Annotated in this window: 69 protein-coding genes (2 of these 69 only partly in view); 17 read left to right on the top strand and 52 right to left on the bottom strand. The window is 69.1% G+C overall.

The genetic code is table 11. The features are described from left to right. Positions 1–350, top strand: the 3' end of a protein-coding gene (locus tag CSIV_RS00830; protein ID WP_077049545.1) for a DUF2207 domain-containing protein. The gene continues 1,501 nt to the left of window position 1, outside the view; only the last 350 of its 1,851 coding nucleotides appear in the window; its start codon lies off the left edge, out of view; the stop codon is at positions 348–350. A 15-nt stretch (positions 351–365) separates the two neighbouring features. Here CSIV_RS00830 and CSIV_RS00835 read toward each other — a convergent pair whose 3' ends face one another. Continuing rightward, a complete protein-coding gene (locus CSIV_RS00835) occupies positions 366–1,148 on the bottom strand; it encodes an esterase/lipase family protein (protein ID WP_237488872.1) in 783 nt (260 codons plus the stop codon). 72 nt (positions 1,149–1,220) lie between these two features. Here CSIV_RS00835 and CSIV_RS00840 point away from each other — a divergent pair, with 72 nt between their 5' ends. Beyond that, positions 1,221–2,657, top strand: a complete 1,437-nt coding sequence (locus CSIV_RS00840; protein ID WP_077049546.1) for a glycosyltransferase — start codon at positions 1,221–1,223, stop codon at positions 2,655–2,657. A gap of 143 nt (positions 2,658–2,800) precedes the next feature. On the opposite strand, the gene CSIV_RS00845 is transcribed toward CSIV_RS00840, so the two are convergent. Further along, positions 2,801–2,986 carry a hypothetical protein gene (locus tag CSIV_RS00845; protein WP_077049547.1) on the bottom strand — a complete coding sequence of 62 codons (186 nt, stop codon included), beginning with the start codon at positions 2,984–2,986 and terminating at the stop codon, positions 2,801–2,803. Between the two features lie 279 nt (positions 2,987–3,265). Between CSIV_RS00845 and CSIV_RS00850 the strand changes: the two genes are divergently transcribed. Next, positions 3,266–4,288 carry a TerC family protein gene (locus CSIV_RS00850; protein ID WP_077049548.1) on the top strand — a complete coding sequence of 341 codons (1,023 nt, stop codon included), beginning with the start codon at positions 3,266–3,268 and terminating at the stop codon, positions 4,286–4,288. 110 nt (positions 4,289–4,398) lie between these two features. Further along, positions 4,399–5,364, top strand: coding sequence for an LLM class F420-dependent oxidoreductase (locus CSIV_RS00855; RefSeq protein WP_077049549.1), 966 nt, complete (start codon positions 4,399–4,401; stop codon positions 5,362–5,364). 35 nt (positions 5,365–5,399) lie between these two features. On the opposite strand, the gene CSIV_RS00860 is transcribed toward CSIV_RS00855, so the two are convergent. The 4 genes from CSIV_RS00860 to CSIV_RS00880 form a co-directional block, all read right to left on the bottom strand. After that, positions 5,400–6,233 (bottom strand): helix-turn-helix domain-containing protein, encoded by an 834-nt coding sequence (locus CSIV_RS00860; RefSeq protein ID WP_077049550.1) that lies wholly within the window; start codon positions 6,231–6,233, stop codon positions 5,400–5,402. After that, positions 6,230–8,359 (bottom strand): right-handed parallel beta-helix repeat-containing protein, encoded by a 2,130-nt coding sequence (locus CSIV_RS17785; protein WP_083734913.1) that lies wholly within the window; start codon positions 8,357–8,359, stop codon positions 6,230–6,232. Before CSIV_RS17785 ends, CSIV_RS00860 begins: the two co-directional genes overlap by 4 nt. Further along, positions 8,352–9,632, bottom strand: coding sequence for a glycosyltransferase (locus CSIV_RS00875; protein WP_139340562.1), 1,281 nt, complete (start codon positions 9,630–9,632; stop codon positions 8,352–8,354). The genes CSIV_RS17785 and CSIV_RS00875 overlap by 8 nt, the downstream gene beginning before the upstream one ends. A 73-nt stretch (positions 9,633–9,705) precedes the next feature. Continuing rightward, the gene (locus tag CSIV_RS00880) at positions 9,706–10,686 is read right to left on the bottom strand and encodes a hypothetical protein (protein WP_077049551.1); all 981 of its coding nucleotides are present in this window, start codon (positions 10,684–10,686) and stop codon (positions 9,706–9,708) included. A 40-nt stretch (positions 10,687–10,726) separates the two neighbouring features. Here CSIV_RS00880 and CSIV_RS00885 point away from each other — a divergent pair, with 40 nt between their 5' ends. Further along, positions 10,727–11,548, top strand: coding sequence for an endo alpha-1,4 polygalactosaminidase (locus CSIV_RS00885; RefSeq protein WP_077049552.1), 822 nt, complete (start codon positions 10,727–10,729; stop codon positions 11,546–11,548). A 64-nt stretch (positions 11,549–11,612) separates the two neighbouring features. Here CSIV_RS00885 and CSIV_RS00890 read toward each other — a convergent pair whose 3' ends face one another. The 4 genes from CSIV_RS00890 to CSIV_RS00905 all read right to left on the bottom strand — a co-directional run bounded on the left by CSIV_RS00890 (position 11,613) and on the right by CSIV_RS00905 (position 13,658). Continuing rightward, positions 11,613–12,101: an FBP domain-containing protein gene (locus tag CSIV_RS00890; protein WP_077049553.1), complete on the bottom strand. Its 489-nt coding sequence runs from the start codon at positions 12,099–12,101 to the stop codon at positions 11,613–11,615. Positions 12,102–12,359: 258 nt separating this feature from the next. Next, positions 12,360–12,737 (bottom strand): PPOX class F420-dependent oxidoreductase, encoded by a 378-nt coding sequence (locus tag CSIV_RS00895; RefSeq protein ID WP_083734914.1) that lies wholly within the window; start codon positions 12,735–12,737, stop codon positions 12,360–12,362. Further along, on the bottom strand, positions 12,731–13,273 hold the full coding sequence (locus CSIV_RS00900; RefSeq protein ID WP_077049554.1) for a 2'-5' RNA ligase family protein: 543 nt from the start codon (positions 13,271–13,273) through the stop codon (positions 12,731–12,733). Before CSIV_RS00900 ends, CSIV_RS00895 begins: the two co-directional genes overlap by 7 nt. 7 nt (positions 13,274–13,280) lie before the next feature. Then, on the bottom strand, positions 13,281–13,658 hold the full coding sequence (locus CSIV_RS00905; RefSeq protein WP_077049555.1) for a DoxX family protein: 378 nt from the start codon (positions 13,656–13,658) through the stop codon (positions 13,281–13,283). Between the two features lie 171 nt (positions 13,659–13,829). On the opposite strand from CSIV_RS00905, the gene CSIV_RS00910 reads away from it, so the two are divergent. After that, entirely contained in the window at positions 13,830–14,123 is a 294-nt protein-coding gene (locus CSIV_RS00910; protein WP_077049556.1) for a hypothetical protein, read from the top strand. Positions 14,124–14,159: 36 nt separating this feature from the next. On the opposite strand, the gene CSIV_RS00915 is transcribed toward CSIV_RS00910, so the two are convergent. Continuing rightward, on the bottom strand, positions 14,160–14,498 hold the full coding sequence (locus tag CSIV_RS00915) for a DUF7882 family protein (RefSeq protein ID WP_077049557.1): 339 nt from the start codon (positions 14,496–14,498) through the stop codon (positions 14,160–14,162). A 201-nt stretch (positions 14,499–14,699) separates the two neighbouring features. Between CSIV_RS00915 and CSIV_RS00920 the strand changes: the two genes are divergently transcribed. Beyond that, positions 14,700–15,155, top strand: a complete 456-nt coding sequence (locus tag CSIV_RS00920) for a MarR family winged helix-turn-helix transcriptional regulator (protein ID WP_077049558.1) — start codon at positions 14,700–14,702, stop codon at positions 15,153–15,155. A 6-nt stretch (positions 15,156–15,161) separates the two neighbouring features. On the opposite strand, the gene CSIV_RS00925 is transcribed toward CSIV_RS00920, so the two are convergent. Further along, positions 15,162–15,482, bottom strand: coding sequence for a DUF7882 family protein (locus tag CSIV_RS00925; protein WP_077049559.1), 321 nt, complete (start codon positions 15,480–15,482; stop codon positions 15,162–15,164). Positions 15,483–15,686: 204 nt separating this feature from the next. On the opposite strand from CSIV_RS00925, the gene CSIV_RS00930 reads away from it, so the two are divergent. Together CSIV_RS00930 and CSIV_RS00935 are read left to right on the top strand one after the other, a co-directional pair. Beyond that, positions 15,687–16,655 (top strand): glycoside hydrolase family 6 protein, encoded by a 969-nt coding sequence (locus CSIV_RS00930; RefSeq protein ID WP_238592314.1) that lies wholly within the window; start codon positions 15,687–15,689, stop codon positions 16,653–16,655. Between the two features lie 136 nt (positions 16,656–16,791). Next, the gene (locus CSIV_RS00935; protein WP_175627532.1) at positions 16,792–17,769 is read left to right on the top strand and encodes a response regulator transcription factor; all 978 of its coding nucleotides are present in this window, start codon (positions 16,792–16,794) and stop codon (positions 17,767–17,769) included. Between the two features lie 80 nt (positions 17,770–17,849). Here CSIV_RS00935 and CSIV_RS00940 read toward each other — a convergent pair whose 3' ends face one another. Next, positions 17,850–19,325 (bottom strand): glycosyltransferase family 2 protein, encoded by a 1,476-nt coding sequence (locus tag CSIV_RS00940; RefSeq protein ID WP_077049560.1) that lies wholly within the window; start codon positions 19,323–19,325, stop codon positions 17,850–17,852. Between the two features lie 148 nt (positions 19,326–19,473). Here CSIV_RS00940 and CSIV_RS00945 point away from each other — a divergent pair, with 148 nt between their 5' ends. Then, positions 19,474–20,553, top strand: a complete 1,080-nt coding sequence (locus tag CSIV_RS00945) for a hypothetical protein (RefSeq protein ID WP_077049561.1) — start codon at positions 19,474–19,476, stop codon at positions 20,551–20,553. 19 nt (positions 20,554–20,572) lie between these two features. On the opposite strand, the gene CSIV_RS00950 is transcribed toward CSIV_RS00945, so the two are convergent. Then, positions 20,573–21,382: a fructose 1,6-bisphosphatase gene (locus CSIV_RS00950; RefSeq protein ID WP_077049562.1), complete on the bottom strand. Its 810-nt coding sequence runs from the start codon at positions 21,380–21,382 to the stop codon at positions 20,573–20,575. A 177-nt stretch (positions 21,383–21,559) separates the two neighbouring features. Here CSIV_RS00950 and CSIV_RS00955 point away from each other — a divergent pair, with 177 nt between their 5' ends. Together CSIV_RS00955 and CSIV_RS00960 are read left to right on the top strand one after the other, a co-directional pair. Next, entirely contained in the window at positions 21,560–23,227 is a 1,668-nt protein-coding gene (locus CSIV_RS00955; RefSeq protein WP_083734916.1) for a sensor histidine kinase, read from the top strand. Continuing rightward, a complete protein-coding gene (locus CSIV_RS00960; RefSeq protein ID WP_077049563.1) occupies positions 23,224–24,342 on the top strand; it encodes a hypothetical protein in 1,119 nt (372 codons plus the stop codon). Before CSIV_RS00955 ends, CSIV_RS00960 begins: the two co-directional genes overlap by 4 nt. Here the strand turns inward: CSIV_RS00960 and CSIV_RS00965 are convergent, their stop codons facing one another. After that, on the bottom strand, positions 24,343–24,981 hold the full coding sequence (locus CSIV_RS00965; RefSeq protein ID WP_077049564.1) for a hypothetical protein: 639 nt from the start codon (positions 24,979–24,981) through the stop codon (positions 24,343–24,345). A 275-nt stretch (positions 24,982–25,256) separates the two neighbouring features. On the opposite strand from CSIV_RS00965, the gene CSIV_RS00970 reads away from it, so the two are divergent. Further along, entirely contained in the window at positions 25,257–25,511 is a 255-nt protein-coding gene (locus tag CSIV_RS00970) for a hypothetical protein (RefSeq protein ID WP_077049565.1), read from the top strand. 38 nt (positions 25,512–25,549) lie between these two features. On the opposite strand, the gene CSIV_RS00975 is transcribed toward CSIV_RS00970, so the two are convergent. The 37 genes from CSIV_RS00975 to CSIV_RS01155 all read right to left on the bottom strand — a co-directional run bounded on the left by CSIV_RS00975 (position 25,550) and on the right by CSIV_RS01155 (position 49,230). After that, positions 25,550–26,242 carry an endonuclease/exonuclease/phosphatase family protein gene (locus CSIV_RS00975; RefSeq protein ID WP_077049566.1) on the bottom strand — a complete coding sequence of 231 codons (693 nt, stop codon included), beginning with the start codon at positions 26,240–26,242 and terminating at the stop codon, positions 25,550–25,552. A 54-nt stretch (positions 26,243–26,296) separates the two neighbouring features. Further along, a complete protein-coding gene (gene truA, locus CSIV_RS00980; protein ID WP_077049567.1) occupies positions 26,297–27,154 on the bottom strand; it encodes a tRNA pseudouridine(38-40) synthase TruA in 858 nt (285 codons plus the stop codon). Between the two features lie 79 nt (positions 27,155–27,233). Then, positions 27,234–27,797, bottom strand: coding sequence for a 50S ribosomal protein L17 (gene rplQ / locus CSIV_RS00985; RefSeq protein ID WP_077049568.1), 564 nt, complete (start codon positions 27,795–27,797; stop codon positions 27,234–27,236). Positions 27,798–27,839: 42 nt separating this feature from the next. Next, on the bottom strand, positions 27,840–28,829 hold the full coding sequence (locus CSIV_RS00990; RefSeq protein WP_022879045.1) for a DNA-directed RNA polymerase subunit alpha: 990 nt from the start codon (positions 28,827–28,829) through the stop codon (positions 27,840–27,842). A 173-nt stretch (positions 28,830–29,002) separates the two neighbouring features. Continuing rightward, positions 29,003–29,401, bottom strand: coding sequence for a 30S ribosomal protein S11 (gene rpsK, locus CSIV_RS00995; protein WP_013583990.1), 399 nt, complete (start codon positions 29,399–29,401; stop codon positions 29,003–29,005). Positions 29,402–29,435: 34 nt separating this feature from the next. Continuing rightward, complete coding sequence (gene rpsM / locus CSIV_RS01000) at positions 29,436–29,810, bottom strand: 30S ribosomal protein S13 (RefSeq protein ID WP_063256596.1); 375 nt, start codon at positions 29,808–29,810, stop codon at positions 29,436–29,438. Between the two features lie 157 nt (positions 29,811–29,967). After that, positions 29,968–30,084, bottom strand: a complete 117-nt coding sequence (gene rpmJ / locus CSIV_RS01005; RefSeq protein ID WP_005050492.1) for a 50S ribosomal protein L36 — start codon at positions 30,082–30,084, stop codon at positions 29,968–29,970. A gap of 61 nt (positions 30,085–30,145) precedes the next feature. Then, positions 30,146–30,367, bottom strand: a complete 222-nt coding sequence (gene infA, locus CSIV_RS01010) for a translation initiation factor IF-1 (protein ID WP_013583992.1) — start codon at positions 30,365–30,367, stop codon at positions 30,146–30,148. A gap of 138 nt (positions 30,368–30,505) precedes the next feature. Further along, complete coding sequence (locus tag CSIV_RS01015; RefSeq protein ID WP_175627533.1) at positions 30,506–31,207, bottom strand: DsbA family protein; 702 nt, start codon at positions 31,205–31,207, stop codon at positions 30,506–30,508. Then, positions 31,207–32,046: a type I methionyl aminopeptidase gene (map, locus tag CSIV_RS01020; protein WP_077049569.1), complete on the bottom strand. Its 840-nt coding sequence runs from the start codon at positions 32,044–32,046 to the stop codon at positions 31,207–31,209. The genes CSIV_RS01015 and map overlap by 1 nt, the downstream gene beginning before the upstream one ends. A 1-nt stretch (position 32,047) precedes the next feature. Next, positions 32,048–32,638, bottom strand: a complete 591-nt coding sequence (locus CSIV_RS01025) for an adenylate kinase (protein ID WP_077049570.1) — start codon at positions 32,636–32,638, stop codon at positions 32,048–32,050. Next, positions 32,635–33,957, bottom strand: coding sequence for a preprotein translocase subunit SecY (gene secY / locus CSIV_RS01030; protein ID WP_077049571.1), 1,323 nt, complete (start codon positions 33,955–33,957; stop codon positions 32,635–32,637). The genes CSIV_RS01025 and secY overlap by 4 nt, the downstream gene beginning before the upstream one ends. Positions 33,958–34,065: 108 nt before the next feature. Further along, positions 34,066–34,602: a 50S ribosomal protein L15 gene (gene rplO / locus CSIV_RS01035; RefSeq protein WP_077049572.1), complete on the bottom strand. Its 537-nt coding sequence runs from the start codon at positions 34,600–34,602 to the stop codon at positions 34,066–34,068. Beyond that, positions 34,602–34,787, bottom strand: a complete 186-nt coding sequence (gene rpmD / locus CSIV_RS01040; RefSeq protein ID WP_013583998.1) for a 50S ribosomal protein L30 — start codon at positions 34,785–34,787, stop codon at positions 34,602–34,604. Before rpmD ends, rplO begins: the two co-directional genes overlap by 1 nt. After that, positions 34,787–35,467 (bottom strand): 30S ribosomal protein S5, encoded by a 681-nt coding sequence (gene rpsE / locus CSIV_RS01045; RefSeq protein WP_022877829.1) that lies wholly within the window; start codon positions 35,465–35,467, stop codon positions 34,787–34,789. Before rpsE ends, rpmD begins: the two co-directional genes overlap by 1 nt. Next, a complete protein-coding gene (gene rplR, locus CSIV_RS01050; RefSeq protein WP_022877830.1) occupies positions 35,464–35,823 on the bottom strand; it encodes a 50S ribosomal protein L18 in 360 nt (119 codons plus the stop codon). Before rplR ends, rpsE begins: the two co-directional genes overlap by 4 nt. A gap of 2 nt (positions 35,824–35,825) precedes the next feature. After that, the gene (gene rplF / locus CSIV_RS01055; protein WP_077049573.1) at positions 35,826–36,362 is read right to left on the bottom strand and encodes a 50S ribosomal protein L6; all 537 of its coding nucleotides are present in this window, start codon (positions 36,360–36,362) and stop codon (positions 35,826–35,828) included. Between the two features lie 6 nt (positions 36,363–36,368). Beyond that, positions 36,369–36,767 (bottom strand): 30S ribosomal protein S8, encoded by a 399-nt coding sequence (gene rpsH, locus CSIV_RS01060; protein ID WP_077049574.1) that lies wholly within the window; start codon positions 36,765–36,767, stop codon positions 36,369–36,371. A 92-nt stretch (positions 36,768–36,859) separates the two neighbouring features. Further along, on the bottom strand, positions 36,860–37,450 hold the full coding sequence (gene rplE, locus CSIV_RS01065; protein ID WP_077049575.1) for a 50S ribosomal protein L5: 591 nt from the start codon (positions 37,448–37,450) through the stop codon (positions 36,860–36,862). A 2-nt stretch (positions 37,451–37,452) separates the two neighbouring features. After that, positions 37,453–37,812 carry a 50S ribosomal protein L24 gene (gene rplX / locus CSIV_RS01070; RefSeq protein ID WP_077049576.1) on the bottom strand — a complete coding sequence of 120 codons (360 nt, stop codon included), beginning with the start codon at positions 37,810–37,812 and terminating at the stop codon, positions 37,453–37,455. Positions 37,813–37,814: 2 nt separating this feature from the next. Then, the gene (gene rplN, locus CSIV_RS01075; protein ID WP_013584005.1) at positions 37,815–38,183 is read right to left on the bottom strand and encodes a 50S ribosomal protein L14; all 369 of its coding nucleotides are present in this window, start codon (positions 38,181–38,183) and stop codon (positions 37,815–37,817) included. 35 nt (positions 38,184–38,218) lie between these two features. Next, on the bottom strand, positions 38,219–38,551 hold the full coding sequence (gene rpsQ, locus CSIV_RS01080) for a 30S ribosomal protein S17 (protein WP_076491314.1): 333 nt from the start codon (positions 38,549–38,551) through the stop codon (positions 38,219–38,221). After that, positions 38,551–38,862 (bottom strand): 50S ribosomal protein L29, encoded by a 312-nt coding sequence (gene rpmC / locus CSIV_RS18700; RefSeq protein ID WP_013584007.1) that lies wholly within the window; start codon positions 38,860–38,862, stop codon positions 38,551–38,553. Before rpmC ends, rpsQ begins: the two co-directional genes overlap by 1 nt. Further along, positions 38,862–39,281, bottom strand: coding sequence for a 50S ribosomal protein L16 (rplP, locus tag CSIV_RS01090; RefSeq protein ID WP_077049577.1), 420 nt, complete (start codon positions 39,279–39,281; stop codon positions 38,862–38,864). Before rplP ends, rpmC begins: the two co-directional genes overlap by 1 nt. After that, positions 39,281–40,039, bottom strand: coding sequence for a 30S ribosomal protein S3 (rpsC, locus tag CSIV_RS01095; RefSeq protein ID WP_058230882.1), 759 nt, complete (start codon positions 40,037–40,039; stop codon positions 39,281–39,283). Before rpsC ends, rplP begins: the two co-directional genes overlap by 1 nt. Next, complete coding sequence (gene rplV, locus CSIV_RS01100) at positions 40,039–40,437, bottom strand: 50S ribosomal protein L22 (RefSeq protein WP_058623970.1); 399 nt, start codon at positions 40,435–40,437, stop codon at positions 40,039–40,041. The genes rpsC and rplV overlap by 1 nt, the downstream gene beginning before the upstream one ends. Before the next feature lie 22 nt (positions 40,438–40,459). Continuing rightward, positions 40,460–40,741, bottom strand: coding sequence for a 30S ribosomal protein S19 (rpsS, locus tag CSIV_RS01105; RefSeq protein ID WP_013584011.1), 282 nt, complete (start codon positions 40,739–40,741; stop codon positions 40,460–40,462). 12 nt (positions 40,742–40,753) lie between these two features. Beyond that, positions 40,754–41,593 (bottom strand): 50S ribosomal protein L2, encoded by an 840-nt coding sequence (gene rplB / locus CSIV_RS01110; RefSeq protein ID WP_077049578.1) that lies wholly within the window; start codon positions 41,591–41,593, stop codon positions 40,754–40,756. A gap of 24 nt (positions 41,594–41,617) precedes the next feature. Next, complete coding sequence (gene rplW / locus CSIV_RS01115; protein WP_022878259.1) at positions 41,618–41,917, bottom strand: 50S ribosomal protein L23; 300 nt, start codon at positions 41,915–41,917, stop codon at positions 41,618–41,620. Further along, the gene (gene rplD / locus CSIV_RS01120; RefSeq protein ID WP_077049579.1) at positions 41,914–42,576 is read right to left on the bottom strand and encodes a 50S ribosomal protein L4; all 663 of its coding nucleotides are present in this window, start codon (positions 42,574–42,576) and stop codon (positions 41,914–41,916) included. The genes rplW and rplD overlap by 4 nt, the downstream gene beginning before the upstream one ends. A gap of 4 nt (positions 42,577–42,580) precedes the next feature. Further along, positions 42,581–43,240: a 50S ribosomal protein L3 gene (gene rplC / locus CSIV_RS01125; protein ID WP_077049580.1), complete on the bottom strand. Its 660-nt coding sequence runs from the start codon at positions 43,238–43,240 to the stop codon at positions 42,581–42,583. Between the two features lie 8 nt (positions 43,241–43,248). After that, complete coding sequence (gene rpsJ, locus CSIV_RS01130) at positions 43,249–43,557, bottom strand: 30S ribosomal protein S10 (RefSeq protein ID WP_013584016.1); 309 nt, start codon at positions 43,555–43,557, stop codon at positions 43,249–43,251. A gap of 437 nt (positions 43,558–43,994) precedes the next feature. Next, entirely contained in the window at positions 43,995–44,210 is a 216-nt protein-coding gene (locus CSIV_RS01135; RefSeq protein ID WP_077049581.1) for a hypothetical protein, read from the bottom strand. Positions 44,211–44,359: 149 nt separating this feature from the next. Continuing rightward, positions 44,360–44,983, bottom strand: a complete 624-nt coding sequence (locus tag CSIV_RS01140; protein ID WP_077049582.1) for a hypothetical protein — start codon at positions 44,981–44,983, stop codon at positions 44,360–44,362. 162 nt (positions 44,984–45,145) lie between these two features. Next, positions 45,146–45,874 carry a helix-turn-helix domain-containing protein gene (locus CSIV_RS01145; RefSeq protein WP_077049583.1) on the bottom strand — a complete coding sequence of 243 codons (729 nt, stop codon included), beginning with the start codon at positions 45,872–45,874 and terminating at the stop codon, positions 45,146–45,148. 263 nt (positions 45,875–46,137) lie between these two features. Beyond that, positions 46,138–48,135 (bottom strand): acyltransferase family protein, encoded by a 1,998-nt coding sequence (locus CSIV_RS01150; RefSeq protein WP_083734917.1) that lies wholly within the window; start codon positions 48,133–48,135, stop codon positions 46,138–46,140. 105 nt (positions 48,136–48,240) lie between these two features. Next, the gene (locus CSIV_RS01155) at positions 48,241–49,230 is read right to left on the bottom strand and encodes a hypothetical protein (protein ID WP_139340563.1); all 990 of its coding nucleotides are present in this window, start codon (positions 49,228–49,230) and stop codon (positions 48,241–48,243) included. Between the two features lie 534 nt (positions 49,231–49,764). Between CSIV_RS01155 and CSIV_RS01160 the strand changes: the two genes are divergently transcribed. From CSIV_RS01160 to CSIV_RS01175, 4 genes are all read left to right on the top strand, one after another. Then, a complete protein-coding gene (locus tag CSIV_RS01160; protein ID WP_077049586.1) occupies positions 49,765–51,189 on the top strand; it encodes a polysaccharide biosynthesis tyrosine autokinase in 1,425 nt (474 codons plus the stop codon). Next, positions 51,186–51,770, top strand: coding sequence for an arsenate reductase/protein-tyrosine-phosphatase family protein (locus CSIV_RS01165; protein ID WP_077049587.1), 585 nt, complete (start codon positions 51,186–51,188; stop codon positions 51,768–51,770). Before CSIV_RS01160 ends, CSIV_RS01165 begins: the two co-directional genes overlap by 4 nt. A 185-nt stretch (positions 51,771–51,955) precedes the next feature. Beyond that, positions 51,956–52,957 carry a GDP-mannose 4,6-dehydratase gene (locus CSIV_RS01170; protein WP_077049588.1) on the top strand — a complete coding sequence of 334 codons (1,002 nt, stop codon included), beginning with the start codon at positions 51,956–51,958 and terminating at the stop codon, positions 52,955–52,957. Continuing rightward, positions 52,954–53,749, top strand: the 5' portion of a protein-coding gene (locus CSIV_RS01175; RefSeq protein WP_077049589.1) for an NAD-dependent epimerase/dehydratase family protein. Its footprint extends 122 nt past the window's final position; the window shows 796 of its 918 coding nt (coding positions 1–796); it begins with the start codon at positions 52,954–52,956; its stop codon lies off the right edge, out of view. Before CSIV_RS01170 ends, CSIV_RS01175 begins: the two co-directional genes overlap by 4 nt.

Consider the following 53,749-nt stretch of genomic DNA (forward strand, 5'->3'; position numbering starts at 1 on the left):
GCGTGCTGCAGAGTCCGGAGGGAGCCGAGCGCCGGCCCGCCGGAGTCGATGACCCCGTGCAGGTGCTGCACCTGCACGAGAAGCTGCTGCCGTGGGCGGTCGTCTGGGGCGTGGAGCGGGAGTGGGCCGACGTGCTCGCCACCGGGGCCCGGGCGACCGGGACGGAGCTCGGCTGGTACTCGGGACCGAACGGGTTCTCGAGCGCCCTGCTGGCGTCGTCGCTGTCGACGATGAACTCCGGGACCAGCCCGGCACCGCAGGTGAGCGGCTCGGGAAGCTTCTCGGGCGGCTCGTTCGGTGGTGGCTTCTCGGGCGGAGGGATGGGAGGCGGAGGCGGAGGCGGACGGTGAGCGGCCCGGCCCGGCTCACTCCGCCGCGCGCACCACTTCGGCGATGACCCGCGGGTCGGCGAGCACGCGGAAATGGCCGCCGGCATCCAGTCGGATGTTCCGTGCCCCCGCGAGTTCGCTGCCCTCCGGGATGTGGGGGTCGAAGGCGCCGTAGACGGAGACGATGCGCGTGTTGACCTCGGCCGAGGCGGCGAGCGCCCGCATCGTGGCATCCCCCGAACGGAACGCGCGGAGCGATGGAGCGGGCATCAGGCTGCTGTACCGGGATCCTCTGAACGGGGTCGCCACGGCGACCATGGCCCGCACCCGCTCGCCCACCGGATCGAAGGCCATGACGTGCTTGCCGATCAGACCGCCCTTGCTGTGGGCGACGAGGACCAGGTCGTCCAACTCGCGCTCCACGATCAGGTCGACGACGCGGCCCGCCGACTCGATCACGGGGCGGCGATTGGCTCCGAGCCCCGCGACGACGTGGACCGGGTGCCCCCGTTCGTGAAGCGCCTCGGCGAGCGGCTCGAGGAATCGCCACGTCTCGTAGATCCCCGGCAGGAGGACCAGGGGCCGCTTCGTTCCGGACACGAGGCCGTCGGGGCGTCCGGCGCCGATCGCGCGCAGCTGCGCCGCGACGGCGTAGACGTAGTCCCGGGCCCACCAGGAGAGGTCGCGGCCCCACGCCCGCCTCGCGAGCGATCCGGGCGCGGCATCCGTCGGCATGTCCTCATCTTCGGGCACGGTCCGGGAACCGGCCCCGGGGTTGCACGACGGCCGGGTCGGCACCCCCGCGTAGAGTCGCGTCATGCGCACCTCCCCCCGCGGCGCCCGTCTCCGCCGTCTCCGCCACCTCCGCACGTCCGCCCCCGGTCGCGCGCGGTGACGGCACTGCCTCCGGGGCGCCAGCTCGTCCTCACGTGGGGGATCCCCCGGGCGTACGGCGGGCTGACGGCGGCCCTGCTGCAGCGCTCGCGACTGTTCGACCGTCGCGGTGGCGCCCCCGTGGACGTCCTGACCTGCGATGATCGCGCCGACACGGTGTCCACGGAGGCCGAGCTGTCCGACCGCGCGGCCCTGTCGGCGGGCGTGCGGGTGAGGAACCTGTGGGACTGGTTGCGCGACAACGATCTGCGGGGTCGCCCGGTCGGACCGTCGGCCGGGTTCTCTCCCCTTCCGGACGGTTCCGCGGAGGACCGGGCCCACGGAACCGTGCTGCGCCGCGTCCGGACGGACGCCCGGGGGACGGTGCAGCAGGTCGACCACCTGCGCCCCGACGGGACCCTGGCCGCGAGCGACCGCCGCGACGTGCCCGCGCCGGACGGCGGCGTCCGTCGCGTCGTCGTGACCTGCGGTGCGGACGGCTCCCCACGGGCTGCCTGGCGCGGGGTTCGGAGCCTGTACGCCGCGTGGCTGGATCACCTCACCGGCGCGGAGCCGACGTTCCTCCTCGTGGACAGCAAGGCGATGGCTCGGTTCGCCGCCGGATACCGGCGCCCGCACGTCGTCGTCGTCCACGTGGTGCACGGCTCGCACCTGACCGACGACGGCGCGGCCCTGCGCCCGTCGCGGGCAGAGGTCTTCGCGCGGCTGGGAGCGTTCGATGCGGTCGTGTTCTGCACCGCCCGGCAGGCGCGCGATGTGCGGCGGCGGGTCGGCCCCCTGCCGCTGCTCGCCGTCGTGCCGCACCCCGTGTCGCGGGTGAAGTCTCGACCGGGGCCCCGCCACGGGGCGGTCGTCCTCGCGCGGCTGGAGGGCATCAAGCGCGTCGAGGACGCCCTCGCGGCCGCGCGCGGGGCGGCGGAGACCGTCCCCGGACTCACGCTCGACGTCTACGGCGACGGACCCGAGCGCGAGCGGCTCGAGGCGTTCGCGGGCACGGATGGGTCTGTTCGTCTGCACGGCTTCGCTCCGACCGCGCGGGAGGCGCTGACCTCGGCATCCGTTCTGCTGCTCACCAGCCGCTCCGAGGCGTTCTCACTGGTCGTGGCGGAGGCGATGGCAGCCGGATGCCTGCCGATCGCCTACGACGTGCCGTACGGTCCGCGCGAACTCATCCGGCACGGCCGCACGGGGTGGCTCGTGCCGGCCGGCGATGCCGCCCGACTCACCGAGACGCTGGTGGCGGCCGTGACGACGGACGAGCGCGTGCTCACCCGGATGCGACGCGACGCCGTCGCCCGGGCGGCGGAGCTCGACGAACCGGTCGTGCTGGAGCGATGGAGCGCGACGCTGCGCCGGGCGGCTCGACGACACCGGATGCGCGAACGCACCTGGCGATTCCGAGAGATGGTGCGGCGGCGCCTTCGGATCGGCTGAGAGCGCACCCCTCACCCCACGCGGGGGCGTACTGTCGTCTCACCCAGCCCCGGCATCGCCGGCGCGGAGGCGCCTCTCACGGCGCACGACGTCCCCGTCCGTCGAGCCACTCCCCCACCCCGGCTCCGGACGGGGTTCGTCGTTCAGCGGTCCTCGCCGTAGGCGCGGATGCTGCGGACGTCGTCGTTCAGATCGTCTTCGGCTGCGTCGTCGCTGACGGCCGCGTCGGCCGCCCGCTGCTGCTTCGCACCGGCCTTCTTCTCCTCGGGCGCCGCCTCGGTGGCGCCGTCCATCACCGGGGCGTCCTGGGTGGGTTCGCGATCGTCCATGGGGTCCTCCTCGATCCGGGTCCTCTCGGCATCCTGTCGGCGGGTCGGATGCCGGACCGGGGGGTTGCGTCCGGGACGCGGCCGTGCTGATCGACTCTCAGAGGGCGCGCGGCCGCATCCTGTCAAGCTCCGGTAGGATGGAGCCCGGCAAGGGGAGTATTCCCACGCGACGATCCCGTCAATACGGTCCACGCCATCGTGGACCCGGGGCGTCGGCTCGCTTCGCGAGTGGAAGAGACCTTGGTGTTTCGACGTACACCAAAACCCTGGGAGGCCCGCGTGGGTGTGACCCCGCTCATCTGGATCATCACGATCGCCGTGACGATCGCGTTCTTCGTGTTCGAGTTCTTCGCGCACGTCCGTAAGGCTCACGAGCCGACCATCGGCGAGTCGGCGCGGTGGTCGGCGTTCTACATCGGCCTGGCGCTGCTGTTCGGCGTCGGCATCGGCGTCGTTTCGGGCTGGACGTACGGCGGCGAGTACTTCGCCGGGTATCTGACCGAGAAGGCGCTGTCGATCGACAACCTCTTCGTCTTCCTCATCATCATGACCGGCTTCGCGGTGCCGAAGAAGTACCAGCAGAAGGTGCTGATGATCGGCATCGTGATCGCTCTGATCATGCGCGGCGCCTTCATCGCCGTCGGTGCGGCGCTGATCGAGAACTTCTCCTGGATCTTCTACATCTTCGGCGCGCTGCTCCTCTTCCTCGCGTACCGCCAGGCCTTCTCGCACGGCGAGAGCGACCCGGCCAACGGACGCTTCATGCGGTTCGTGCGGCGCGTCCTCCCCGTCAGCGAGGAGTACAACGGCGACAAGCTCACCGTGCAGAAGGACGGCAAGCGCTTCGTGACCCCGATGCTCCTCGTCATCGTCGCGATCGGCTTCATCGACCTCGTCTTCGCGATCGACTCGATTCCCGCGATCTACGGTCTGACGAACGAGGCGTATATCGTCTTCACCGCCAACGCGTTCGCCCTGATGGGTCTGCGCCAGCTGTACTTCCTCATCGGCGGCCTGCTCGAGCGCCTCGTCTACCTGTCGCAGGGACTGGCCGTCATCCTGGCGTTCATCGGTGTGAAGCTCGTCTTCCACGCGCTGCACGTCAACGAGCTGCCCTTCATCAACGGCGGTGAGCCGCTGCTCTGGGTGCCCGAGATCCCGATCTGGCTGTCGCTGCTGTTCATCGCCGCCACCGTCGCGGTGGCGACCATCGCGAGCCTCGCCAAGACGCGGAGGGATGCCGAGAAGAAGCGCCGCGACCTGTTCGAGGGCGAGAAGGTCATCCACGCCCCCGAGGACTGACCCTCTCGACACCGGGCGGGCCCGCGGCGCATGCCGCGGGCCCGTTGCCGTATCCGCCCCCGGAGCGCAACCCCGCGGGCAGCGGCCCGCGGCCGACCTACCGTGACCGCATGACTCGTTTCGGATACACCCTCATGACCGAGCAGAGCGGACCCCGCGAGCTCGTGGACTACGCCGTCGGCGCCGAGCGCGCCGGGTACGACTTCCTCGTCTCCAGCGACCACTACTCCCCCTGGCTGACGTCGCAGGGTCATGCGCCCTACGCGTGGACCGTCCTGGGGGCCGTCGCGCACGCCACGACCGACGTCGAGCTGATGACCTACGTCACGTGCCCGACCATCCGGTACCACCCGGCCGTCGTGGCGCAGAAGGCAGCCACCCTGCAGCTGCTGTCGGACGGGCGCTTCACCCTTGGTCTCGGATCGGGCGAGAACCTCAACGAGCACGTGGTCGGCGAGGGCTGGCCGGCCGTCCACGCGCGCCAGGACATGCTCGTCGAGGCGATCGAGATCATCCGCGCGTTGCACACCGGCGACCTCGTGACCTACGACGGGGAGTACTTCCGCGTCGACTCGGCCCGCGTGTGGGATGTCCCCGACGGAGGTGTGCCGATCGGCGTCGCCGTGTCGGGCGAGCATTCGATCGAGCGGTTCGCGCCGCTCGGCGACCACCTCATCACCACCGAGCCCGAAGCCGACCTCATCCGCGGGTGGGACGAGCACCACGACGGCGCCTCACGCAAGATCGGTCAGATCCCGATCAGCTGGGACCCGGACAAGGATGCCGCGATCGCTCGCGCCCACGACCAGTTCCGGTGGTTCGCCGGCGGCTGGGCCGTGAACTCCGACCTGCCCACTCCCGCGGGGTTCGCGGGAGCGTCGCAGTTCGTGCGCCCCGAGGACGTCGCGGACTCCATCGCCTGCGGCCCGGACCTCGACGAGCTCGCCGAGAGCGTGCGCCCCTTCATCGACGCCGGCTTCACCGACATCGCCATCGTGCAGGTCGGCGACGAGCACCAGCAGCGTTTCATCGACGAGGTGGCCGCCCCGTTGCTGGAGAAGCTGCGCGCGCTCTGACATCCCGCCCGGTCGCGCGGTCGGGCCCGTGGGGCTCAGACCGCGTGACCGGTCTCGCGCACCCACTGCTCGAGACGCCACGGGGGCACGCGGAACACGCGGGCGACGTCGGTGATCGCGTGATGGCCTTCGATCACGGATGCCACGGCGAACTCCTGCAACGAGCGGAAGTTCCGCCCGGCCAGCGGACCCACGCGCAGGTCGGCGAAGGTGCGGGGCGCGGTGGCGGCTCCCGCACCGGGCGCGACGAACACGTACGCCGACGCGCCCTGCATCCCCCTCTCGGCGGCGCGCTGATGCACGCGCGGGGCGACCGAGGGCACGTGCGGAGGCGGGACGGGTGCTCCGTACTCCGCGGGGGTCGGCGGCGGGCCGACGGGGTGCGCCGCGGGGGGCGGGGACGTCTGCCACGGAGCCGGCGGCAGCGCCGCGGTCCCGGGGGCGATGTGCGGCGAGAACCCCGCCGCGGGGAGTCGTTCGGCCGGGGGCGGAGGTGCCGGCGCCGGCACCTCCGTTCCGGAGGTCATCCACGGCGCGGGCGGAAGCTCCCCACCCCAGATCACGGGGCTCGGCACCACGTGCGGACTTGAACTGGGTGCGTCGACCGCGTCCGACACCGGGGTGCGGGCGATGCCGTCGCCGAACAGATCCGACACACCGACTTCGAAGACGTCGGCGAGCGCCACGAGCACCGCCAGCGGCACCGCGGTGCGGCCCGCCTCGATCGATCTGATGCGCTGCTCCGACAGCGCGGCCTCGAACGACAGCGCCGCGACGGACATGCCGCGCGCCAGGCGCATGGCCCGCACCCGCTCACCGAGCGTGTGCAGGACGGCGTTCAGGCGATCCTCCTCGTGCTCCTCGGTCATCGACGACTTCCTCCCACAGTCGGGTTACGCGCTGCCTCCTCGACCCACTGTTGCAGTCGCCACTGCGCGATGCGGAACAGACGCGCGATGGTCGGCACCGAATAGCCGCCTTCGAGGACGGCCGCGACGGCGAACTGCTGCAACGAGGCGAAGGTACGCCCCTCCAGCGGACCGGTACGCAGGTCCGCGAACGAGCGCGGTCGGTGGTGCGCCGGACGCGGGCCGAGCGTCGCGGACGGCGCGGTCGGGCGGGACTCGGCCCACGCCGCGGGGGCGGCCGGTGCCGGGGCGGGGCCGCGCCATCCGGTCCCGGGACGAGGTGCCGCCGGCGCCGGGGTCGGAACGGGCTCGCGCCGCACCTGATCCGGCGCCACCCCTCCCGAGGTCGGGTCGTCGGCGCGATACGCGGCCACCTGCTCCTCACCGTGGCGCAACAGCGCCTCGTGCAGCAGCCGCCGGAGCTTCTGATGCTCTCGACGGCGACGCCAGAGCACCGGCAGGCCGATCGCCGGGACGAGGAGGACGAGCGCCCACATCCACATCATCGGGTGCTCGTTCATCCACCCGACCCACGCCCACTGGAACGTCCAATCGGTCTGGACGTTGCCCTGCTGCATCGTGCGGGATCCCGACCACGACGCCACGACGTCCTGACCGACGCCGTGGAAAGTGTTCCCGGTGATGTCCGCGCGTGCATCCTCGGAGAGCTCGACAGCGAATCCGGAGGCCACCCGCAGATCGTTGTCGCGGACGATCACGGCCGCTCCGGTCAGTTCGAGCGCGATGCGGCGGCCCGCGAGCCGGGAGTCGGACACCGTGGCATCCGTGATCCGCCCCGAGACGTCCAGACCCCGGAGGTCCGACGAGGAGAGGTCGGCATCGGCCACGGTGAGCCCGGTGGACGGACCCTCCACGAGGACGGCCGTGCGCGTCTCGGACACCTGGGTACCCCGGATCTCGGTCGCGTCGGTGGAGATGACGCGGACTCCGCCCTCGCCGCTGTCGCGCACGTGCGAACCGGTGAGCGTGAACCCGTCGGCGGGGCTCAGCCCGTACCCGCCCGAGGTCGGACCGGTGGCGAGCGCGGAGCCGTCGATGCGGATGCCCCAGCCCGCGGAACCGTCCACGGTGGAATCGGTGATCTTCGTGCCGGTGGACTGACGGGAGACGGAGACACCGTCGCCGCCGGAGCCCGTGATCGTCGTCCGTTCGATCGTCGTGTCGGAGGCGCCGTTCGTCACCTCCACGCCGGTGAGCGTCGAATCCTCGATCGTGGTGTCCTGGATGCCCGCTTGCGTGGTGTCCGAGAAGAACACCCCGTAATGCAGCCCGGTGATCTTCGTCGAGACGATTCCTGCGGACGCGCGATCGTCCCCGGTGCCCGTGACGGCCAGACCGCCGGTCCGGCCGCTCCAATAGCCGAGGTCGCGGAACTCCGCGTGGCCGATCACGAGCAGCCCGTCGCGGGCGCGCACGTACGCGCGGCCGTCGTTCTCGTCCCTGTCGGGTGCCGCCGCCGCTTCGTCCCACGACGTGAACGCGAGCGGATCGTCCTCGCCACCGAAGACCCCGAGGGTGCCGCCCCAGACGACGATGCTCGTGGTCCCCTCCGCCGAGCTGAGCATCCGGACCGTTCCGCCGCCGTAGAAGTCCAGCTCGGCACCGCGACGGACGACGACGTTGCGGACGAGGGTGAGCGTGCGGTCGTCCTCGACGCGCAGCGCGCCGAGGGCCTCGAGATCGGCGACGGTGTACCCCCACCGCTGCCCGTTCTGAGGGGCGAGCACGACGGTGTTCCACTGGTCGGCGAGCGCCGGGTCCCCGGGCGCCAACCCCGCCACGGCCGTCAGTCGCTCATCCTCGGCGGCGACGAGCTCGGCGGGGGTCTTCGGAGCAGCCGGGGCGTCGGTGGTGTCGGGCGAGGGAGACACCGCCACGACCGGCCCCGTCGGCGCCTCGGCACGAAGCCACGGCAGGAACGTCCCGGTGTGGACGAAATTGCCCACGAGCACGACCGCGGCCACGAGAACCACCACCGCGACGACCATGATCACCCGAGCCACCCCGCGGATGGCCGGATGCGTGTCGCCGCGTTCCAGCGCGGTCAGCGCGCCGTCGTCATCCACGGGAGCCCTCCCCGTCGGGCGAGGACATCAACCCGACGCTCTGCGCCGACTGCCCCTCGCCGCCCAGGCTCGCCTCGGACTGTCCTTCGCCGCCCTGGCTGTCCGCGGACCGCGTCAGCCACCCCTGCTTGTTCATCGTGAACAACGCGTACACCTTGATCGGCAGCGAGACGAAGATGATGACGACCGTCACCAGGGGCAGCAGCACGATGTCCTCAGGACGACGCCACAGGTGCGCCATTCCGCGGATGCCACGACCGACGAACATCCACACGATCGCGAGGATGATGCCGAGCGTCGGATTGTCGGCCCGCACCGCGAGCACGATGTAGGCCAGCGCGACGAACATCGTGAACGGCGTCAACAGGATCTGCATCATCGTGATCTGCGAGATGAGCGGCACCTTGAACACCCACCCGTTGCGGATGGCGGTGAGGTAGCACCGGTACGAGTTACGGCTCCAGCGCACCCGCTGCTTCACGAACGCCCGGAAAGTACCGGGGAACATCGACAGCGCCCGCGCGCTGTCCTGGTGGGCGACACGGAACCCCTGCGACAGCACGAGCCACGTCATCCGACCGTCGTCTCCCGCAACGCACTCCTTGCCGAAGAACATCTCGTGCTCGAGGTCCTCCACGCACGGCTGGATCACGGACGTCCGGTAGGCGGCGGTGCGGCCGGACGCGCAGATCACCCCGCCGAAGCGGCCCATCGCCGGGGCGTAGTCGGTGCAGCGCAGGTCGATGATCCAGTCCGCGACGCGACGCCACACGCTCGACTTCGGCAGGTAGACGTTCTGCCGAGTGCTGACCGCACCGACGGCCGGGTCGATGAAGGGCATCTGGACGGCTTCGAGCATGCCGTCCTCCCATGCGGTGTCGGAGTCGACGAACACGATCAGTTCGGTGTCGACCATGCGGATGCCGACACCCAGCGCCGAGCGCTTCCCCCGGTGCCGGAACATCACGACGTCCACCGTCGGGATCCTCAGCGCCTCGATGCGCTGCTGGGCCTCCACGTCGGCGACGTCGAGGACGATGATGATGCGCGACGGCCCCTGCCGCACCCACGTCTGCAGACACCGCAGCAGCACGTCGGGATCCTCGTGGAAGGACGGCACGACGACCGTGGTCGTGGTGCGGTAGTCGTTGCGCACCGGGCGCGATGTGGCCGCCAGGAGCTTTCGGACGATCCAGAAGCCCCACGACACGATGCCCAGGTACCCGAACGGCAGCAGCCACATCAGCTGCTCACCGAATGACCCGTGGCCCACGTCTTCTCCCCTGCGTGCGGCGGATACGCCGAATGACGGCCCGGGGAGGACAGTGAAGGTTACCGCGTCCGTGTTACGTGCAGGCGACGTCGCTCAAGGACACGCCCGTTGCGACCGTGTTCCCGCAGGCGACCGTGTTGCCCGCCTCCCGGGCGGCCCCCACGACGGCGACTCCCACGCCCCCGGCACCCGGACGCAGGACGTTCGCCGCGAGGACGTTGCCCGACCCCCACGGGGCCAGGATGACGTGGATGCTCACGGCATCCACCCGACCCTCGATCGTGTTGCCCTCGATCCGCCAGTCCGCGCCCTTGAGGTCGACCGCGCTGTCGACCACGGCCGCGGCGCTCGTGGAGAGCGACGAGTCGCGCACGATCCCGCCGGTCGTGCCCTCCTTGACGTCGAGCGCCTCCGCGGTGGTGTCGCGCACGATGAGACCCGAGAACGAATTGCGATCGCTGCGGTCGGGATCGCACGCGGTGTAGCGGCACCAGTTCGACTCCGCGGAACCGACGTAGACCCCCTCGCCGAACTCCGGATCCGTCAGGCCGGTGCGCTCGATCGTGACCGAACGCACGGTGTTGTCGGCGCTCCCGGTGCGGAGGTGCAATCCCTCCTGTCCCACATCCGAGATCGTCAGACCGCTGAGCGACGAGTGGGTCGTCGCGTCGAGCACGACGCCCTTCTGCCCGCCCCGCACCGCGAGGTCGCGGACGTCCCAGTACGCGGCGCCCTCCAACTGCAGTGCGTACCCGCCCGCGACGTCGCCGCCGTCGAGGACCGTGCCCGTCGTGCCGCACAGCACGATCGGAGCGTCGGCCGTCGCGACCGCCGTGGCGCGGAACCGTCCGTGGTAGACCGACGGCGCGAGTTGCAGCACGGCTCCCGGTGCGGCCGCGTCCAGGGCGGCCTGCAGGGCGTCCGCCCCCTCGCCCACCGCGACGGCTCCCGGGGCGCAGGGCGCCGAGGGCGCGACCGGCACCGCGGGAGCACACCCCGAGAGCGTCACGGCGCACGCGGCGACGGCGATCAGGGCGGTCCGGCTGCGGTTCATCGCGTCGAGTATCCCAGGCGGCGAACCGTAGGGTGGACGCATGCCGCGTGCCGTGCTCTTCGTCGCCGTCGCGGGGCTGGCGCTCCTCCTCGCCGCGTGCGGCTCGGACGATGCCGCGCGCACGCCCGACTCGCCGGCCGCCTTTCCGACCGACGCGCGGGTCGACTACCAGCTCGGGGCGCCCTATCCCCCGGCCGACGGCGTCACCGTCGTCGTCCGGGACCGCACCGCCGCCCCGGCGGACGGCCTGTACTCGGTCTGCTACGTCAACGCGTTCCAGACCCAACCCGGCGAGAGTGCCGAGTGGCCGGACGGGACGCTCCTCGAGCGCGATGGAGAGCCGGTGGTCGATCCCGATTGGCCGGACGAACGCCTCGTCGACACCTCGACCGAGGGCACGCGCGCGCGTGTGGTGGAGCACGTCGCGCCCTGGATCCGCGGGTGCGCGGCATCCGGGTTCCAGGCGGTGGAGTTCGACAACCTCGACACGTTCACGCGCACCGACGGTGCACTCTCCTTCGAGGACAACGCCGCCGTCGCCGCCGCGCTGGTGGCCGTGGCGCATGACGCCGGGCTCGCCGCCGGCCAGAAGAACGCCGCCGAGTTCGCCGACCGGCTCCGGGATGCCGCGGGCTTCGACTTCGCCGTGGCCGAGGAGTGCGCGGCGTACGACGAGTGCGCCGCGTACACGGACGTCTACGGCGCCCACGTGATCGACATCGAGTACACCGATCAGCTGCCCCGACCGTTCACGCAGATGTGCGCCGACGAGGCGACGCCCGCGGCGACCGTGCTGCGCGATCGACGACTGTCGACACCCGACGCGGCGGAGTACGCCTTCGAGAACTGCCCGGCCGGCTGACCGGGCGGGAGCGCAGGTCGACCCGCGGGGAGCGCCCCGGACCGGACGGTCCGGGGCACTCGGGTCACCCGGCCATCAGGTCGCGGAAGAATCCGTCGACGTGCGTGCGAAGCGACTCGATACGACGATCCCGCGCCGCCTCAGCGTCGTGGCCGAGGTACGCGGGCGGATCGAGACGACGCACGTTCGCGGAGCATTCGAAACGCGAGCACAGAAGCGTGCCGACGGTGTTGCCGGCCTTGCCGGCGCCCCCGGCGCGCCGAGCCGAGAAGAACACGACGTCGTTGGGCAACGTCACGTCCGAGCACCACGAGCACTGCGGCCGGGACCGGGTGGGCTGCTCGGCCTGACGCAGCTGCAGGCCCACGGCGTTCCCGTCGATCTCGGCGACGATGAACCCCAGCAGCGGCGACTTGGGGTCGCGCCAGCCGAAGTAGTCGAGGCGGTCCCAGTCGCGTTCCGCGAGATCCGCGGGGAGGACGATCGCCTTGCGCTCGCGCAGCGAGACGTTGACGAAGCTGGATCGGACGGTGGATTCGGTGAGGGCGATCATGAGGGTCCCATCGATGGACCGGAAAGGCTCCGGTCGGAGGACGCCCGCGTCGTGCACGGGCGAGCGGAGGATGCCGCGCCGACGCACGTCGAACGCGGGTGGGCGCGCGACACCGAGGTCGCGCGACGTCGCCGCTCAGGCGGCGAGGGCCACGGCTCCGATCGCGCCTCTGCCGTCGGCGATGCGGACGCCGACGACCCCCTCACGCCCGAGGGGCATCGCGGGGGAAAGAGAGGACATGATTCGAGGGTACGCCGCTCAGGCTCGGAACGGGGCGGATCCGAGCACCCGCTCCACGGTCAGCTCCAACACCACCCGCTCGGGGTTCACGCGGGGCTGACGATAGCGCGCCGCGTATAGGTCCACGGCACGGGCGACGGCCTCGGGATCGTCGCTCACGCGGGCGGGACCCTCGAAGCTGATCCACCGGCTCCCGTCGACCGAACAGACCGACGCCCTCCCCGAACGCTCCGCGTTCACGAACTTCTGCGTCCCGCGCGAGCCGATGACCCGCACGACGCCCGCGTCGTAGGTGAAGCCCACCGGCACGGAGTGCACCCGACCCGAGCGACCCACGGTCGAGAGCGTCGCGAGGTGGTACTCGGCGAGGAAGGCCAGGGCGTCGTCGTTCAGCACGATTCCAGCGTGCCACGTCCGGCGAGGTGTGCGACCGTCCGGGTGGCGGCATCCCAGCGCCGGATGCCGATCGCGCGCGCTCCGATCGGCTCGCCGCCCTCGCCGCCCAGCGCGGCGAGCGCCTCGCCGACACGGTCGAGGGGTACGCGGCGCGCGAGCGTCACGTGCGGCGTCCACTCCCCCGGTACCGTGTGCGGCGCGTCCTGGCCGGCACCGGCGAGAGCGTGCACGGCCGCCTGCAGGCCGAGCAAGGCGGCGCTCGGAACCACCGAGCGTGCGATCACGCGTGTCCGACCGGTGCCGAAGAGCACGGGGGCGCCGAGCGTGACAGGAAGAGGGAGCCGATCGGACAGTCCGTCCGCGGCGAGGTCGGGAAGGGACGGGCGCACGAGCAGCGTCACGTGGGGGCGGTTGGTCGGACCGGTGTGCCGGGCCTGACTGGGCAACCCCGCCGAGGCCAGGACCGCCCACTCGCGACGGATGGCGGCGTCGGCATCCGCGTCGAAGACGAACTCGAGGCTGACGACATCGGTCATCGTCGGATCAGCGGGTCGACCACCACGCCGCGGCGACGAGCACGGGCTGGAAGAACAGGCGCGCGAAACGGCGGCGGTCGGTGTCGAGTCCGAACGCCGAGCGCTTCTTGCGCCACTGGTCGACGTTGCCGGGGAAGATCGCGACGTAGAACGCCGCGAGCGCCGCGCCGATGCGCCGCCGCTCCCGGGGCAGCGCGATCAGAGCCACCCCGAACGCGATCTCGACGACCCCGGATGCCACGACCACGGCATCACGATCGAGCGGCCCGCGTTCCACGACCGCGTCGGGCACCTGCGCCTGGAAGTCGCGGCGGGCGAAGGTGAGGTGCGCCACTCCGGCGAAGGTCATTGCCAGGGCCAGGCCCCATCTCACGAACGGTCTCATGGCGTCAGGCTAGAGGCGCCCACGGGCGAGTCGGCCGGGCTTGACGGGGCCCCCGTCGGGAGTCGTCGCGTATCGGCGACGGGCGCTACGCGAAGCGCACCGGAAGCGCAACCCCCGGACGCCGAGCGCACGGGCCGATTGACTGAGCACACGTCGAGCAAGGAGGTGCCCATGACGCTCACGGAGAGCCCCGCCGCGGAGCTCGGCGGAATCGACCTGGACGCCCTCCTGGTGCGGGCGGCGACCGGCGACTGCGACGCTTTCGTCGACTTCTACGACGCCACGTCGCCCCGCGTGTACGCGGTCCTGCTCACGCTCACGCGCGACGCCGACACTGCGGCATCCCTCCTCGAGGGGATCTACGTCGAAGCGTGGGAACGCCTGCGCGGCCGCTCGGCACCGCCGTGTCCGGGGATGGAGTGGATGTCCGTCATCGCCCACCGGCACGCGTCGGGCCGACGGTGACATGACGGCGCCGACGACGCAGAGGATGTCCGCGCGTCAGGCGCTCCGGCGCGCGGCCTCGGCCGCCTCGGCGGGCGCGGCGACATCGAGGTCGATCGTCAGGCCGCTCGACGAGTTCGCCGAGTTGGCGTACGACTGCAGCAGCGCGGGATCGAGCATCTCGGGCTCGACCGAGCCGAAGACGAATCGGAGGGGGATCGAGGGCTGGATCCAGATCGTGCTGCGCCCGCCCTCTTCGCCGTCCGGGTGGCGCCAGGACATCGTGAAGCTCTCCCCGCGGCGGAGTTTGGTCGCGATCACGACCTTCACGTGCGCGAGCACTCGGTCCGGGATCCGGATCGGGCGCTCGGACGACCCGTAGAACAGTAGGCCCATGAGCATCTCCTTCCGGAGTTTCGACATCTCATATTTTACTAGGTTGCCTAACTATTGCCTAATGAATCACGCAGGAATATCCGGCACGCGCCAAGTTTCTTTTCTGTTCACCAGGGGCTACGCCAGGTCTATCGCATCGCTGAAATCTCGTTTGCCTAACTAGACTGTCGCATCGGGCGGCCGGACCCTTACAGGAGAGCCATGACGATCGTGACTGAAGACGACCCTTCGACAGTCGCCGCCCGCGCCGTCGAGAGACTGCGACTCGCCGAGGCGCGCCTGGCCCGACGGCGGCAGACGGACTGCGGACCCAGCGAGAACGCCCGTGCGGCGATGCGCCTGATCCTCGAGCGGGCCGACGAAGGCGCCACGGTGACCCCCACCGAGATCGCCCAGGCCCTCGCGGTCTCGACGGCATCGGTCACGGGCATGCTCGATCGGCTGGCCGCCGGCGGGCTCATCGGCTTCGTGGCGAACCCCGCGGACCGGCGCAGCAAATTCGTCGTCCCCTTCGACCGCGACACGGATGCCGACTCGATCGACCCCGTCACGGCCCGGATCCGCGAATTCGCGCTGGACCTCCCGCCCGGAGCGGCCGACCAACTGGCGGACTTCCTCGATCGCGTCCGCGAGGTCGTCGACGCCGAGTGCCGCTGAGCGGGTTCAGACGCGCACGGGCTCCACGGCATCCGGGTCGGGTTCCGCCACGACCGTGAGCCCGTTCGCCGAACTCGCCTCGTGCATGAGTTCGTCGACCCAGCGGCGGTTCACGTGCGGCGGACGACTGCCGTAGAAGTGGAAGACGAGCGGAATCGACGGGTGGATCCAGAGGGTGCGCGTACCGCTCCCGTCTCCGAGCGGGAAGTGGAACATGAACGGCTCGCCGCGGCGGAGCTTGTTCATGAACACGAGGCGCAGGTGAGCCAGCGTGCGGTCCTCGATGTCGAAAGAGTGACCGAGCGCGTCGTAAACCAGTTTGCCCACCCCGACAGCGTATCCGCTCCACCGACCTAACCAACACGGCGGGGCCGCACGCGTGCGGGGAATTATCGGATCGGGTCCAGAATCCGCGCCCCACCGCACGATCGGTCGCACACGACCGCCGCCCCCCGACGCTCGACTAAAGTCCTCAGAGTGGGGAGAGCGCACCGCCCGGGCCGTCGGCGTCGGATACCGCGGCCGGTCCTGGTGACGGGGGCTGTCGTGCTCGTCGTCGCGCTCCTGATCGGTATCGCCGTCGTCGGTTCGCTGGTGACCAATCTCTTCCAGACCCTGTCGGCCCGGCCCCCCGCCGTGGACACGCGGATCGTGACCCCCGATGAATCGAAGGCCGCGAAAGCCGCGGCGCAAGAGCAGTCGGGCTCCCCCGAGGCGGACGCCGCCGCGTGGCTGGCCGCCCAGCCGACGACCTACTGGCTGACCCCCGAGATCGACCCGGTCGACGAGGTGTGGGATCGCATCGCACACCTGGCGGCCGAGGCGCGCGACCAGGATGCCACCGTCTCCATCGCCGTCTACGGGCTCCCCGACCGCGACTGCGGCAATCACTCCGCCGGCGGGCTGGATCCGGACGCCTACCGCGAATGGACGGCGCGGATCGGCGATGCGCTGCGCAATGCCTCCGACGTACGGAAGATCGTCGTCCTCGAACCCGACAGCATCGCCCTCGCTCCGTCCTGCGGGTCACTCGAGGACCGGGCGGGATACCTGCGCACCGCCGTGGACAACATCCGCGGCGTCGACACGTGGATCTACCTGGACGGCGGCCACTCGGCGTGGCATCCCGCGACCGAGATGGCCGACCTTCTGCGCTCTACCGGCCTCATGGGCGACGTGCGCGGAGTCGCCCTGAACGTCTCCAATTACCAGGACACCGCGAACGAGTTCGCCTACGCCCACCAGCTCTCCGAGCTGCTCGGCGGAACGCACGCCATCATCGACACCTCCCGTAACGGCGCGGGTCCGGCCGGGGCGGAGTGGTGCAACCCCGCCGGTCGGCTCGTCGGAGCGGCCAGCGGCGCGTACGGCGACGGCGTGGTCGACACGACCCTGTGGATCAAGCCCCCCGGCGAGAGCGACGGCGAGTGCAACGGCGGCCCCGTCGCGGGAAAGTGGTGGCCGGATGCCGCCGTCGAGCTGACGCGCGAGAGCCGCTGATCTCACCCCTACGCGCCACGAGCTAACCCGTAAGCGCCACTAAGTATGTAAAGATGTGGCTCGGCCGCACTGCGGTCGCCGTGACTCGGGGGAGATCGCGGGCACGACATCCGTGCAAACCCGGAAGAGTGGTGGGATGAGCGACAGCACCGAGATGCTGAAGACGGCCGTGATCGTCGAGGACGACCCCGACATCCGCCACCTCCTCGTCGAGGTGCTCGAATCGGCCGGCTTCTCCACCGTGTCCGTCGGCAACGGGATCGACGGCGTGCGAGCCGTCATCGCCTATCAACCCCTCATCACCACGCTCGACGTGAACATGCCCGGGATCGACGGCTTCGAAGCCGCCCGGCGCATCCGCCAGCAGAGCGACACCTACATCGTCATGCTCACCGGGCTCGAAGAGGAGGCCGACGTCGTCCTCGGCCTCGGCGCGGGTGCCGACGAGTACGTCGTGAAGCCCTTCCGTCCTCGCGAGCTGCGCGCGCGCATCGAGGCGCTCCTGCGCCGCCCGCGCGCCGGAGGCGCCGCCGTCCCGGGTCCGCGCCAGGACAGCGTGGGGCCGTCGTTCCCGGCCGCGCGCCCGGCACCCGAACCCGTCCCGCACGTCGAACAGGCGCCGGCCCCCGCCGCACCCCTGCCGGGCACCCCGGTCGTCGTGCCGTCGTCGCAGGGCCCGGACCCGTGGTCCACGCCGCCGGGCAACGACCTGGCGACGCGCCCCGGCACCGACGTCGCGCCCCGCGCGCACGGGGAGCTGACCCCGACCGGCGGCCAGTGGATCGTCCACCGCGACCTCCAGCTCGATCCCGACAGCCGCATCGTCCGCGTCGACGGCCTCGAACTCGACCTGACCCGCACGGAATTCGATCTCCTCGCGACGCTCATGGAATCCAAGCGGCGCGTGCGCAGCAAGGCCGACCTCACACTGGTGCTCCGCGGCGAGTCCTACGTCACCAGCTACTTCGTCGGCGAGGCCGACAAGCGCGCCATCGAAGCGCACATGACGAACCTCCGTCGCAAGCTCGGCGACAACCCCGCGAATCCGCGGTACATCGAGACCGTGCGCGGCGTGGGCTATCGCCTCACGTCGGAGCTGTTGGCGGCCCCCTGACCGACCCCGGACATCACGGATGCCTCGACCCTCCCCAGGGCCGAGGCATCCGTTTTATCTCTGATGCGTTCGGGTCGCGATCAGACCTTGTATCCGTGGTGACGACGGACGAGCTTGGAGAACATGAGGAGGGTCTGCAGGACGGTGACGACACCGACGATGGGCCAGCCGATCCAGAGGATCGAGGACTGCACCATCGGGCCGACCAGCACCCAGATGACGGCGAGCGCGATCGCGACGGCGATGAGGACCACCATCGGAGCCCAGTGACCGAGTCCCCCACCGCGCTCCGCCTTGGCCTGCATCGCCCAGTTGTCGACCTTCTTCCGCGAGAGGAAGCGGGTCCACGAGCGGACGAAGTGGCTGATGCGGATCCACATGAAGATCTCGGCCGGGAAGAACAGCACGGCGAACAGGACGTCGGTGCGGTTGACCGCGGCCATCGTGCGCGCGATGCGCAGGTTCAGCAGCATCGCGACCACCGGCGGGATCAGCCACAGGGGCGAGAAGACGAAGGCGTTGATCGACAGCGACCCGGCGAGCAGGGTCAGGAACGCGACGCGCACGAAGAGGTTCGTCAACATGCCGAAGTTCTCGAACCACCGCAGACGCAGGTTGGGGTGGAACGGCTGACCCTTGGTGTCGCCGCGCTGCCCCGGCCACATGAGCTCGATGGCGCCGTAGGTCCACTTGACCTGCTGCGCGTCGTAACCCGAGAGCGTCGTCATGCCGCCCACATTGGCGCGGGCGTACGGGCTGATCTTCGTCAGGTAGCCGGCGCTCTTGATCTGCAGCGACAGCAGCGAGTCCTCGACCTCGGAGTCCTTCACCCAGGGCGTGACCTGGTGGTTCTGCTTCATCGCTTCGCGAAGGGCGTTGGTGGAGAAGATCGAGAACTGGCCGCCCAGCACCGCCATGTTGCGACCGCGCAGCAGGTTCTGCAGGTTGAACGCGGCGAACTGGGTGCGCTGACCCGCCGTCAGGAAGCGTGCCACGAGACCCTTGATCGGCTTGTCGTCGATCGTGTAGATCGCCGAGATGCCGCCGATGCGGGAGTCGGACACGGCCTCCGTCTCGAGGTACTCCACGGCCTTGCTGTCGGCGATGGTGTCACCGTCGACGCCGAGCAGGTAGTCGTACCCCTCGACCAGCGAGTAGCCGTAGTTCAGGGCGCCGACCTTCTTGTCGGGGTTCTTGCCGATGTCGTGGACGAACACCTCGGTGAACTGCTCACCGAGTTCGGTGGTGATCTCGTGCGGCCCGCTGTACTCGGAGGCGATCTTGACCGTCGCGTCGGAGGTGTTGTTGACGACGACGTGGATGACGTCGGGCACGCGGGTCTGGCCGAGCAGGGCCTCGATGACCTCCGCGATCGACTCCTCCTCGTTGTACGCCGGGATGACGCATCCGATCGTCGAGCGGTGCACCGTGGAGTGCTCCAGGACCGAGGCGAAGTCGTCCGGGAACGCGTGCTCCTCGACGACGGGACTCGCCGTGCCGCCCACGGGGTAGGTGAGCGCCCGGGTCTGGGGAGCGAAGCTGCGCGCATCGGTCATGGCGGTGTCTTCCTGTCGGAGGGGCGGCGGTTCAGCCGTGTCCCACTCTGATAGGTTCACCGCAAGGCAACAGCCGAACATGACCATCGTCCCCGCAAGGTTTCCTCAAGATTCCCCCGGGGCCCCGGCACAGGGAGAGTTCCGACCGATGGTCGTCCTCGACCTCCTCGCCGCCATCGCCGCGGCCTCCGTCGCGGGTGCCGCGCTGTTCCTGGCGCACGGCCGCCACGGAGACGACCGCGGAGGGCCGCGCGCCGAGCTCGTGCGGTACATGGGCGTCGCCGCCTTCTCGGCGCTGGCCTGCTCTCTCGCGAACGTCGCGGAGGTCGCCGGCGGCGGAACGTTCGCCGCCGCCGTGGGGAACGCGACCAACGTGGTGACGGTCGGGCTGGCCTGGGCGGGCGCCCGGCGCCTCAACGCGCGCCGCGGCATCGGGGCGGCCACGACGGGAGCCGTCGGCATCCTGATGCTGGCCGTCACCTTCGTCGTTCCGCTGGACGAGGCCACGCTGATCAAGACCGCGGGACTCGTGATCTTCGCCGCGCTCGCCTCCGTCGAGTTCGCGCGCCGACCGCTGAGCGACCTCTCCGGAACCCGCGTCCTGGTCGCCACCCTGGTCGTGTTCGGGACGTTCAACCTCTACCGGCTGGTCGTGGGCACCGTCGCCGGGATGTCGTCGGCGCTCTGGCAGCACACGACGTCGACGCAGATCACCACCATCCTCAGTGCGCTGGCCATCGTCGGGATGGGGTTCGGATCGGTGCGCCTGGGGCGGCAGCTCGACGACGACCCCTCACCGGGGACCCGCGCGCACGACCGTCGAAGCCTCCGCCAGGCCGCGGACGATCTCCTGCGCGCCCACGGGCGCGTCCACGTCGCCGTCGTCCGCATCCCGGAGATCGATCTGATCCGCGCGGCGCACAGCTCCGGTCGCGCCGAGGAGATGATCACGGTCCTCGTGGATGCCGCCCACGAGGCGCTGCCCGGATCCGCGGCCGGCGTCCCCGCGCGCGACACCGTCTTCGTGCTGCACGCCGGGTCGACGCCCCGCACCGAGGTGGAGGCCGGCGTACGGCGGACGTTCGCGGGGCAGATGCCGTTGATCGACTACACCGACACGCCCGACCTGACCTTCGAGCACCACGCCGTGGCGGACGTGCACGACCTCTCCCTGTTGATGGAGAGCCGTCGGCTGCGTCCCGGTTCGAGCGCGGTGCCCCACGCCTGAACCGGGGCTCGCCGGGCACTCAGCCCTGGTCGGTGGTCTGACCCCATCCGGGTGCCCGGCCGGTGCTGGTGCCGGAGTCGGTGGCCTGACCGGCGGCGGTGGCGCCGTCGGACTCGAAGATCGCGATGGGCAGGTACTGGTAGACCGTCTGCTGGGTGAACGACGTGTCGGAGTTCGCGGAGCCTTCGACGGCGATGTTCAGGGCGAACTCGAGCGTGATGCCGTACGTGTCGTTGGGCAGCTGGCGGATCGAGGTCGTGGGCACGAGCAGACCGCCCTGGAAGCTGTTCAGGAGCAGGCCACGGTCCGAGCGCAGGGTGTCCGTGGGGACGAGCGTGCGCGGGTCCGCGCTGAACTGGAACGGGTTCGACACCTGGCCGCCCGTCTGGGCGGTCTGAGAGGTGATGGACACCGAGGAGATGTAGACGCGACGCTTCTCGGTGAGCACCGCCTTCTCGTCGACGCGGTGGTCGTGCACGTTGAGCGCGAAGCCGAACTGCTTCTCGTTCGTCGTCGTCCACTCCATCGTGCGCTTGGGGTCGACGGCCCAGACGTCCAGGCGCAGCTCGAGACCGTCGGCGACCTCGGACGACAGCGACACCGACCCGTCATAGGTGAATCGGGAGTCGAACGGCATCGCGGATGCCGTCGACTGCGGTGCGGGGGTGGCGACGACGACCGACTGCCCGCCACCGGAGGTCTGGGCCTGGATGGCGTTGAAGGCGTCCACGACCTGCGTGCACCCGGAGAGGGTGATCGGGCCGCCCAGCGCGACGACGGCGGCGAGCGCGAGGGCTCGCACGGTACGACGGTGAGTGGAGCTGCTCACAGGTATCTCCCGGGTCTGAGGGCGCGGGTGCGCAGAGGTCGACGAGACGACCATCACGCTGCGGGATGCAGGCCTCAGGGGGAGTCTGACCGGACGACGCGACGGGTAGGACGCGAAGGGCGAGCAGAGACAGGATGGCGCGCAGAAGACTACACCATCGTCTATACACTCGATCACATGGCAGCCGTGAGGAGCGTTCCGCCGGCGTCGTCGCCGGTCGCTTCCGAGTCCGACGACGCGAGCGGACCCAGCAGCCGGACACGCTCGGTCTGGCTCCTGCAGCTGGTCCTCGGCGCGAGCGTGGTCATCACCGTCCTGCTCGTCCAAGCGCTCGAACCGTCCCTCTTCGCGGTATGGACGTTCTCCACCGGAGTGGGCGTCGTCATCGCGCTGACCGCGGTCGCCATCATGGTGCCCTGGCACCGACTGCCGCGGAATGCGGTCGCCCTCATCCCGTTCGGCGACATCGTCGGCATCGGGCTGTTGAGCTTCGGGACGGACCTGCGGTTCGGATTCTTCTGGGTGTTCCCGATCACGTGGATCGCCACCCACTTCGTCCTCAGCATGATGATCGCCTCGCTGGCCGCGGTCGGCGTCATCATCGTCGCGGACGCCTCGGTCAACGGCGCCGGACCCGCCACGGCACTGCGCCTGATCGTGGTGCTCCTGTCCCTGACGTTCATCGCCATCACGGCGTATCTGTCGTCGCGCCAGACGCGCGCGTTCAAACAACTCCTCCGACGCCAGGCCAGCAGGCTGCAGGGCACTCTGCAACGCGTGACCGGACAGGAACGTCGTGTGTCGCAGATGCTGAACGGTCTCGACACGGGCATCGCCCGACTGTCGGTCGACGGCGAGGTGCTCGCCCTCAACGACACGTACGTGAACCTCTACGGCATCGAGCGCGACGAACCGTCGCGGCCCGGCGGAGCCGTCGAGTACGCCACCCTGCGGGGCGAACCGCTGCCCGACTCGGAACGCCCGTTCGCGCGCGCGGCGCGAGGCGAGCAGTTCGAGGACGAACGGGTGTGGCTGTTCGACGCCCAGGGCGACTGGCACGCCCTGTCCGCGTCCACCCGGCGCCTGGTCTCGTCCGACGAGCCCGAGAGCACGCTCCTCATCGTCCACGACGTCACCGCCCTCATCGAGGCGGAGCGGGCGCGCGAGCGTCTCGCTGCGACCGTGTCGCATGAACTGCGCAACCCCCTCACAGCCATCATCGGCCACGCCGACCTGGCACTCGACGCCCCGGATCTGACGCCCAAGGTGCGCGAGCAGCTCGAGGTCATCGCGGGCGCCGGGGAACGCATGCAGACACTGATCTCCGAGATCCTGGCGAACTCCCGCGGGGTGTTCCGCGAAGAGAGGTCGGCCGCGACGGCGGACGCCAGTCGCATCATCGCCTCCTCGCTCGAGTCGTTCCGCCCGGCCGCCGCCGCGCGCCGCGTGAGCGTGACCGACGACCTCCCCCTCTCGGCCGAGGTCGTGGGCGACGGGTTCCGCCTGCGCCAGGCGTTCGACAACATCCTCAGCAACGCCATCAAGTACACCCCCGGCGGAGGGAGCGTCCACATCACGGGGCACGTCTTCGACGACCACGTCGAGCTCACGTTCGCCGACACCGGCATCGGCATCCACCCCGACGAACTGCCCAGGATCTTCGACCCGTACTTCCGCGCCCGCGCGGCACGCGAGAGCCCGACCCCCGGCACGGGCCTGGGCATGGGGATCGTCCGCAGCATCGTCGAAGAGCAGGGGGGATCGCTCGAGCTCGAGAGCGAGGTCGGGACGGGGACCACCGTGACGGTGCGTCTGCCTTCCCGGTCGGGGGCGACCGAGGCATGACCGCCCAGGAGACGCTCGCCAATCTCGGGCTCGCCCAGGCGACCGTCGCCACCCTGGCCACCGTGATGGTGATCGGTCTCGGCTTCCTGCACCGACCGTCCCGTGCCGCGCTCCTGTGGTCGCTGGCGTTCGTACTGGCGATGTCGAGCACGTGGATCTCCGTCGCCGGTTCCGTGGTCGGCGACGAGGCCGTCCGTCGCGCGGGACTCGGTCTGATGCTCGGAGCTCCCGCGCTCATCTGGTCGGGTTTCCGCGCCCGGCGGCACGTTCCGGCGCTGCCGTGGATCGCCGTGCTGCAGTCGATCGCGACCGCCGTCGCCTTCGTGCTCGCGGTCGACCCCCAGGTGTACGGGATGACGTTCCGCGTGGCCTTCCTGGCGGCGGCGATCTTCGCCGGGCTCACGATCGTCGAGGTCCGACGTGCCGCCGATCGATTCGAGCGACTCGCGCTGCCCCTGACCGTCGTGTCCGCCGGTTTCGTCGCCCTCGCCGGCGCGATCGTCGTGGCGGGTCTGGCGCTCCCCTCGAGCGCGCAGGACCTCACGCTCCCCCGCATCCTCAACGGCCTCGCGATGCTGATCTACCTCGTGTGCGCGACGGTGAGCGTCCTGTACTTCACCTCGGTCTCGCCCGTCGGGACACGCGCGGCGCGCTCGTGGCCGCAGTTCTCCGTGACCGCGGAGGATCGGCTCACCCGCGCGCGTCGGGCACAGGAGAGTTCCTGGAACGTGCTGGCGATCCGCCTCGACGACCCCGACCAGATCCGCAGCACGATCGGCGAGAACGGCTGGAACCGCATCACCACGGCCTTCGAGGCCGTCGTGGCCGCCACGCTCCCCGCGGAGGCCGACATCGGGCGTCCGGCGCGCGGTCGCCTGGTGGCGGTGGTCTGTCGCCCCGGGCCCGTGCTCCGCGAGCACGTGCGCACTCTCCTGCGACGGGTGACCGAGATGGATGCCGACGACTGGGCCGACCTGCAGCTCTCGGCGAGCATCGGGTGGGTGCCGGCGGAGTCGGCCTGGTACGACCTCGACGAACTCGTAGGCCGGGCGGAGGACGCCGCGATGACGGCGACGCGACTCGGCGGCGACCGGTGGGAGCGCGTTCGCGCGTGATCAGCCCGCGGGCGTGGCGTCGCGGGCGATGGCGACGGTGAGGGTGTCGCTGGCGGTCTGCTTGGCGAAGTCGCTCGAGGTCGGCGTCGTCTGAAGAAGGAACTCGTACGTGAACTGGAGCGTCACGAACGTCGCCTCGGCGGGGACCTCCCCCACGTTGAACGTCTGCGAGTAGCTGTACGGCGACAGGACCACGTAGCCGGGCGGGTTGCTCTGATCGACCTGCGGGGTCAGCGGCGCGAACGATTGCGTGGCATTGCCCGGCACGGCCGTCATCGTCGCCCTCTGCAGATAGACCTGCTGCCCGTCGTTGGGCGTGACGGTGGTGTCCATCGAGATGCTCACCGGCTTCAGCGCCGTCGCCGTCCAGCGGTCCATCGACAGCGTGGACCAGTACTTCACCGTCGCGGCGATGGCGCCGGCGGTCACCTTCTTCTCGGTGGAACCGCTGGAAAGGTCGTTCGGCACCGGCGTGGGAACCGGAGTGGTGGAGGCCGAAACCGTCGGCGAGGAGGAGGGCGTCGTCTGCCCACCGCCCTGCGCCCACGGCGGCGCGCCGCACCCGACCAGCGCGAGCAGCATCGTCCCCGCGCCGATCGCACCCAGCGCGGCTCGGCCGCGGCGCACCCGGTCCCCCATGAATCCTCCTGTGGTCTTCCGTCGAGTCTAGGCGGCGACGGGTCGCGAGGGCTCAGGGAACCACGCCCGGCCTCGGGCGTCGACGCCCGCGGCTGGGCGACGGATGGCGCAGACGACGCCGATCCTTTACGCAATCGAAACGCCGATCGGTGGCGCGCCGTGTACAGATGGGGGATAGTCGAAGAGGCGGATCCGCATCGCGCTGGGGGCGATCACCGCCGGCCCGTTGCACGCGACGTGCGCGGTCTCCCGTCCTCGACGCTTGTGGGTGCCGCATGAAGAACACGCTGGTCCGCTCCCTGGCCGCTGCCGCTCTGGCCGCCGGAGCCGTCCTGGCCCTCCCGTCCATCGCCCACGCGGCGGCGGACGGCTCCCCCGATGACACCACGACCCACGCCTCCGCCAGCGTCCCCGGCGGGGGCGCACCCGCGCTGGGGTTCTGGATCGGGGGCGGCGCTCTCGCGCTCGCGGGCGGTGCGATCGCCGTGGGCGCCACCGTCCGACGTCACCGGCACGATCTCGACGTCTGAGTCGCCGACGCCCGGCGAGGTACCGGTCTCCGGTCGGCTCAGGAGGCCACCGCGGGGCGGCTGCCCTCGACCTCCGCGGTGATCAGGATCGGCAGGTGGTCGCTCAGCCCCTGCGGGAGGGTGCGGATGTGTGCAATGTCGAAACCGATCGACGTCGCGAAGTCGTAGTGACCCCGGAAGAAGCGGTAGCGCGTGTAGGTACGCGAGTCGCTGAGGGTGAGTTCGTATCCCTGGTCGCGCACCGCCTGCCCGAGGTTCTCCTTGAACACCGGGTAGTTGTAGTCGCCGACCATGAGAGCGGGCAACCCGGGACCGAGGTTCTGCAGCTCCGCCAACGCGGTGCGGATCTGGTGGCGGCGCAGGGAGTTGAGCGCGGTGAGGGGTGCCGCGTGGAAGGAGGCGACGATGATCTCGTGACCGTCGTCGATGTCGCGCAGGCGGACACCCAGCATGCGCTCCTCCGCCGGCTTCAGCACGTAGTCGTGCAGGGACTTCTTGAGGGCGATCGACCGCACCTCGACCGCACGGAACGTGTTCTCGCGGTAGTACACGGCGAGTCCGAGCCGGTTGCGCTGCGTGGCCTCCGCGAGACGCAGCCCGGAGATCTCCGCGGGGATGTCGCGGGTGTCGCATTCCTGCAGACACAGGACGTCGACCGCGTGCGCGTCGACGAGGGCGGCGAGCTCGCCCGCCGCGCGATGCTTGCGCAAGTTGTACGAAATGACCTTCATGGCCCCGCCAGCCTAGAAGGCGCAGCCCTCAGCTTGCTGAGGGTTGCGCAACGCTCACGAACCGATGTCGTCGGCGTCGCGCCGATTCCGCGTCTGTTCGGCCCGGGATGCGAGCAGCTCGTCCGCCGGATACCCCACCTCGGCCAGCACGAGCCCGCGTGCGGCGAGGACCTTCGTGTCCGGCAGACGCGCGCCCGCGTCACGGATCGCCACGACGCGTTCGGGGTCGATCCGCCCCTCGCCGACGGCCACGCACGCGCCCACCAGTGCACGCACCATGCTGTGGCAGAAGGCATCAGCTCGCACATGGGCGAGGAGCGCGCCCGCGGGGTCACGGTGCCAATCGAACTCCAGCAGTGTGCGGATCGTGGTGGCCTCCTCGCGCGCCTTGCAGTAGGCGGCGAAGTCGTGGAGACCGATGAGGCTCCGGGCTGCGGCATCCATGGCCGCGACGTCCAGGTGCGCCTTGACGGTGGTGGTCCGCGCGCGCTCGAGCGGGTCGTACCCGGTTCCGAGATCGGCGATGCGGTACACGTAGCGACGCCAGACGGCGGAGAAGCGGGCATCGAACCCCGCCGGGGCCGGAACCGTGTGATGGACCGTGACGTCGGGATAGGCGCCCAGGACGCCGCGGATCCGACCCGCGAGGGCCGTGACGCCGTCCGGCTCGTCCCCCTGGCGACGCCGGCGCGGAAGGCGGGCGACCTGCGCCTCATCGAGGTCGACGTGAGCGACCTGACCCGAGGCGTGCACCCCGGCATCCGTCCGTCCGGCGACGACCAATCGCGGCTCTCCGCCGACGATGCGGCTCAGGGCCTCTTCGAGCGTTCCCTGGACGGTGCGCAGGCCCGGCTGCCGCGCCCACCCGCGGAAATGTGTGCCGTCATAGGCGATGTCGAGACGGATGCGCACTTGTTCAGCCTACGTGCCCCGGGATGACGAACGAGGCCCTCTCCCCAGCGGGAGAGGGCCTCGTTCAGGAAGCAGAGGATTACGCCTTGGCGTCGTCCTCGACCGCGTCGGTGGCGGCGGCCTCGGCGGCCGCGCCCTCCTCCTGCGACTCGGCGCCGGCGTCGGCAGCCTCGTCGGTGGCGGGGGTCTCCTCGGTCGAGGTCTCCTCGGCGGGGGTCTCCTCGGCAGCCGGCGTGGCAGCCGCAGCGGGTGCCGCGGACTTCGACGCCGACGGCTTCTTGGTGACGGGCTCGAGGACGAGCTCGATCACGGCCATGGGCGCGTTGTCGCCCTTGCGGTTGCCGACCTTGGTGATGCGGGTGTATCCGCCGTCACGGTCCGCGACCAGCGGGGCGATCTCGGTGAAGAGGGTGTGCACGACCTCCTTGTCACCGATCACCGAAAGGACGCGGCGGCGGGCGTGGAGGTCACCCCGCTTCGCGAACGTGATCAGTCGCTCGGCGAGCGGACGCAGGCGCTTGGCCTTGGTCTCGGTCGTCTTGATCGACTTGTGGGTGTACAGGGCCGCCGCGAGGTTCGCGAGAAGCAGGCGCTCGTGGGCCGGGCCGCCGCCGAGACGGGGACCCTTCGTGGGCTTGGGCATGTCGTGTTACTCCAGTAGGAAGGTTCGGTCGGGTCCGACGGGTCAGACGGTCTCGTCGTCGTAGCCGCCGAAGAACTGTGCACCGTCGAAACCGGGCACCGAGTCCTTGAGCGACAGGCCGAGGGAGGTGAGCTTGTCGCGCACCTCGTCGACCGACTTCTGACCGAAGTTGCGGATGTTCATCAGCTGGGTCTCGGAGAGGGCGACCAGCTCCGAAACGGTGTTGATGCCCTCGCGCTTGAGGCAGTTGTACGAGCGCACCGAGAGGTCGAGGTCTTCGATCGGCATCGACAGCTCGTTGGAGAGGACGGTCTCGACCGGCGCGGGGCCGATCTCGATGCCCTCGGCCTCGACGTTCAGCTCGCGGGCGAGACCGAACAGCTCGGTGAGCGTACGACCGGCCGACGCCACGGCGTCGCGCGGGGCGATCGACGGCTTCGACTCGACGTCCAGGACGAGCTTGTCGAAGTCGGTGCGCTCACCGGCACGGGTCGCGTCGACGCGGTAGCTGACCTTGAGCACCGGCGAGTAGATCGAGTCGATCGGGATCTGACCCGCCTCGGCGTACTCGTTGCGGTTCTGGGTCGCCGAGACGTAGCCGCGGCCGCGCTCGATGGTGAGCTCGAGCTCGAACTTCGCGGTGTCGTTGAGCGTCGCGATGACCAGCTCGGGGTTGTGCACCTCGACGCCCGCGGGTGCGGAGATGTCCGCCGCCGTGACCTCGCCGGCACCCGTCTTGCGCAGGTAGGCCGTGATGGGCTCGTCGCGCTCGCTCGAGACGACGAGCTGCTTGATGTTCAGGATGATCTCGGTGACGTCTTCCTTCACGCCCGGGATGGTGCTGAACTCGTGCAGGACGCCATCGATGCGGATGCTCGTGACGGCCGCGCCGGGGATCGACGACAGGAGGCTGCGACGCAGCGCGTTGCCGATCGTGTAACCGAAGCCGGGCTCGAGCGGCTCGATGACGAAACGGCTGCGGAACTCCCCGATCTTCTCCTCGGTCAGAGTGGGACGCTGTGCGATGAGCACTATGTGTTCCTTTCGATCACGTGCCCGCTATATGACACGTGTAATGGGGTGAGGTGTTGAGTTGTACTCGCCGGATGCAGACGGCCCGACGGCCGCCGGCATCCGGATGTCCTGGGATGCGCGGGAGCGCGAACGTTCCCGGGGAGTGACGAGCACTCCCCGGGAACGATGCGTCAGACGCGGCGGCGCTTCGGCGGACGGCAGCCGTTGTGCGCCTGCGGCGTCACGTCCTGGATCGAGCCGACCTCGAGGCCGGCGGCCGTGAGCGAACGGATCGCGGTCTCGCGACCCGAGCCGGGGCCCTTCACGAAGACGTCGACCTTCTTCACGCCGTGCTCCTGCGCCTGGCGGGCGGCGGACTCCGCGGCCATGCCAGCGGCGTAGGGCGTCGACTTGCGCGAGCCCTTGAAGCCGACGCCGCCGGACGATGCCCAGCTGATGACGGCCCCGGAGGGGTCGGTGATCGAAACGATGGTGTTGTTGAACGTCGACTTGATGTGGGCCTGACCCACGGCGATGTTCTTCTTCTCCTTGCGGCGCGGCTTGCGCGCGGCGGACTTGGCCTGTGCCATGTGCGGTTCTCCTGAATCCTGCGCCGGCGGAGGCCTAGCGCGCCTTCTTCTTGCCGGCGACCGTGCGCTTGGGGCCCTTGCGGGTACGCGCGTTCGTCTTCGTGCGCTGACCGCGCACAGGGAGGCCGCGGCGGTGGCGCAGGCCCTCGTAGGAACCGATCTCGACCTTGCGGCGGATGTCGGCGGCCACCTCGCGACGGAGGTCACCCTCCACCTTGTAGGTGCCCTCGATGTGGTCGCGCAGCGCGACCAGCTGGTCGTCGGTGAGGTCCTTGACGCGGACGTCCGGGCTGATGCCGGTCGCGGTGAGGATCTCGGTGGAGCGGGTACGGCCCACGCCGTAGATGTAGGTAAGTGCGATCACCACGCGCTTGTCGCGCGGGATGTCGACGCCGGCGAGACGTGCCATGCGGCTCTCCTCAGAGTGTCGTGGAGGTGTGGAGCAGGATCGGTGCCCGGGCCTCCGCCCCGAGGTGTCCCCCGCATCGCGGGTTCTGATCCTGCCGTTGTGTATTCAGTTGGAAGTCTGTCGTCGAGTCGGGCCGGACCTGGAGTCCGGTCCGCACTCAGCCCTGGCGCTGCTTGTGACGCGGGTTGCTCTTGCAGATCACCATGACGCGCCCGTGGCGACGGATCACCTTGCAGTGGTCGCAGATGGGCTTGACGGAGGGGTTGACCTTCATGGGGGTGTTCCTGTTCGCTGTCTTCGATCCGCGCGAGCGGTTCGTTACTTCTCGGCCGGGCTCAGCGGTAGCGGTAGACGATACGACCGCGCGTGAGGTCGTACGGGCTCAGTTCGACGACGACGCGGTCCTCGGGGATGATGCGGATGTAGTTCTGCCGCATCTTGCCCGAGATGGTGGCGAGCACCTTGTGACCGTTGGTCAGTTCGACACGGAACATCGCATTGGGCAGTGCCTCGGACACCGTGCCCTCGATCTCGATGACACCGTCTTTCTTCGCCATAAACTCGCTCACGCTCATTGCAGACCGGCCGGTCTGCGGTGGATGGGGATTCGGTGCTACGACACGCCAATAAAGGCGCAACGCACCAAAGATCAAGCATACGTGGTAGAGCGCGATGCGGCAACTCGCCGCATCGACTCAGCCGTTGAGGCGATCGACGATGTCCTTCTGGGGGTCGCCGGTGAGATCGGTCTGGTTGACCAGAACCGTGCCGTTGATGGCGATCGTCGGCGTCGCGATCCCGGACCCCGTCTGCGACGGCGTCTTCTTGGTGATCGCCGTCACGAACTTCGTGTACGTCCCGTCCGTGATGCAGGAGCTCACGGCATCCGAGGCTCCCGCGTTCTTCGCGATGGTCGCGAGCGTCGCGTCATCCAGGCCGGAGGTGCCCTCCGTGGGCTGCTGGGCGTACATCGCCGTGACGAAAGCGGACACGTTCGCCGGGTCGTCGACCGCGACGCAGTAGGCGGCGTTCGCGGCGCGCGTCGAGTACTGCGTGCCCTGCGACTGCGCGTCGAGGATCGAGATCGGGTGGATGTTGAGGGTGATGGTGCCGTCGTCGACGAGCTGCTGGAGTGTCGAGCCGTAGGCCTGCTCGAACGAGTTGCAGATCGGGCACATGAAGTCGATGTAGGTGTCGACCGTCTGGCTGCCGGAACCCACGGCGATCGCGCCCGTGTCGGCGTTGACCGCCGAGGACTGCGGCACCGTCCCCGGCGACGTCGCCTGGTTGTTGGCGAACCACACCACTCCGCCGATCACGAGGACGACGACCACTGCGGCCGCCGTCACCCCGATCGCGAACCAGTTCGTGGACTTGCGAGCCGCGGCCATCATCATCAGTCGATCTCCTTCGGCACCACACCGAAGGGTGCCAGCTTCTCCGCACCGCCGTCGGACGCGGTGAGGACCCAGATTCCTCCATCGTGCACGGCGACGCTATGTTCCCAATGGGAGCCGGCTGTGCCGTCGATGGTCGAGACCGTCCACCCGTCGTCTTCGACCCGGGTCTCCTGATCGCCGATGACCACCATGGGCTCGATCGCGACCGCGAGTCCGGGCCGCACCTCGGCGCCACGATCCGGCACCCGGTAGTTGAAGACGCTCGGCGACTCGTGCATCTTGCGGCCGATGCCGTGGCCGACGTAGTCGCGCAGGATGCCGTAACCCCCATCGGGCGCGTTGTCCTCGATGTATCCCTCGATGGCAGCACTCACCTCGCCGAGGTGCGCGGCACGACTGAGCGCGGCGATGCCGGCCCACAACGAACCCTCGGTCACCTCGGACAGGCGTCGCCGAGGAGCGACGATCTCGTCCGGAGCGTCGCCGGGGACGACCACGGTGAACGCCGAGTCGCCGTTCCAGCCTCGGAACTCGGCCCCGGCATCGATAGAGAGCAGATCGCCCGCCTGGAGGGGACGGTCGTTCGGGATGCCGTGCACGACCTGCTCGTTGACCGATGCGCAGATCGTGTGACGGTATCCCCGCACCATCTGGAAGTTCGACTTCGCGCCGCGCCCGGTGATGACGGCGGAGGCAGCGGCATCCAGGTCGAGGGTCGTGACGCCGGGGGCGATCAGCTCGCGCACGGCATCCAGCGCGGCGGCGGTGATCAGACCGGGCTCGACCATGGCCCGCAGCTGAGCGGGCTTCTTGTAGATCGAGGAGCGCAGGACCACGTCAGCGCGCCGGTCGCAGACCGCGCGCCTCGAGCGCCGCGAAGATGCGCGCGGTGATCTCGTCGAGGTCGCCGACGCCGTCGATCTCATCGACGATGCCGCGGGTGCCGTACACGTCGAGGATCGGAGCGGTCTCGCGCTCGTAGATCCCGAGTCGCGTGGCGATCGCGGCCTCGGTGTCGTCGGCACGGCCCTGCTCGGCCGCACGGGACGTGAGCCGGGCCAGCGATTCCTCCCGCGGGACGACGAGGGCGATCACGGCGTCCAGCTTCTCGTCGCGTCCCTCGAGGAACTCGTCGAGGTGCAGGACCTGCGCGAGGTTGCGCGGGTAGCCGTCGAGGAGGAAACCCTCGGCCGCGTCAGCCTGCGACAGCCGGTCGCGGACGACGGCGCTGGTCAGCTCATCGGGGACGAGGTCTCCCCCATCGATGATCGACTTCACCTGGAGCCCCAGCTCGGTGCCCTGCGAGACGTTGGCACGGAACACGTCGCCGGTGGAGACGACCGGGACACCCAGAGCCTCGCCGACACGGACGCCCTGCGTCCCCTTGCCCGAGCCCTGGGGTCCGACGATCAGAAGACGTGCGGTCATCGCAGAAGCCCCTCGTAGTGACGCTGCTGGAGTTGAGCGTCGATCTGCTTCACCGTCTCGAGGCCGACGCCGACGATGATCAGGATCGACGCGCCGCCGAACGGGAAGTTCTGGTTGGCACCGACCGTCGCCAGCGCCACGAGCGGCAGCAGAGCGATGAGGCCGAGGTAGATGGATCCCGGGAGCGTGATGCGCGTCAGCACGTAGTCGAGGTACTCGGCGGTCGGACGACCCGCGCGGATGCCGGGGATGAAGCCGCCGTACTTCTTCATGTTGTCGGCGACATCGACCGGGTTGAACGTGATGGCGACGTAGAAGTACGTGAAGCCCACGATCAGCAGGAAGTACACGAGCATGTACAGCGGGTGGTCGCCGCGCGTGAGGTACTGCGAGATCCACGTCACCCACGCGGCCGGCTCCTGACCCGCCTGCGGCTGGTTGAACTGGGCGATGAGTGCCGGGATGTACAGCAGCGACGACGCGAAGATCACGGGCACGACGCCGGCCATGTTGACCTTGATCGGGATGTAGGTGTTCGTACCGCCGTAGGTGCGGCGTCCCACCATGCGCTTCGCGTACTGGACCGGGATGCGGCGCTGGGACTGTTCGACGAACACCACCAGCGCGACGACCACGATGCCCACCGCGAGCACGAGGAGGAAGATCTCGACGCCGCGCGTGTTCAGGATCGACAGCATGGCGGCCGGGAAGGTCGCGGCGACGGAGGTGAAGATGAGGATCGACATGCCGTTGCCGACGCCGCGCTCGGTGACGAGCTCGGCGAACCACATGACCAGGCCCGTACCGGCGGTCATCGTGATGATCATGAGCAGCTGGGCCCACCAGATGTCGTTGGTGAGGAGCTGCTGGCACTCCGGGGCGCCGCCGGTGCCGAAGAGCTGCCCGGAGCGCGCGACGGTGACCAGAGTCGTGGACTGCAGCAGCGCGAGCGCGATGGTCAGGTAGCGCGTGTACTGCGTGAGCTTGGCCTGACCGGCCTGGCCCTCTTTGTACAGCGTCTCGAAGTGCGGGATGACCACGCGCAGCAGCTGCACGATGATCGTCGCCGTGATGTACGGCATGACACCCAGGGCGAAGATCGACAGCTGGAGGAGCGCTCCACCCGAGAAGAGGTTCACCAGGGAGAGCAGGCCCTCGGTGCTCCCGGACGCCGCCAGACAGCGCTGGACGTTCGGGAAGTCGACGAAGGGCGTCGGCACGTGGGCACCCAGCCGGTAGATGGCGATGATGCCCAGCGTGAAGGCGATCTTCCGCCTCAGGTCGGGCGTGCGAAAAACCCGCGCGATGGCGCTGAACAAGGGGATTCCTCCAGAACGATCTCGGCGCGCGACCAGGCGCACACGGAATCAGACTAACCCAGAAGGGGCCGACGGCCACACGGCCGCCGGCCCCTTCGGGGTGTGACGTCAGTTGATGGAGCCGCCTGCGGCGACGATCTTCTGCTCCGCAGAGCCGGAGACCTTGTCGACCGACACGTTGAGCGCGACCGAGATGTCGCCGGTGCCGAGCACCTTGACCTTCTCGTTCTTGCGCACGGCGCCCTTGGCCACCAGGTCGACGATGGTCACATCGCCGCCCTGCGGGTAGAGCTCGGCCAGCTTGTCGAGGTTGACGACCTGGTACTCGACCCGGAACGGGTTCTTGAAGCCACGGAGCTTCGGGGTGCGCATGTGCAGCGGCATCTGCCCACCCTCGAAGCCGACCTTGACCTGGTAACGGGCCTTCGTTCCCTTGGTACCGCGACCGGCGGTCTTACCCTTGGAGCCCTCACCGCGACCGACACGGGTCTTCGCGGTGCGAGCGCCGGGGACGGGACGCAGGTGGTGGACCTTCAGCACGCCGGGGCGCGCCGCGGGTGCGGCATCCTTCTTCGCGGCCGCCTTGCGGGCCGGAGCCTTCTTCGGGGCGTCGACCGTGGTGGTCTCGTCCTTCTTGTCAGCCATTAGTCGATCTCCTCAACCTTGACGAGGTGGGCGACGGTCTTGACGTAACCGCGCGTCTGCGCGTCGTCGGGACGGACGACGGAGTCGCCGATCCGCTTGAGACCGAGCGAGCGCAGCGTGTCACGCTGGTTCTGCTTCTCGCTCACCTTGGACTTGATCTGCGTGACCTTCAGACGCTCGGCCATCAGGCACCTACCTTCTGAGCGGCGGCCTCGGCGCGCACGAGGCGGGCCGGGGCGACCTGGTCGAACTCCAGACCGCGGCGGGCGGCCACGGCACGGGGCTCCTCGAGCGACTTCAGAGCCTCGACGGTCGCGTGCACGATGTTGATCGTGTTCGACGAACCGAGCGACTTCGAGAGGACGTCGTGGATGCCGGCGCACTCGAGGACGGCGCGGACGGGACCACCGGCGATAACACCGGTACCGGCAGCGGCGGGGCGCAGGAGCACCACACCGGCGGCAGCCTCACCCTGGACGGGGTGGGGAATGGTCGAGCCGGAGCGCGGCACGCGGAAGAAGTTGCGCTTGGCCTCTTCGACACCCTTCGAGATGGCGAGGGGCACTTCGCGCGCCTTGCCGTAGCCGACGCCCACGACGCCGTTGCCATCGCCCACGACGACCAGCGCCGTGAAGCTGAAGCGACGACCGCCCTTGACGACCTTCGAGACGCGGTTGATCGTCACGACGCGCTCGAGGAACTGGCTCTCGTTGCGGTCGCGCGAACCACGGTCGCGCTGGTTGGCGTTGCGCTCGCGACCGCCGCGGCGGGGCTCGCGCTCGCGCTCGGCGGGTGCCTGGGACCCAGCCGCACCCTCAGTCGGTGCAGTCTGCTCGGTCACTTCGGTCTCCTTGTTGTCACTCACAGGTTCAGCCCTCCTTCGCGGGCGCCTTCGGCGATCGCGGCGACACGACCGGCGTAACGGTTGCCGCCACGGTCGAACACGACGTCCGAGAAGCCGGCGGCCTTCGCGCGCTCGGCGACGAGCTCGCCGACCTTGCGGGCCTTGGCGGTCTTGTCACCGTCGAACGAACGCAGGTCGACCTCGAGCGTCGAGGCCGAGGCCACGGTGTGGCCCTTGCTGTCGTCGACCAGCTGGACGAAGACGTGGCGGGCCGAACGCGTCACGACGAGACGGGGACGGAGCTCCGTACCCACGACCTTCTTGCGCAGACGAGCGTGGCGACGCGCGCGGGCGGCGGACTTTGTCTTGATAGCCATGGCTACTTACCACTCTTTCCGGCCTTGCGGCGCACAACCTCACCCGCGTACCGCACACCCTTGCCCTTGTAGGGCTCGGGCTTGCGGATCTTGCGGATGTTGGCGGCGGCCTCGCCGACGGCCTGCTTGTCGATGCCGCTCACGGTCAGCTTGTTGTTGCCTTCGACCGTGAGGGTGATGCCCGCGGGCGGGTCGATCAGGACGGGGTGCGAGAAGCCGAGGGCGAACTCGACCGAGCTGCCCTTCTGCGCCACGCGGTAACCCGTGCCGACGACCTCGAGGCCCTTGGTGTAGCCCTGGGTGACACCGATGATGTTGTTGTTGATGAGCGTGCGGGTCAGGCCGTGGAGCGACCGCGACTCGCGCTCGTCGTCGGGGCGGGTGACGAGAACCTGGTTCTCCTCGACCGAAACCTCGAGGGGCTGCGCGATGGTGAGCGCGAGCTCGCCCTTCGGGCCCTTGACGTGGACCTCCCGGCCGTTCACCGAAACGGTGACGCCGGCGGGGATGTCGATGGGAAGACGTCCGATACGCGACATGTCAGATCACCACACGTAGGCGAGGACTTCCCCGCCGACGCCCTTCTGCTCGGCCTGACGGTCCGTGAGGAGACCGGAGGAGGTGGACAGGATGGCGACGCCCAGGCCGCCGAGGACCGTGGGGACCTCGGTGGACTTCGCGTACACGCGAAGGCCGGGCTTCGACACGCGCTTGATGCCGGCGATCGACCGCTCGCGGTTCGGGCCGTACTTCAGCGTCAGGGTGAGGGTCTGGCCGACACGGGCGTCCGAAACGGACCAGTCGGCGATGTAACCCTCCTGCTTGAGGATGGCGGCGATGTGCGTCTTGAGCTTCGAGCTCGGCAGCGACACGGAGTCGTGGTGCGCCGAGTTCGCGTTGCGCAGACGGGTCAGCATGTCTGCGACCGGGTCTGTCATCGTCATGTGTTGCTTCTTTCGATCATGAGGTTTCGACTGCCGTTACACGACAGGCGACCTTCGATGAGAGGCCCCCGGGATCCCGGGGGCCCGGGGGCTCAGGCCTGAGCGTCCGCCGACTGGAACGGGAAGCCGAGCTGGCGAAGCAGCGAGCGGCCCTCGTCATCGGTCTTCGCGGTGGTGACGATCGTGATGTCGAAACCACGCACGCGGTCGATGCGGTCCTGATCGATCTCGTGGAACACGGACTGCTCCTGGAGACCGAAGGTGTAGTTGCCGTTGCCGTCGAACTGCTTGGCCGAGAGACCGCGGAAGTCGCGGATACGGGGCAGGGCGAGGTTGACGAGACGGTCGACGAACTCCCACGCACGGTCGCCACGGAGGGTGACGTGCGCACCGATGGCCTGTCCTTCGCGCAGCTTGAACTGCGCGATGGACTTGCGGGCCTTGGTGACGATGGGCTTCTGACCGGTGATCTTGGTGAGGTCCTCGACCGCGCCATCGATCACCTTGCTGTCGCGAGCAGCCTCGCCGACACCGGTGTTCACGACGACCTTGACCAGACCGGGGATCTGCATGACGTTCGCGTAGCCGAACTCTTCCTGCAGGGCCTTCTTGATCTCGGTGTTGTACTTCTGCTTCAGGCGGGGCTGGATCTTGCCAGCCACCGCGGCAGTGTCGGTGCTCATATTCAGAGGTCCTTGCCTGACTTCTTCGCGAAGCGCACGCGGACGGTGCGCTTGACGCCGTCCTTCACCTGCTCCTCGACGCGGTGACCGACGCGGGTCGGCTTCTTGGTCGAGGGGTCGACGATCGCGACGTTGGAGATGTGGATCGGGGCCTCGAACGTCTCGATGCCACCGGTCTTGGTGCCGCGCTGGGACTGGCCGACGCGGTTGTGCTTCGTGACGTAGTTCACGCCCTCGACGATGACGCGGTTCTGCTCGGTCAGGACCTCGAGGACCTTGCCCTGCTTGCCGCGGTCGCCGCCCTTGTCCTGCTTCTTGCCAGAGATGACCTGAACCAGGTCACCCTTCTTGATTTTCGCCATGATCAGATGACCTCCGGGGCGAGCGAGACGATCTTCATGAACTTCTTGTCGCGAAGCTCACGACCGACCGGTCCGAAGATGCGGGTGCCGCGGGGCTCCCCGTCGTTCTTCAGGATCACGGCGGCGTTCTCGTCGAACTTGATGTACGAGCCGTCGGGACGACGGGTCTGCTTGACCACGCGGACGACGACGGCCTTGACCACGTCGCCCTTCTTGACGTTTCCACCGGGGATCGCGTCCTTGACCGTGGCGACGATGACGTCGCCCAGGCCCGCGTACCGACGGTTGGAGCCGCCCAGCACACGGATGGTCAGCAGCTCCTTGGCGCCGGTGTTGTCGGCGACCTTCAGCCGGGATTCGTTCTGAATCACTTGTTACTCCTTGGGTTCCAAGCAAGCCGCGAGGCTTACTTGGCCTTCTCGAGGATCTCGACCAGGCGCCAGCGCTTGGTGGCGCTGAGCGGACGGGTCTCGTTGATGACGACCAGGTCGCCGATGCCGGCCGAGTTCGTCTCGTCGTGGGCCTTGACCTTCGACGTGCGACGGATGACCTTGCCGTAGAGCGGGTGCTTCACGCGGTCCTCGACCTCGACGACGATCGTCTTGTCCATCTTGTCGCTGACGACGTAGCCACGACGCGCCTTGCGGTAACCGCGGGCGCTCTCGTCGCGGACATCGTTCGCCGCGTGCTCGTGGCCGACGACCTGCGCCTCGGCTTCTGCCTTCTTCGCGGTAGCCATTACTCCGCCTCTTCCTTTGCGGCGTCGTCAGCGGCATCCGCCTTCTTCGCCTTGCTCTTCTTCGCCTTCGTCGCCTCGACCGGGGCCGGCGTGGCGCGGATGCCGAGCTCGCGCTCACGGATCACCGTGTACAGACGCGCGATGTCGCGCTTGACTGCACGGATGCGGCCGTGGCTCTCGAGCTGGCCGGTGGCCGACTGGAAGCGCAGGTTGAACAGCTCTTCCTTGGCCTTGCGCAGCTCCTCGACGAGGCGCTGGTCTTCGAACGTGTCGAGCTCGCTCGGGGCGAGCTGCTTGGTGCCGATCGCCATTACGCGTCGCCCTCCTCGCGCTTGATGATGCGTGCCTTCAGCGGCAGCTTGTGGATGGCACGGGTCAGTGCTTCACGAGCGAGTTCCTCGTTGACACCGGCGACCTCGAAGAGGACGCGACCCGGCTTGACGTTCGCAACCCACCACTCGGGGGAACCCTTACCGGAACCCATGCGGGTTTCGGCCGGCTTCTTGGTGAGCGGACGGTCGGGGTAGATGTTGATCCACACCTTTCCACCACGCTTGATGTGACGGGTCATCGCGATACGAGCGGACTCGATCTGACGGTTGGTCACGTAGGCGGGGGTCAGAGCCTGGATGCCGAACTCGCCGAACGACACCTGGGTGCCGCCGGTGGCCTGGCCCGAGCGACCGGGGTGGTGCTGCTTGCGGTACTTGACCTTGCGGGGGATGAGCATTACGCCGACGCTCCTTCTGCCACGGGGGCCTCATTGCGAGGGCCACGACGACGGTCGCCGCCACGGTCGTCACGACCGCGCGACTTCGGGGCGTTGGCCTGCTCGCGGGCGAGCTCCTTGTTGGTGAGGTCGCCCTTGTAGATCCACACCTTCACGCCGATGCGGCCGAAGGTCGTCTTGGCCTCGTAGAAGCCGTAGTCGATGTTCGCGCGCAGGGTGTGCAGGGGCACACGGCCTTCGCGGTAGAACTCCGAGCGGCTCATCTCGGCGCCGCCGAGGCGGCCCGACACCTGGATGCGGACACCCTTGGCGCCCGCGCGCTGCGCGCCCTGCAGGCCCTTGCGCATCGCGCGGCGGAAAGCCACGCGGGCGGAGAGCTGCTCGGCGACACCCTGGGCGACCAGCTGAGCGTCGGCCTCGGGGTTCTTGACCTCGAGGATGTTCAGCTGGATCTGCTTGCCGGTGAGCTTCTCGAGGTCGGCGCGGATGCGCTCGGCCTCGGCGCCGCGGCGACCGATCACGATGCCCGGGCGGGCGGTGTGGATGTCGACGCGGACGCGGTCACGCGTGCGCTCGATCTCGATGTTGCTGACGCCCGCGCGGTCGAGCGAGGTGGTCAGCAGGCGACGGATCTTGATGTCCTCGGCGAGGTAGTCGGCGTAGCGCTGTCCGGGCTTCGTCGAGTCGGAGAACCACCGCGACACGTGGTCGGTGGTGATGCCGAGGCGGAAGCCGTACGGGTTGACCTTCTGTCCCATTACTTGCTCGCCTTCTTGTTGGCGCGAGCCGGGGCCGCAGCAGCGTCTTCCGGCGTCGCGAGCACGACCGTGATGTGGCTCGTGCGCTTCTTGATCTGGAAGGCGCGACCCTGTGCGCGGGGCTGGAAACGCTTGAGCGTCGTGCCCTCGTCGACGTACGCGTTCTTCACGTACAGGTCGGCGTCATCCAGGTACTCGTTCGTCTTGTCGGCGGTGACGCGAGCGTTCGCGATCGCCGAGGCGACGAGCTTGTAGATCGGCTCGCTCGCACCCTGCGGCGCGAACTTCAGGATGGCGAGGGCCTCTTCGGCCTGCTTCCCCTTGATGAGAGCGACGACACGACGAGCCTTCTGAGGGGTCACGCGGATGTGTCGCACGCGTGCGATGGACTCCACCATTTCTCTCTCCTCCTCGGTCGCCTTAGCGGCGACGGCCCTTCTTGTCGTCCTTCACGTGGCCGCGGAAGGTGCGGGTGGGCGAGAACTCGCCCAGCTTGTGGCCGACCATGGTCTCGGTCACGAACACGGGGATGTGCTTGCGTCCGTCGTGCACGGCGATGGTGTGTCCCAGCATGGCGGGGATGATCATCGAACGGCGCGACCAGGTCTTGATGACGTTCTTCGAACCGGCTTCGTTCTGCGAGACGACCTTGCGAAGCAGGTGCTCGTCGACGAAGGGGCCCTTCTTAAGGCTGCGAGGCATCTTCCTCTACTCCTACTTACGCTTCTTGCCGGCGGTGCGACGGCGGACGATCAGCTTGTCGCTTTCCTTGTTCGCGTGGCGGGTACGGCCTTCGGCCTTACCCCACGGCGAAACGGGGTGACGACCACCGGACGTCTTGCCCTCACCACCACCGTGCGGGTGGTCGACCGGGTTCATGGCGACACCACGGACGGTGGGACGGACACCCTTCCAGCGCTTGCGGCCGGCCTTGCCCCAGTTGATGTTCGACTGCTCGGCGTTGCCGACCTCGCCGATCGTGGCGCGGCAGCGCACGTCGACGTTGCGGATCTCGCCCGAGGGCAGACGCAGCTGGGCGTAGGGGCCGTCCTTGGCGACCAGGCGCACGGAGGCGCCGGCCGAACGGGCCATCTTCGCTCCTCCCCCGGGACGGAGCTCGATCGCGTGGATCACCGTACCGGTGGGGATGTTGCGCAGCGGCAGGTTGTTGCCGGGCTTGATGTCGGCGCCGGCACCGGACTCGATGACGTCGCCCTGCTGCAGCTTGTTGGGGGCGAGGATGTACCGCTTCTCGCCGTCCTTGTAGTGCAGGAGCGCGATGCGCGCGGTGCGGTTGGGGTCGTACTCGATGTGAGCGACCTTGGCGTCGATGCCGTCCTTGTCGTTGCGACGGAAGTCGATCAGACGGTACTGGCGCTTGTGACCGCCACCGATGTGGCGCGTCGTGATGCGGCCCTGGTTGTTGCGGCCACCGGTCTTCGACAGCGGGCGCAGCAGCGACTTCTCAGGCGTCGATCGGGTGATCTCGGCGAAGTCGGCCACCGACGAGCCGCGGCGACCGGGCGTCGTGGGCTTGTACTTGCGAATAGCCATTGTTCTTGTCCTCTATCCCGACCGTCAGCCGACTGCCGTGAAGATGTCGATGGTGCCCGACTTGAGGCTGACGATCGCGCGCTTGGTGTCCTTGCGCTTGCCGATGCCGAAGCGGGTGCGACGGGCCTTGCCCACGCGGTTGATCGTGTTGACCGAAGCCACCTTGACGCCGAAGATCTTCTCGATCGCGAGCTTGATCTCGGTCTTCGAGGCGCGGGGGTCCACGAGGAACGTGTACTTGCCCTCGTCGATGAGCGAGTAGCTCTTCTCGGAGACGACCGGCTTCAGGATGATGTCGCGCGGGTCCTTGTTGACGGCGGTCATGCCGAGACCTCCTCGGTGGCGCCGGACTTCGACGTGACGAACGCGTCGTAGGCGGCCTTGGTGAAGACGATGTCGTCGGAGACGAGCACGTCGTAGGCGTTCAGCTGGCCGTAGGTCAGCACGTGGACGTACGCGAGGTTGCGCACGCTCTTGACCGTCAGCTCGTCGTCGCGGTCGATGACCACGAGGACGTTCTTGACGGCGCCGAAGGCGGTCAGGACCGCAGCAGCGGCCTTGGTCGACGGGGCACCCTCGATGCCGAACGACTCCACGACGTGGAGACGCTCGCCACGAGCGCGGTCGCTCAGCGCGCCCAGCAGGGCGGCGGCGATCATCTTCTTGGGGGTGCGCTGGCCGTAGTCACGGGGCTTCGGGCCGTGGACGATGCCACCACCGGTCATGTGCGGCGCGCGGATCGAGCCCTGACGGGCGTTACCCGTGCCCTTCTGCTTGAAGGGCTTGCGACCGGCACCGGAGACCTCGCCACGACGCTTGGTCGAGTGCGTGCCCTGACGGGCGGCGGCGCGCTGGGCGACGACGACCTGGTGGATCAGCGGGATGTTCGTCTTGACGTCGAAGATCGCGGCGGGCAGCTCCACGGAGCCGGCCTTCTTGCCGTCGGACTTACGAACGTCGAGCGCGAGAGTCGAGTCAGCCATGAGATCAGGCACCCTTCACTGCGTTGCGGACGTAGACGATGCGGCCACGGGCACCGGGGACGGCGCCCTTGACGAGCAGCAGACCCTTCTCGGCGTCGACGGCGTGCACCGTGAGGTTGAGGACGGTCACGCGCTCGCCACCCATACGGCCGGCCATGCGCATGCCCTTGAAGACGCGGCTCGGGGTCGACGAGGCGCCGATCGAGCCGGGCTTGCGGTGGTTGCGGTGCGCACCGTGCGAAGCGGAGACACCCTTGAAGTTGTGACGCTTCATGACACCGGCGGTGCCCTTGCCCTTGCTGGTGCCGACGACGTCGACCAGCTGGCCGGCCTCGAACAGGCCGTCCACGGTGAGCTCCTGACCGAGCGAGTAGTCAGCGGCATCCGCGGTGCGAACCTCGGTGAGGTGACGACGCGGGGTGACGCCCGCGGCCTCGAAGTGGGCCGTCAGGGGCTTGTTCACCTTGCGGGGGTCGATCCGGCCGTAGCCGATCTGAACGGCGTTGTAGCCGTCCTTCTCGACCGAGCGGAGCTGGGTCACGACGTTCGGGGCGACCTCGATGACGGTGACGGGAACGAGCTTGCCGTTCTCGTCCCACACCTGGGTCATGCCGAGCTTGGTGCCGAGGAGGCCCTTGGAGATCTTGGAGTTGATGTCAGCCATGTCGAACCTCAGAGCTTGATCTCGATGTTGACATCGGCCGGGAGGTCGAGGCGCATCAGGGAGTCGACGGCCTTGGGCGTCGGGTCGATGATGTCGATGAGGCGCTTGTGGGTGCGCATCTCGAAGTGCTCGCGGCTGTCCTTGTACTTGTGGGGCGACCGGATGACGCACACGACGTTCTTCTCGGTCGGCAGGGGGACCGGGCCCACCACGGTGGCACCGGCACGGGTCACGGTGTCGACGATCTTGCGCGCGGACGAGTCCAGTCCGGCGTGGTCGTACGACTTCAGGCGAATGCGGATCTTCTGTCCCGCCATTGTCTGCTCACTCTCTTTCTCGCGTCTTACCCGACCAAGGGCATCGGACGCACGGTGGCGCTTTCGCGCCCTGGCACTTCCCCTCGCTCGCGCGAGAGATGCTGCACCGCTGTTCAGCTGTCAAACCGGATGCCATGGCATCCGGCCCGCCCCCCGCACGCAGGCGTGCGGATCCCGGGAAGGATGAGGGGTTCGGTGTGCGTTCTGCTGCCCGCGGCCCAGGACCCTGCGCTTCCGCGCCGCCTGTGCACTGCCCTGGCAGTGATCCTGGCGCGCGCCGAGCGCACGCCGGAATGTGGAACCTGGTTAGTCTACGGGGCTCCCGGGCGTGTCGCAAACCCGGGCGTGTCGCGTGCGGCATATCCTCAGCCCCCGGTCGGCAACGCGACGGCGCCGCCCCCATTCCCGGGAGCGGCGCCGCGCAGAGCAGGGTGCGGTCAGGCGTTGCCGATGTTCTTGTCGACGTTCGCCCGCACCTCGTCGACCTTGGCGTGCTGCTCAGCGGGGACGACCTTCTTGATGGCGTCCGCGGCCCCGTCGAGGAGCTTGTCGCTGACCTCTTCGGCCTTCTCGCTCTTGAGCGCCTCCTCGATCTTCTCGCGGTTCTCCTCGAACAGCTGCTTGCCCTTGTTGATGATGTCGTCGACGCCCATGGCGGCTCCCCTCGTTCGGGCGGACCTGATTCTCCGCTGGTGGGCCCATTGTGCCGACTGAGAGAGAGGGAGGGAAGTCTCCCACCCCACGACATCGCCCCCTCCCGAACGAACCGGGAGGGGGCGATGGCGGGAGAGACGAAGTCGACTCAACCGGCGGGGAAGTTGGAGGACGAACCCACCAGGGCGCCGCTGTTGACATGTTCGGCGCCGAAGGCGACGGCGGCCTGGATCGGGTTGGACTTGGTGGGTCGGCCCGGTCCGGTAGTGCCCGGCACGAACGTGCCCGAGTAGATGGCTCCGGGCAGCAGGACGGTGGTGTCAGAGGTCACGGTGATCGACGGGGCCTCGAACTCGACGAACCACTCCGCATCGTCGTCCGAGATGTTGAGGCCGGTGACGACCCACGCCGTGCCGGAGTAGCTGATCGTCTCCCCCAGAACGAAGCTGGAGCCGTCGGGCTTGGTGAGCGTGGCCGTGCTCCAGGGCCCGCGGAGGCGGTAGACACCCGTGAACTTGCCAGAATCCCACGAACCGCTGACGTTGGTGATGCTGCCGCCGGAGCCGGTCAGCGACCCGGATGCCGTACCCGCGGACTGGTTGGCGGAGATGTTGCTGCCGACGAAGGCGTTGGTGCGGGCGGTGCCCGGGCTCGCCGACGCCAGCGGCGCGGCGACCGCCACGGCGATGACGGGCGTGGCCCACGCGGCCGTCTTGATGACGGCGCGGCGGCTGAGCCCGGCGCCGACCGACGGGATGTTCTCGGTGGTCATGTTCCCCCCTAGGGTTCGGTGATGCACACGGCACGATCGGGTGCGTCGAGTGCGAACTAAGGTGATGTTTTCCAGTACCGCGGGTGATTTCGCGAAGAGCGTCCGGATCTGGCGCGCCGAGTATGGAAGTTGTCGCGCAGGAGCGGAACGGGCCCTGACGCGTCAGCGTCGGCGCGCCGCCGCGCGGACCGCCGCCGGCGAAGGAAGACCCTCGGCGGCGAAGGCACGGGCGAGACTCGATCCGTTCGCGAGCCCGCAGGCGTGCGCCACTCGCTCGATCGTCAACGACCGGTAGACGGGGTCTTCCAGCAGCGATGTGGCGTGCGCGACGCGCGCGGCACGGATGCTGCGGTCCATCGTCGTGTCGTGCGCGGCGAACTGGCGCTGGAGGGATCGGAGCGACGTGTTGAGCTCCGCAGCGACGGCTGCAGGCGTCAGATCCGGATCCCCGACCCGCGCCGCGATGATCGACAGCGCCGCCGAGTAACCCTCGCCGATCGTTCGGCTCTGCTCACCGCGCAACGAAGCGACGACGACCCCGACGAGCATCTCCTGCAGCAGGCGCTCCGTGTAGTACAAAGTCAGGCCCGTCTGCCGACGGTCCGCCGTCGCGCAGACCCAGGCGAAGGTGAGGAACGGCCAGAAGAGCGCGGACCCGACGTCGACGGCGAGCGCTCCGACACCCTCGAGTCCGATCCCCTGCAGCACCTGCTCCGGGAAGGCCATGGTCACGTAGGCCCGCGCGGGAAGCAGAGACGGCATCGCATCGCGGTCCGACACGACGAGCGCCACGCAGCTCCGCTGCTCGTGCAGGCCTCCCTGGGCCGACGGGGGCCGGTCGAGGGAGACCACCATCCAGGCTTCGCCCTCGCGCGCGTCGAAAACGGGCACGCCGGGTCGCGGGTCGTTGTAGGCACGTACCCGCACACTGCCGAAGGGCGTCGCCGACGGCGAATACCCGTGCTGTGTCGTCGACAAAAGACGCTCACTCCACGCATCACTGAGGTCGCGACGACGTGTTCGGGAGCACGTGCCGCGGCGCCGGCTTCGGGTGCCGGCTTACGCTCATGCAAGCGCACGAAACGATGCTCTGGGCGCGTTTCACCCCGAACCTCACCCTCCAGCGACGAGTGTTCGTGCGCCGGGAGGTGCGATCAGTCGGTGGGGAACGCCTCGCCCCGCTCGGTGGCGGCGACGAACTGCGCCAGGCGCGAGACCTGCGTCATCGTCCACATCTCCGATAGGTGGGACTGATCCTGGTAGATCGGAACGCCGGAGGTGTCCACCGCTCGGCACACGTCGCCGGTGCAGATCGCGTCGTCTGTGGAGAAGACCGACGCCACGGACTCGTCCGCGATCGCCTCCTGCGTCGCCTCGTCGAACGTGCGGATCAACTCGTGCGCGCTGTCCCAGTCGGACTCGCACTCCGACTGGGAGCCGTGGAGAGTCGACAGGCAGGCAGTCGGGTTGAACAGCATGCGCGGGTTGTCGCGGACGACCCCCACCTGCGCCCCGAGGCCGCGAGCCCACTCGATCTGCTGCCCGAGGGCGTCGCGCCAGCGCTCCTGCTGGTCGCTCAGAGCGAGGTGCTCGCCGTTCGCTCCCCTGATGCGGCCGTCATAGGCGTTCGCGTTGGAGATGATGACCGCGTCGGGACGGACGGCATCCAGGATCTTCGTCGTCTGCGCGCGGTAGGGCTCGCACTGGGGATCCTTCACACCCTGCAGGTCGGTCACCGGCACGTCCATCGACGGGCAGGAGCTCAGCCAGCGGAAGACCAGACGGTATCCGGCCTGTTCTGCCAGCGCCTCGGCCGCGCCACGCCAGTGGCCGGCGTGCGAGTCTCCGATCACGGCGATCGTCTTCTCTCCCGACGGGTCTCCGAGGATGCAGGCGTCGACCGAGCCGAATGTCTCGACCGTGCCACCGGAGCAGTCGCGCGCCGGCAGGGTCTCGGCGGCCTTCGCGTACGTGCGCATCGGTTCGGTCCGCAACATCGCCGAGCCCGCCGCGAAAACCCCGAACGCCACGACGACCGTCGCCACGGTGGCCGCGAGTCCGACGAAATAGGTCCGACGGACGGAGGCGGCCAGGAACGGCCGGAAGCGCAGCGGCTGCTCGATGAACGAGTAGCTGAGGGCTGCCACGCCGAGCGAGAGGACCGCGGCGACGGCCATCGCCGGCGCCGAACCGGGGAACAGCTCCTTGGCGAACACGATCAGCGGCCAGTGCCAGAGATACCAGGAGTAGGAGACATTGCCGATCCACACCGCCGGCCGACTCTCCAGTGCGGGCGCGAGAGCGGAACGGGCTCCGCCGCCGGCCACGATGAGGAGCATCGTCCCCACGAAGGGCACGAGGGCGAGGTAACCCGGGTACGCATCGGCTTCGGACAGGAACACGAAACCGGCGACGAGCACGGCGACGCCCGTGAGACCGACGACCGTGGCCACGACCCGACTCCGGATGACCGCCGTCACCGGGAGCAGCGCCAGCAGACCCGCGCCGGCGAACTCCCACGCCCGGGTCGGGAGGAGGTAGAAGGCCGCGTTCGGGCTCACCGGCGTCAGGAACACCGACAGAGCGAGCGAACCCACGAAGACGATCGAGAACGCCACGGCGAGGACCGACCGCAGCGTGAACCGCCGAGCCGCGATCCAGATGCCGGCGATCAAGATGAGGGGCCAGACGACGTAGAACTGTTCCTCGACGCCGAGCGACCACATATGGAGGAACGGGCTCAACCCGCTCCCGGTGTCGAAGTAGTTGGTGGACTCCCGCCAGAACAGGATGTTCGCAACGTAGAAGACCGAAGCCGCCCCCTGCAGCGCGAGGGAATCCCACCCGAGGACGGAGCCGACGAGCGCCCCGACCACGAGGGTGAACACGACCGTCACGACCAGCGCCGGAACCAGACGACGGATGCGTTTCGCCCAGAACAGCCCGAGTGCGATACGACCGGTCTTCTCCGCCTCGCGGAGAAGAATGGTGGTGATCAGGAAACCGCTGATCACATAAAACACGTCGACGCCGATGAATCCACCGGGAATTACCGTCGCTCCCGCGTGGAATGCGACGACCGGGATGATCGCCAATGAGCGCATTCCGGTGATATCGCGCCGATACCAAGCCCCCGCGGCGTTTTCAGACATGATTCTCCTCGTGCGCCGCGAACCTCCGTGAGGGCGACAGTAAAGAACACTGGTTAACAGCGTGTTTCCCCGGTGGGAAGAACCGTCGCAAACGGACGGCCAAAATCACGGGGTCGCCGTGTCTCCGGGCTGCGGCGTGCTGCTCGAGGTCGGGCTCGGCTCAGCCGTGGCGGGGTCGGTCGGCGCGGACGTCGACGGATCGGTGGTGCCGGTGCCGCCGGAATCCGCGGGGGTGGTCGGCGACGGCGTCCCCACGGAGGGCGTGCGGGAGGGGACGCGCCCCGACTGCTGGTCGAGGACGCGGGTGTTCTCGGCCGTGAGCGCGTCGACGGCCGCGACGAAGGCTGCCATCTCGGTCAGGCCGTCTGAACCGGTCTGCTGCGCGGCACGGACCTCGCTCACCGCATCGATCACGGCGAGACGGAAGCTCTCGCCCGCGGCGTCCTCGCTCTGCACGACACTCTGAGCCGCCGTCTCGATCGACGCACCCAGATCGCGCAGGCGCGCCCGGAGGTCATCGAGCGCCGACGTCACCCCGGAACGACTCGTGCGGACCTGGGCGATGAGGGCGGGCAGGGCGTCGCGTTCGCGACGCACCTCGTCGAGCGCGTGCCCCACCGCCTGCAGGGACTGCTCATCCACGGCGCCGCGCTGGTAGTCGGGTACGACGACGGTCGGCACGGAGGCGACTGTCGAATCGAGCGTCGTGCGAGCGGAATCCGCCGCGTCCAGCGGCGCGTCCTCGACGCGCCCCCGTAGGGAAGGCAACACGCCTGCCGCCGACTGCGACACCGCCTGAGCATCCTCGATCACCGCCGTGAGAAGGTCGCTCGAAGTCTGCAGACCCTTGATCTCGTTGCGCAGCTCCGCCTCGCGCTCACGCAGGCCGTCCATCGCTTCCACGGCGGGATTCGCCGTTGCGCGCTGGACCAGGGCGAAAGTCGTGGTCCCCGCCAGCATCGCCACGGCGGCGATCGCGACAACGATGCTGAACGCTCCCACCGACCCTCCGCGGCCCCCGCGGGGGAACCGGGGTCGACGACCGGCCTCGGCGAGTTCGGGGGCCATCCAGCCGCGGTCGTCACTGCGCGGCATCGCGGCGCCTACCAGATCCGCGAGCTCCGTCCCCGCCTTCGGTGACGGCGTCGACCTCCCGCCCCGATCCGACAGCCCCGCGGTCGACGACGGCCGGACGCTGCGCGTCGAGTCGCCCGATCCGACGAGCGCTCGGAGATCCGAGCCGCTCGGCGTGTCCGGCGTGTCCGACGTGTTCGCCGCGGCTCCCCGCACGGCTTCCCCGGGCCCCACGAGGGCTCGGAGATCGGCATCTCGCGGAGAGGGAGGCCCGCTCGTCGATGCCGCCGCGGGACCCACCAATGCGCGGAGGTCGTCACCGCTGCGACCGGAAGGAACCTTCCTTTCGCGCGCGAAAGGATCGTCGGACGAGTCTGTTTTGCGGTCCATGTGTGGGGGTCTCCAGGACGCTGCTCTCGGGTGCGCGGGTGAGATGTCGTATGGTGTCGGTGGGTGCCTCAGGCAGCGGAACGTCTTTGGAAGAATACCTCGGGCCGCTTCTCGTGCAATCTGTTCGAGTCTCCCGCGGCACGTAAATCGGCGAACGGACGAGGCTTGGAACTGCGCGACTATCTCCGAATCCTGCATCGGAATTGGATTCTCGTTCTTGCATTGACCGTCCTGGGTGGGGCGGGTGCGTTCGGATGGTCTCTCCTGCAGACCCCGACGTACGAGGCGAGCACCCAGCTCTACGTCTCCGTACGGTCCGACAGCGCGGGGGTCAGCGAGCTCGCTCAGGGCACGACGTTCGCCCGGCAGGCCGTGGTGAGCTTCGTGGATGTCGTGGACAGTGCTCTGGTGCTGGATCGCGTCATCAACGACCTCGACCTGGACACGACGGCCCAGCAGCTCGCACAGTCGGTGCAGGCCTCCTCGCCGACCGACTCCGTGATCATCTCCGTCAAGGTGACCGACACCGACGCTGAGAAAGCGGCATCCATCGCGAATTCGATCGGCACGAACTTCGCCGACGTCGTGGTGAACCGTCTGGAGAAGCCGGAGGGCGACACGGCCAGCCTGGTGCGCGTCGAAACCATCGAACCCGCGCTGGTGCCGGTCTCGCCGTCGTCCCCGCGTGTCCCGCTCAACGTGGTCCTCGGTGTGGTCCTCGGCCTCGCTCTCGGACTCGGTATCGCGATCCTGCGGTCCGTCCTCGACACCCGGATCCACTCGCTGCACGACATCGAAGCGGCGACGGCCGCACCGGTCCTGGGAGGAATCGCCCTCGACCCGGATGCCAAGAAGCGCCCGCTCATCGTGCACGCGGATCCGCGCAACCCGCGCGCCGAGTCGTTCCGCAGCCTGCGGACCAACCTGCAGTTCATCGATGTCGACGGGGACACGCGCTCGTTCGTCGTCTCCAGCGCCGGGCCGGGTGAAGGCAAGTCGACCACGACCGCGAACCTGGCGATCGCCCTCGCCGAGACGGGTGCCCGGGTGGCTCTCGTCGACGGCGACCTGCGCCTTCCCCGCGTCGCGGATTACATGGGCATCGAGGGCGGAGTCGGGCTCACCGACGTCCTCATCGGCCGCGCAGAGCTCGTCGACGTCCTGCAGCAGTGGGGAACCGGCAAACTCTTCGTTCTCCCGTCCGGTCGGACGCCCCCCAATCCCTCTGAGCTCCTCGGAAGCCAGGCCATGCAGCGGACGCTCGAGGCCTTGGCGTCGGCCTTCGACTACGTCTTGATCGACGCCCCGCCGCTGCTGCTCGTGACCGACGCGGCCGTGGTCTCGCGGTTCACCAGCGGCGTGCTCATGGTGGCGGCGTCAGGCACGACCAAGAAGCCGCAGCTCACCGCGGCGGTCGAGAAGCTCGACGCCATCGGGTCGCGCCTCTTCGGCGTGATCGTGACCATGCTCCCCTCCCGTGGACCGGACAGCTACTCCTACGGGTCGTACTCGTACGCCGAGACGGCATCCGCGGACTCGCGGAGCAAGACCCGGTCCGCGCGCAGCCGACGGAAGCCCGACGAAGAGTGACGTTCACGATCCTCACGGTCTGCACCGGCAACATCTGCCGCTCCCCCGTGGCCGAACTGCTGCTGGCGCGCGGACTCGCCGAATTCCCCGACGTCGCCGTGGAAAGCGCCGGCACCGGTGCGCTCGTCGACGCAGGAATACCCGAGCCCGCACTGCGCCTGCTGAGCGCCGACGGTGTCGACGGGGCCGGTCATCACTCCCGGCAGCTGACCCCCGCGCTGGTCCGCGAAGCCGACCTCGTGCTCGCCATGGCCCGGGAGCACCGGCGGGCGGTCGTCGAGCTGGTGCCCGCGGCGACGCGACGCACCTTCACGGTGCGGGAGCTGGCGCGGGTCGCGGAATCCCTCCGTGAAGAACCCGGGCCACGGATCGACACGGACGACGAGTCGGCGCGGATGCGCGCGGCCGTCCTCCATGCGGCGGGTGTTCGGGGAATGGTCCCCCAACCGGATGATCCGCGCGATCTGGACGTCATCGACCCCTATCGCCAGTCGGACGAAGTGTTCCGCGAATCCTTCGCCCAGCTGACGCCCGCCGTGGCGAGCGTCATCGCCTTTCTTTCCCGGTCAGCCGGGAAATGACGAAACGTGCGGTTCACCTGAGCGTGACGTGACCGCACAGCGCACCTGTTACTGTTCCACCGAGTCGGGTCGACGGGGGCACGCGTTGATCAACGAGAGCGAATCGCTTCGCACATCGGGATGATGCGGACCTCCCCGCGAAATGACGCCCGGATCCGAACCTGCTATTTCCTTGGAGATCCTCAATGACAACTCCCCGCCGCGCGCTGGTCACAGGCATCACGGGCCAGGACGGAGGGCACCTCGCCGAGCTTCTGCACGCGAAGGGGTACGAAGTCTTCGGTCTGATCCGTGGGCAGAACAACCCGCGCAAGGAGGCGACCGTCGCCGAGTTCCCCTACGTGACGCTCATCGAGGGTGACCTGATCGACCCCACCTCGCTGGTGCGCGCGGTCGAGGTGAGCGACGCGGACGAGGTGTACAACCTGGCCGCGATCAGTCACGTGGGGTACTCCTTCAAGAACCCCACGCTGACCGCCGACGTGACCGCCAAGGGCGTCCTCAACGTCCTCGAAGCCGTCCGCATCACCGGTCGCGCCGAGCGCACCAAGGTCTACCAGGCGTCGACCTCCGAGATGTTCGGCGGGCTCGACTACAACCGTCCCGGCGCCGGCTACAACGAGAACTCGCTGTTCCACCCGCGCAGCCCCTACGGTGTCGCGAAGCTGTACGGCCACTGGATCGCGAAGAACTACCGCGAGAGCTACGGGATGTTCGTGTCCTGCGGCATCCTGTTCAACCACGAGGGCGAGCGTCGCGGCGTCGAGTTCGTGACGCGGAAGATCACCCACGCCGTGGCCCGCATCAAGCTCGGCCTGCAGCCGAACATCGAGCTCGGCGACCTGTGGCCCAAGCGCGACTGGGGCTACGCCGGCGACTACGTCGAGGGCATGTGGCGGATGCTGCAGCACTCCACCCCCGACGACTTCGTCCTCGCGACCGGTGAGACCCACTCCATCGAGGAGTTCCTCACCCTGGCGTTCGCCGAGATCGGCATCGACGACTGGCGCCCGTACGTGGTGCAGAACCCGGCATTCCTGCGTCCCGCCGAGGTCGACATCCTGCTCGGCGACCCCTCGAAGGCGGAGAACGAGCTCGGGTGGCGTCGCGAAGTCGACTTCCCCGGACTGGTGAAGCTCATGGTCGCCCACGACCTGGCCGAACAGGGCCGCTTGCAGAACCGATGACGCGGACGCTCGTCGTCACGGGAGCCAACGGCTTCGTCGGCTCCCACGTCGTCGCTCTCGCGGCGCAGCGGGGCCTGTCGGTGTGGGCGGTCGGGCGTGAAGCGCAGCCCTCCGCCGCCGTCGGCGCCCACGCCGACCGGTACTTCTCCGCCGACCTCGCCGATGGCTGGCCCGTGGACGGCGACGTCGATGCGGTCGTGCACCTCGCGGGACTCGCCGCCGTCGGACCGTCTTTCGCGCAGCCTCAGCGGTACATCGAGATCAACAGCCGGATCATGACGAATCTCGGCGAGAGCGTCCTGGCCTCGGAGACACGTCCGCGGCTCATCGTGGTCAGTTCGGGCGCCGTCTACAAGCCCACGCCCTCGGGCACCGTCGACGAGGGGAGCGACACGTTCGCGTCGAGCCCGTACGTCGTCGCGAAGCTGCTCGTCGAGCAGCAGTGCCGTTACTACGCGGGGCGCGGCCTGGACGTGGTGGCGGCGCGACCGTTCAACCACATCGGCCCGGGGCAGAGCCGGGGATTCATCGTCCCCGACCTCACGGCCGCGGTGCGGACGGCGACGGACGACGCCCCTGTCCGCGTGGGCAATCTCGCCGCCCGCCGTGACTACACGGATGTCCGCGACGTGGCATCCGCGTACCTCACTCTGGCCACGGCCCCCTCGCACGCGCACGACCTCTACAACATCTCCACCGGCACGTCCCAGAGCGGCGAGGACCTCCTCCGGGTCATCGGGGAGACCCTGCATCGGGACGACTTCCGGGTGGAGATCGACCCCGCGCGGATGC

The sequence above is a fragment of the Microbacterium sp. CSI-V genome (assembly GCF_001984105.1).
Lineage (GTDB): Bacteria > Actinomycetota > Actinomycetes > Actinomycetales > Microbacteriaceae > Microbacterium.

Bases quoted from the DNA above. Each gene is read 5' to 3' on its own strand.
- CSIV_RS00835 (WP_237488872.1), bottom strand. From the start codon at position 1,148: ATGACGCGACTCTACGCGGGGGTGCCGACCCGGCCGTCGTGCAACCCC.
- CSIV_RS00845 (WP_077049547.1), bottom strand. From the start codon at position 2,986: ATGGACGATCGCGAACCCACCCAGGACGCCCCGGTGATGGACGGCGCC.
- CSIV_RS00855 (WP_077049549.1), top strand. From the start codon at position 4,399: ATGACTCGTTTCGGATACACCCTCATGACCGAGCAGAGCGGACCCCGC.
- CSIV_RS00860 (WP_077049550.1), bottom strand. From the start codon at position 6,233: ATGACCGAGGAGCACGAGGAGGATCGCCTGAACGCCGTCCTGCACACG.
- CSIV_RS00880 (WP_077049551.1), bottom strand. From the start codon at position 10,686: ATGAACCGCAGCCGGACCGCCCTGATCGCCGTCGCCGCGTGCGCCGTG.
- CSIV_RS00885 (WP_077049552.1), top strand. From the start codon at position 10,727: ATGCCGCGTGCCGTGCTCTTCGTCGCCGTCGCGGGGCTGGCGCTCCTC.
- CSIV_RS00890 (WP_077049553.1), bottom strand. From the start codon at position 12,101: ATGATCGCCCTCACCGAATCCACCGTCCGATCCAGCTTCGTCAACGTC.
- CSIV_RS00900 (WP_077049554.1), bottom strand. From the start codon at position 13,273: ATGACCGATGTCGTCAGCCTCGAGTTCGTCTTCGACGCGGATGCCGAC.
- CSIV_RS00905 (WP_077049555.1), bottom strand. From the start codon at position 13,658: ATGAGACCGTTCGTGAGATGGGGCCTGGCCCTGGCAATGACCTTCGCC.
- CSIV_RS00910 (WP_077049556.1), top strand. From the start codon at position 13,830: ATGACGCTCACGGAGAGCCCCGCCGCGGAGCTCGGCGGAATCGACCTG.
- CSIV_RS00915 (WP_077049557.1), bottom strand. From the start codon at position 14,498: ATGGGCCTACTGTTCTACGGGTCGTCCGAGCGCCCGATCCGGATCCCG.
- CSIV_RS00920 (WP_077049558.1), top strand. From the start codon at position 14,700: ATGACGATCGTGACTGAAGACGACCCTTCGACAGTCGCCGCCCGCGCC.
- CSIV_RS00935 (WP_175627532.1), top strand. From the start codon at position 16,792: ATGAGCGACAGCACCGAGATGCTGAAGACGGCCGTGATCGTCGAGGAC.
- CSIV_RS00940 (WP_077049560.1), bottom strand. From the start codon at position 19,325: ATGACCGATGCGCGCAGCTTCGCTCCCCAGACCCGGGCGCTCACCTAC.
- CSIV_RS00945 (WP_077049561.1), top strand. From the start codon at position 19,474: ATGGTCGTCCTCGACCTCCTCGCCGCCATCGCCGCGGCCTCCGTCGCG.
- CSIV_RS00955 (WP_083734916.1), top strand. From the start codon at position 21,560: ATGGCAGCCGTGAGGAGCGTTCCGCCGGCGTCGTCGCCGGTCGCTTCC.
- CSIV_RS00960 (WP_077049563.1), top strand. From the start codon at position 23,224: ATGACCGCCCAGGAGACGCTCGCCAATCTCGGGCTCGCCCAGGCGACC.
- CSIV_RS00965 (WP_077049564.1), bottom strand. From the start codon at position 24,981: ATGGGGGACCGGGTGCGCCGCGGCCGAGCCGCGCTGGGTGCGATCGGC.
- CSIV_RS00970 (WP_077049565.1), top strand. From the start codon at position 25,257: ATGAAGAACACGCTGGTCCGCTCCCTGGCCGCTGCCGCTCTGGCCGCC.
- CSIV_RS00975 (WP_077049566.1), bottom strand. From the start codon at position 26,242: ATGAAGGTCATTTCGTACAACTTGCGCAAGCATCGCGCGGCGGGCGAG.
- rplQ (WP_077049568.1), bottom strand. From the start codon at position 27,797: ATGCCCAAGCCCACGAAGGGTCCCCGTCTCGGCGGCGGCCCGGCCCAC.
- rpsK (WP_013583990.1), bottom strand. From the start codon at position 29,401: ATGGCACAGGCCAAGTCCGCCGCGCGCAAGCCGCGCCGCAAGGAGAAG.
- rpsM (WP_063256596.1), bottom strand. From the start codon at position 29,810: ATGGCACGTCTCGCCGGCGTCGACATCCCGCGCGACAAGCGCGTGGTG.
- rpmJ (WP_005050492.1), bottom strand. From the start codon at position 30,084: ATGAAGGTCAACCCCTCCGTCAAGCCCATCTGCGACCACTGCAAGGTG.
- infA (WP_013583992.1), bottom strand. From the start codon at position 30,367: ATGGCGAAGAAAGACGGTGTCATCGAGATCGAGGGCACGGTGTCCGAG.
- CSIV_RS01015 (WP_175627533.1), bottom strand. From the start codon at position 31,207: ATGATGATGGCCGCGGCTCGCAAGTCCACGAACTGGTTCGCGATCGGG.
- CSIV_RS01025 (WP_077049570.1), bottom strand. From the start codon at position 32,638: ATGACCGCACGTCTTCTGATCGTCGGACCCCAGGGCTCGGGCAAGGGG.
- rplO (WP_077049572.1), bottom strand. From the start codon at position 34,602: ATGGCTGACAAGAAGGACGAGACCACCACGGTCGACGCCCCGAAGAAG.
- rpmD (WP_013583998.1), bottom strand. From the start codon at position 34,787: ATGGCCGAGCGTCTGAAGGTCACGCAGATCAAGTCCAAGGTGAGCGAG.
- rplR (WP_022877830.1), bottom strand. From the start codon at position 35,823: ATGGCTATCAAGACAAAGTCCGCCGCCCGCGCGCGTCGCCACGCTCGT.
- rplF (WP_077049573.1), bottom strand. From the start codon at position 36,362: ATGTCGCGTATCGGACGTCTTCCCATCGACATCCCCGCCGGCGTCACC.
- rpsH (WP_077049574.1), bottom strand. From the start codon at position 36,767: ATGACGATGACAGACCCGGTCGCAGACATGCTGACCCGTCTGCGCAAC.
- rplE (WP_077049575.1), bottom strand. From the start codon at position 37,450: ATGAGCACCGACACTGCCGCGGTGGCTGGCAAGATCCAGCCCCGCCTG.
- rplX (WP_077049576.1), bottom strand. From the start codon at position 37,812: ATGGCGAAAATCAAGAAGGGTGACCTGGTTCAGGTCATCTCTGGCAAG.
- rpsQ (WP_076491314.1), bottom strand. From the start codon at position 38,551: ATGGCTACCGCGAAGAAGGCAGAAGCCGAGGCGCAGGTCGTCGGCCAC.
- rpmC (WP_013584007.1), bottom strand. From the start codon at position 38,862: ATGGCGATCGGCACCAAGCAGCTCGCCCCGAGCGAGCTCGACACGTTC.
- rplP (WP_077049577.1), bottom strand. From the start codon at position 39,281: ATGCTCATCCCCCGCAAGGTCAAGTACCGCAAGCAGCACCACCCCGGT.
- rpsC (WP_058230882.1), bottom strand. From the start codon at position 40,039: ATGGGACAGAAGGTCAACCCGTACGGCTTCCGCCTCGGCATCACCACC.
- rplV (WP_058623970.1), bottom strand. From the start codon at position 40,437: ATGGTGGAGTCCATCGCACGCGTGCGACACATCCGCGTGACCCCTCAG.
- rpsS (WP_013584011.1), bottom strand. From the start codon at position 40,741: ATGCCTCGCAGCCTTAAGAAGGGCCCCTTCGTCGACGAGCACCTGCTT.
- rplB (WP_077049578.1), bottom strand. From the start codon at position 41,593: ATGGCTATTCGCAAGTACAAGCCCACGACGCCCGGTCGCCGCGGCTCG.
- rplW (WP_022878259.1), bottom strand. From the start codon at position 41,917: ATGACCGCCGTCAACAAGGACCCGCGCGACATCATCCTGAAGCCGGTC.
- rplD (WP_077049579.1), bottom strand. From the start codon at position 42,576: ATGGCTGACTCGACTCTCGCGCTCGACGTTCGTAAGTCCGACGGCAAG.
- rplC (WP_077049580.1), bottom strand. From the start codon at position 43,240: ATGGCTGACATCAACTCCAAGATCTCCAAGGGCCTCCTCGGCACCAAG.
- rpsJ (WP_013584016.1), bottom strand. From the start codon at position 43,557: ATGGCGGGACAGAAGATCCGCATTCGCCTGAAGTCGTACGACCACGCC.
- CSIV_RS01135 (WP_077049581.1), bottom strand. From the start codon at position 44,210: ATGGGCGTCGACGACATCATCAACAAGGGCAAGCAGCTGTTCGAGGAG.
- CSIV_RS01140 (WP_077049582.1), bottom strand. From the start codon at position 44,983: ATGACCACCGAGAACATCCCGTCGGTCGGCGCCGGGCTCAGCCGCCGC.
- CSIV_RS01150 (WP_083734917.1), bottom strand. From the start codon at position 48,135: ATGTCTGAAAACGCCGCGGGGGCTTGGTATCGGCGCGATATCACCGGA.
- CSIV_RS01155 (WP_139340563.1), bottom strand. From the start codon at position 49,230: ATGCCGCGCAGTGACGACCGCGGCTGGATGGCCCCCGAACTCGCCGAG.
- CSIV_RS01170 (WP_077049588.1), top strand. From the start codon at position 51,956: ATGACAACTCCCCGCCGCGCGCTGGTCACAGGCATCACGGGCCAGGAC.